The sequence below is a fragment of the Comamonas composti DSM 21721 genome (assembly GCF_000429845.1).
GTDB lineage: Bacteria > Pseudomonadota > Gammaproteobacteria > Burkholderiales > Burkholderiaceae_C > Comamonas > Comamonas composti.
Map to the genome: position 1 here is coordinate 12,107 of NZ_KE386974.1, position 55,158 is coordinate 67,264.

Here is a 55,158-nt window from a genome sequence, read left to right on the forward strand (position 1 = left end):
GGCAGGCAGGCAGGCAGGCAGGCAGCGGGTGTTGGGCGAGGAGGCGCAGGCATGTGTGGCTTGCCTGGCATTTGGGAGAGATGGGTGTCGTCAAGCCCTGAGTCGAGCCATGACTTTGTGCAAGCGCTCAGCACCGGCGGAGGCTGAGGTGGCGGGTGCGGAGGGGGCGAGATCAGTGATCGGGCTGAGAGCGTGTTTACGATCTCCTCGCGGCGCGCCAGTGTCTTTGCGGGATGAGATACAAGGCGCGATACCGCAGCAATAGCCATGCTATTGCGAGGATTCGCAACGCTGTAGGCCGCCCGCAAAGACACTGTCCCCAAGGGTTGGAGCGAAATCGGGCGATTTCTTCGCGCTGGCCCTTGCTTGCACCCCGGTGCAAGCTGCGGCCCATCGACTCGAACTCATCCCGATTGCGCTCCAACGCGCCTGCGTAGAGATCGCAAACACGCTCTGAGACTTTGCGGCTCTTGAGATAACAGCCAGTTGGCCCAGCTCGTATTCAAAATATTTAAAAATATGTGTCAGAAATTTTCTGACTTCAAAATATAGGAATGATTTTGTATGGAAATTATTTCAAGACCATGGAAATCCTGAAGAAGTGCTTTGGCCCCCATTTGTATCAGCTCCTGATCAGAGCCAATTCCTATGCCTTGGGCTCCACTTCGAATGGCGGCCAGCATGCCGCTGCGTGAATCTTCGAAAACCAGACATTTCTCAGGAGCTGTGTTTAAATACCTGGCTGCGGCTAGATAGCATTCGGGCTCGGGTTTATTCGTTGGTGTGTCGTCACGGCTTACGATTGCATCGAATACGCTTTCCATACCATGGGCTCTGAGCAGAATTCCGACTCGTTCAGCATCGCTGCTGGTAACAAGTGCCAAAGGGATGGATTGGCTCTTGAGGCATTTGATGAACTCTCTGACACCCCAGGTCAATGGAGCGGGATACATGGCTTCGATGCGGCTTGCTTTCTCCTGAATCAGGTGTTGCTCCGGCGGCGACAAATGCTTGAAAAGTGTGCTGATGACCTCAAAACCAGGGCGGCCATGAATATAAGAATTCATCATCGTGATGTCTATATTCACCCCATATTCATGACCTACGGCCATCCAGGCCTTTTCCGTTGCTTCACGCGACTGAATCAGTACGCCATCCATATCAAAACAAATCGCGGAAAAATGCTTCATTGAATACTCCTTGAAAATTCTTAAGCATCGTGAACATCATTTTTGATTATTTTCCCGTTGAATTGATTTCAGCTGCGGGAGCGCCCATGAATTGGCTGACGCAGCGGTATGGCTATTATTTATAAGGGTGTTCAGGGAGCGCTTGTTCAGGGGCGAAGGCCCGCAGCCTGCACCTGTTTGTGAGCAGGCCCGCAAAAGGATGGATCGGGCTCGATTCATGTCCCTGGGCGCCCCAAAAGCTCAAAGAACTGGGAAAATACCGCCCCTATGACCTCCACGAGCGACGCTACCATCTCTCTCACGCCAGCGGCCGCAGTGCCGCGCGTGGGCTTTGTTTCCCTGGGCTGCCCCAAGGCCCTCACCGATTCCGAACTCATCCTGACCCAGCTCAGCGCAGAGGGCTACCAGACCTCCAAGACCTTTGAGGGTGCGGACCTGGTCATCGTCAACACCTGCGGCTTTATCGACGACGCCGTCAAGGAAAGCCTGGACACCATTGGCGAGGCCCTGGCCGCTAATGGCAAGGTGATCGTCACCGGCTGCCTGGGCGCCAAGGCCGGCAAGGAGGGCGGCGCCAGCATGGTGGCCGAGGTCCACCCCAGCGTGCTGGCCGTCACCGGGCCGCACGCCACGCAGGAGGTGATGGATGCCGTGCACCAGCACCTGCCCAAGCCCCATGACCCCTTTGTGGATCTGGTGCCTGGCAGCTTTGGCGATGCCGGCATCAAGCTCACGCCCAAGCACTATGCCTATCTGAAAATTTCCGAGGGCTGCAACCACCGCTGCACCTTCTGCATCATCCCCAGCATGCGCGGCGATCTGGTGTCGCGCCCGATTGGTGATGTGCTCAAGGAGGCCAAGGCGCTGTTTGAAGGCGGCGTCAAGGAGCTGTTGGTCATCAGCCAAGATACGTCCGCCTATGGCGTGGATGTGAAGTACCGCACCGGTTTCTGGGACGGCAAGCCGGTCAAGACCCGCATGCTGGAGCTGACCGAAGAGCTGGGCAAGCTGGCCGCCGCCCACGGCGCCTGGGTGCGCCTGCACTATGTCTACCCCTATCCCACGGTGGACAGCATTTTGCCGCTGATGGCCCAGGGCCTGGTCCTGCCTTATCTGGACGTGCCGCTGCAGCACAGCCACCCCGATGTCCTGAAGCGCATGAAGCGCCCGGCCTCCGGCGAGAAAAACCTGGACCGCATCCGCGAGTGGCGCGCCATCTGCCCGGATCTGGTGATTCGCTCCACCTTCATCGCAGGCTTTCCTGGCGAGACCGAGGAAGAGTTCGAGCACCTGCTGGACTTTATCCGCGAGGCTGAGATCGACCGCGCCGGCTGCTTTGCCTACAGCCCCGTGGAAGGCGCCACCGCCAACGAGCTGCCCGGCATGCTGCCCGAGGAAGTGCGCGAGGCCCGCCGTGCCCGCTTTATGGAAGTGGCCGAAGAGGTCTCCGCCAAGCGCCTGCAGCGCCGCGTAGGCCAGGTGATGAAGGTGCTGGTGGACAAATCGGTCAGCCTGGGCAAAAAGGGCGGTCTGGGCCGTACCTATGCCGATGCGCCCGAGATCGATGGCGTGGTCCACATCCAGCCGCCGGAAAAAGCCAGCAAGACCTACAAGGTGGGTGATTTGATCAGCGTGCGCATTGTGGGCGCCCAAGGTCATGACCTCATAGGGCAGCCAATTTGATTTTTTGGGCTTGATGCTATGAAAAAAAGAGCTTGTAGCGCTTTCCTGTCAAGCGCTACAGGCTCTTTTTATGTAAGAAATCAGCTGTTTCAGACCATGCGCTGAATGGGCTTTTGCTTCCAGACCTTGAGGTAGTAGAGCGCCTGCAGGCCCAGGGTGAGGGTGTAGGACAGCGGAAAAGCCATCCAGATGCCGATCAGGCCGTAGTGCTGACTCAAGGCCCAGGCCAGGGGTAGCTCCAGCAGGCCCAGCACACCAATGGTGATGGCCGTGGGTATCAGCACATCGCCGCTGGCACGCATCACCGAGGACAGGGTGATGAAAAAGCCCAGGATCACGCCGCTCCAGAGAATGATGAGCAGCAGCTCCACGGCCATGTGCAAGACCTTGTCATCGGTGATGAACAGGGCCAGCAGCGGGCGTGCGAAGAAGCTGCCCAGTACGGCCAGGGCGCAGCCCAGCATCAGGTTCATGCGCAGCGCCGTGGCCGTGATGGCGCCCAGCCGCTCGCTGCGGCCCGCACCAATGGCCTGGGCGCTGAGTATGGAGGCCGTGATCGCGACCGAGATCACGGGGAACTGGGCAAACGAGTTGATCTGATTGACTGCGCCATAGGCGGCCGTGGCGTCCGAGCCAAAACTGTTGATCAGCGAGACCACGACCAGGGCGGCGAGTGAGCTGGCCACCATTTGCACGCCCGTGGGAATGCCTACGCGCAAGATGCTTTTGGCAAGCGCCATGTCCAGGCGCAGGGCCTGCCATAGCGCGCGGTTGGGTGCCAGCGGGCTGCGGATATGCCTCAGTCGCCAGGCCAGCCAGCTCAGCGACAGCGCATAGCCTGCAATCATGGACACGCCGGCGCTGGCCACGCCCAGTTGCGGCAGACCCCACCAGCCCTGGATGAGCGCAGGCGTGAGAACCAGGCCCACGGCCGTGCTGATCAGCAGCGCCCACATGGGCGACAGCGTATCGCCCACACCGCGCAGCATGGATGTGGACAGCAGGAACACGCACAGGCCCGGCATGGCCAGCAGCACCAGGCGCGAGTACAGCGTGGCTTCCTCGATGATGTTGGCTGGCGTGTTCAAGAGCCGCATCAAGGGCTCGGTGAACAGACCGCCGAACAAGGCCACGAGTGCCCCGAAGATCAGGCCCATGCACAAGGCAGTGCCGCCGAGGGCGCGCACCTTGTCGGGCATGCGTGCTCCCCAGGCCTGGCCTATGAGCACCGAGGACCCTGCGCCCAGACCGATCATGAAGGCGATGAAAACGAAAAGAATCGGGAAAAAGGCCGCCACTGCGGCCAGGGCCGTGGTGCCCAGCATCTGGCCCAGAAAAATGCTGTTGATCGTGCCCGACAGCGACTGAAGTATGTTGGCAAGAATCATGGGCCCGAGAAAGCGCATGAAGACTTGCCATAGTGGCGGGGCCGCGCCAGGCGGCATGCCCTGGGGCGGAGACGCCTGGGCAGGGGGGAGCGAGGTTTTCAAGGATTCCGTCATTTTGTTATCTGCTATTGGGACGAGAGCTTGTCTGGCGAGGGACGTTGCCCGTGGTTGGCGGGCTCCATCAAGCCGGATTGCCTGGGATGCGGGCGATGCGATGGAGCCGGGCAAACAAAAAGCCCCTGGCAAAGGCTGCCAGGGGCTTCAAGATTGTGGCGCAGGCTTGAGGCCTGTCGCTTACACGCGCTTGCGATATTCGCCGGTGCGGGTGTCGATTTCAATCTTGTCGCCCTGGTCAACAAACAGGGGAACGGCCACTTCAAAGCCCGTGGCAATCTTCGCAGGCTTCATGACCTTGCCCGAGGTGTCGCCCTTGACGGCGGGCTCGGTCCAGGTGATTTCGCGCACCACGGAGGTGGGCAGTTCGCAGGAGATGGCCTTGCCGTCGTAGAACACGACTTCGGCTTCCATGCCGTCTTCGAGGTAGCTGATGGCGTCGCCCATGTTGCCGGCTTCGACTTCGTACTGGTTGTACTCGGAGTCCATCCACACATACATGGGGTCGGCAAAGTAGGAGTAGGTGCACTCCTTCTTGTCGAGGATGACGTTGTCGATCTTGTCGTCGGCCTTGAACACGACTTCGGTGCCCATGTTGGACAGCAGGGCCTTGAGCTTCATGCGCACGGTGGCTGCGCCGCGGCCGCCGCGAGCGTATTCGGTCTTCAGAACGATCATGGGATCCTTGCCGTGCATGATCACGTTGCCGGCGCGGATTTCTTGAGCGATTTTCATAACTTGCTTAACTGGAGGTTGGAGCTGCTGGCTACGGCAGGCAAGCAAGGTCGCAGGGACGGGGCGCCTGCCGCAATTGCGCGGCGGGGGGTCAACCCTGGACATGGACTTTTGCCACAGATATCAGCAGATATCTGCAGCGCCACCCCTGGGAAGCAAAAGACGCATTCTAGCTTTTTTCTGCCACAAAGGCTTGCAACTGCTCCACCAGTGGTGGCAGTTGCAACAGCCGGCTGCGTGCCGATTGCACACACTGCCGCCATTCGGCGAGTCGCTCGGCGGTGATCGGGGGCAGATCGGTGGCAGCGCGCATGCCATTCCATGCGTGGTGGAAAGCCCTGAGGCAGGCCGGTGCATCGAGCCAGTCGAGAAATGCGTCGAGCTTGGCATGGTGGGCATTGTCATGCTGGGGGTAGATGTGCCAGACAAAGGGCTGGCCTGCCCAGAGCGCGCGCACCAGCGAATCCTCGCCGCGTACCAGGTTGAGGTCGCAGGCCCAGAGCATGTGGTCGAACTCGGCCTGGCTGCAGGCTGCCAGCTCATGCATGGACACGGCAGCGTGGTCGGGGCTGCGGGCTGCGGCAACAGCGCTTCGGGCCCGCCCCGGAGTGAGCAGCAAATGCGTGCTGGCCCCAGGCGGGGCTGGCGGGCTGGCCTGCAGTTGCGCAAGCCAGTGGGTCAGGGCCGGAGGTTCGTAGCAGAACAGGGAGATCGCGCAATCTTGGGGGGCGATGCCGTGGCGGGCACGCCAGGCAGCGGGATCGAAGGCCGCCTGGCGTGCAGGCAGATCCTCTTCGCGCAGCAGCCCGCCCGTGGCCCCGGTGAACCCGGGGTAGAAGAACCAGCGCGTCAGTCCCGCCGCCGGCCCGCTCATCAAAGGCGAGGGCAGACCGTGGCAGCGCTCTACATAGTCCTCGGCCGACAGGTATTCGAGGTTGATCCAGACGGGCGAAGAAGCCGCTCCAAGGGCTGTGCGTTCAGTGCTGGCCCTGGCAATTGCCGAGACGAAGGGCGCGGGGATCTCGCAGCCAAAGGCTTCGACGATGACATCGCCAACCATTGCGGGCAGCAGCTCCCGGCTTACGGGCCAGCCGTGCAGGCTCAGTCCCCTGGGGTGAGGGGGCGGCGCCATCCAATCCAGTGCGCTGGCGTCGTCCACCCAGAGCCGGACCTGCTGGCCGTGTGCTGCAAGGTCGCAGGCCGTGCGCCAGCACACGCCTATGTCGCCGAAGTTGTCTATGACCTGGCAGAAGATATCCCAGATGAGGGTTCTCGATGGGCCAGGCGCAGGGGGCGCTGCAGCGGTTGTGGCGGGCAGGGGTGAGAAAGCGGTCATGTGATGAAGTCCAGGCCAGCCGCCATTGTCCATGCTGACGCTGCCGGACTCTGGCGCCAGGCCGGCTGCCGTGATTTCTCCTGCGGTTTTTCGATTTTGTTTGTTTGCATATAATTAGCCATCTAATCAAATGCGGAGAGCTTGTATGCATCTGGAGCAGAAATACCTGGCCTTGCTGGCCGATGCCGAACGCCGGGGCCAGGCGGATCAGGAGGGCATGAGGCTGTGCTTTCAAGCCCTGTCCCTGGCCGCCGCCATAGATCGCGACTGTGCACGGCTGCTTGCGCCCCACGGTTTGTCCGAGGGGCGTTTCGTGCTGCTGTTCCTGCTGGAGGCTGCGCCTGCAGGCCTGGCGCCGGCCGAGCTTGCGGCGCAGGCGGGCGTGAGCCGGGCCACAGTCACGGGCCTGCTTGATGGACTGGAGAGCCAGGCCCTGGTCGAGCGTCAGGCTGATGCCAACGATCGCCGTGCGCTGCGCATCGTGCTCACGCGCAAGGGCAGGGCTCTGGCGAAAAAGCTCGTGGGCCGGCACAGCAGCTGGATTGGCGGGCTGTTTGCTGCGCTGACCGGGCCCGAGCAACTGCAGCTGGGCCGGTTGCTGGCCAAGGTCTCGGCTTCGCTGGCCGAGCCGCACGAGGCGCTGGCGCCATGAGTGCCACGATGAAGGCCGGGGCCGCACCCCGAAAAGGCGCCGTGCGCGTGGCCGATATCGATCCGGCCTTGCTGCAGGCCTTGTCGCGCGGAGAGCTGGAGACCGTGAATCTGGTCGAATGCCTGGCACTGGATCAGGTGCAATTGCTGGCGACAGTCTTTCCTGATCTCTCGGAGAAGGCGCAGCAGGCGGCGCGGCAAGCGGGCGCCCTGGGCATTCTCAAACGCATGGCTGCCATGGGCGAGCTGCTGCTGCAGGAGCTGGGCGAGCAGGGCATTGCACGTTGCCGCGAACATGGCGTGGATACGGTGCGCGGCTGGGCCTGCTTCATGATTGCGGCCCGCGAGGGCCTGGATTTGCAGGCCCGGCTGGAGGCGATGCAGGCGCTGGCCGATGACGCGCATTTCGGCGTGCGCGAATGGGCCTGGCTGGCGCTGCGTCCGCATGTGATGGACGCGCTCGACGAGGCCATGGTGCTGCTCGCACGCTGGACGGCTTCGCCCTCGCCACGGCTGCGTCGCTTTGCCTGCGAGGCCTTGCGCCCGCGCGGCGTATGGTGCGCGCATATTGCGGGGCTCAAGCGCGATCCGCAAAAAGCCCTGCCCATTCTGGTCGCGCTGCGTGCCGACGAGGCTGTGTATGTGCAGGACTCGGTGGCCAACTGGCTCAACGATGCAGGCAAGACCCGGCCCGACTGGGTGCGCGGGCTGTGCGCGCAGTGGCTGCAGGACAGCCCCTGCCAGGCCACGCGCCGCATCGTCGAGCGCGCGCTGCGAAATCTAAAATGATTCCCCGGGCGGCTCGCGCCCGGCCTCTGGCTGCGGTTTGCGCCAGCCCGCATGGCTGCAGAAGGCGCGCAGCGCTTGAACCACTGAAACAGATGATGAACATGGCACAAATACCGGCCGCCGCTCTGAGCGGCGTGCGCGTGATCGAGATGGGGCAGCTGATTGCAGGCCCGTTTTGCGGCAAGACCCTGGGTGAGTTCGGGGCCGAGGTCATCAAGATCGAGGCGCCGGGCGCAGGGGACCCGCTGCGCAACTGGCGCTTGATGCAAAACGGCACCTCGGTCTGGTGGCAAGTGCAGTCGCGCAACAAGCGTTCGGTGGCGCTGGACCTGCGCCAGACCGAGGCCCAGCAGATCGCGCGCCAGCTGATTGCCGAGGCCGATGTGCTGGTCGAGAACTTCCGCCCCGGCACGCTGGAGGGCTGGGGCATGTCGCCAGAGCAGTTGCATGCGCTCAACCCGCGCCTGGTGATCCTGCGCATTTCGGGCTATGGCCAGACCGGGCCTTACCGCGACCTGCCGGGCTTTGGCGTGATCGGCGAGGCCATGGGCGGCCTGCGCCACCTCACGGCCGAGCCGGGGCGCGTGCCCGTGCGCGTAGGCGTGTCCATAGGCGATACGCTGGCGGCTTTGCATGGTGTGATCGGCGTGATGATGGCGCTCTACCACCACAAGGTGAACGGCGGGCCGGGCCAGGTCATCGACGTGGCCTTGCACGAAGCCGTGTTCAACTGCATGGAAAGCCTGATCCCCGAATACAGCGCCTTTGGCGCCGTGCGCGAGGCCGCTGGCAGCGCGCTGCCGGGCATTGCGCCGTCCAATGCCTATCCCTGCGAGGACGGCTGGGTGCTGGTGGCCGGCAATGGCGACTCCATCTTCAAGCGCCTGATGACCGCCATAGGCCGTGAGGACCTGGCCCAGGCCCCGGACCTTGCCGACAACATGGGGCGCGTGGCGCGGGTGGAGGAGATCGATGCCGCGATTGGCGACTGGACGCGTGGGCGCAGGGTGCAGGCCGTTATGCAGGAGCTGGCGCGGGCCCGCGTGCCTGCCGGCAAGCTGTATACGGCCCGGGACATTGCCGAGGACCCGCACTACCGGGCGCGCGACATGCTGCTTGCGCAGACAACGCGCGACGGCGATCAACTGCTGGTGCCGGGCATCGTGCCCAAGCTCTCGCTCACCCCGGGCACGCTGCGCTCCAGTGCGCCCCATGTGGGCGAGGACACGGATGCCGTTCTGGCCGAGGCGGGGCTGAGCACCGAACAGATCGCCTTGCTGCGCAGCAAGGGCGTAATCCAATAGCAGATGCAAAAATCATAGCGGCTACCACGCTCCCAGATTTGATTTCAGTGCTTATTTTTTGGAATATGACGCTGGACTTGCGCTAGCTGCTATGAAATCCACGGCCTGCGGCTGATGCGCGGTGGCGCTGCGCAGGGGCCGGGCTGCGGCCACAATACGTGCCATGTCTGAAGCGCATTCACCCCAACTGCTGGCCCAGGTGGCCGCCTTGCCGGGCCTGCCTGGTGTCTACCGCTATTTCGATGCGGGCGACCAGCTGCTGTATGTGGGCAAGGCCATCAATCTCAAGCGCCGCGTCTCCAGCTACTTCAGCAAAAACCATGGCGGCACGCGCATAGGCCACATGGTGAGCAAGATTGCGCGGCTGGAGACCACGGTGGTGCGTTCCGAGGCCGAGGCCCTGCTGCTGGAAAACAACCTCATCAAGACCCAGCACCCCAAGTACAACATCCTGTTTCGCGACGACAAAAGCTATCCCTACCTCAAGCTCACGGGCGTGGCCGCGCGTGACGGCCAGGGCGGCGAGCCTGTATTCCAGACCTTTCCGCGCATGGCCTACTACCGTGGCTCCGTCGACAAGAAACACCGCTACTTCGGCCCATATCCGAATGCCTGGGCGGTCAAGGAAAGCATTCAGCTGCTGCAGAAAGTCTTCAGGCTGCGCAGTTGCGAGGACACGGTCTTTGCCAACCGCAGCCGGCCCTGCCTGCTCTACCAGATCAAGCGCTGCACCGGCCCCTGCGTGGGCCTGATCTCGCCCGAGGCCTATGCGCTCGACGTGCGCGATGCCGAGGCCATGCTGCGCGGCGAGACCCGGGAGCTGCTGCGCAGCCTTGAGGCGCGCATGATGGAGCACGCCGAAAAGCTCGAATACGAAAAGGCCGCCGAGGTGCGCAACCAGATCACGGCCCTGTCGCGCGTGCTGCACCAGCAGGCCGTGGAAACCGCCGACGAGCGCGATGTGGACATCCTGGCCGTCAAGGTGCTGGGCGGGCGCGCCTGCGTGAACCTGGCCATGGTGCGCGGCGGCCGCCACCTGGGCGACCGTGCCTACTTCCCAACCAATCTCGGCGAGGCTGCGGCCGTGCAGCAGCTCGGCGCGGGCGAAGTCGCTGAAGACGGTGATGGCGCCGATCAAGACGGCTGTGCGCCTGCGCGCGTGCCATCCGTGGAGGAGCTCGTGCTCCAGGCCTTCGTGGCCCAGCACTACACGGCCCAGGCCGTGCCGCCGCTGCTCATCGTCAGCCACGCGGTGGACAAAAAGCTGCTGGCCCTGCTCGGCGAGCAATCGGGCCAGCGCATCACGGCCGTGCAGCAGCCGCGCGAGCAGCGCCGTGTGTGGCTGGACATGGCCCAGAAGAATGCCGACATACAGCTGGCGCGCCTGCTGGCCGAAGAGGGCTCGCAGCAGGCGCGCACGCGTGCGCTGGCCGAGGCGCTGGATCTGGGAGCTGACAAGCTCGAAGAGCTGGTCATCGAATGCTTTGACATCTCCCACACTTCGGGCGAGGCGACCCAGGCCTCCTGTGTGGTCTTTCACCACCACAAGATGCAAAGCAGTGAATACCGGCGCTTCAACATCGCAGGGATCACGGGCGGCGACGATTACGCAGCCATGCGCCAGGTGCTGGAGCGCCGCTACAAGCCCGTGGCCCAGGCCCAGCGCGAGGCCGGCGGAGCCGAACTCTCGGGCAAGCAGCAACGCCTGCCGGATCTGGTGCTGGTCGATGGCGGCAAGGGCCAGGTGGCCATGGCGCGCGAAGTGTTCACCGAGCTGGGCCTGGACATCTCGCGCATCGTGGGTGTGGAAAAGGGCGAAGGCCGCAAGGTCGGCCTGGAGGAGCTGGTGTTTGCCGACGGGCGCGACAAGGTCTATCTGGGCCATGACTCGGCGGCCCTGATGCTGGTGGCGCAGATTCGCGACGAGGCCCACCGCTTCGCGATCACCGGCATGCGCGCGGCGCGCGCCAAGGTGCGCGTGGGCGGGGGGCGCCTGGAGGAAATTCCCGGCGTCGGCCCCAAGAAGCGCGCGCGCCTGCTGCAGCGCTTTGGCGGCGTGCGCGGCGTGGCCGAGGCCAGCGTCGAGGACCTGTGCAACGTGGAGGGCATCTCCACGGCCCTGGCCGAGGACATCTACAAGGCCTTGCGATGAGTCCTGTGATCCGATGCGCGAGGTTCACGGGCCTGCCACACAGGGCTGACAAGCTGCAGTGCCATGAATCGCTCACAACATCTGGTGCATGACACAATGGCGCCCATGCTTTTCACGATCCCGACCCTGCTGACTTGCACGCGCATCATCGCGATTCCCTTGCTCATAGGGGTGTATTACATGCCCCTGGAGCTGGCCACGCGCAACCTGATCGCGGCCGTGATGTTTGCGGCGTTCGCGGCCACGGACTGGCTGGATGGCTATCTGGCGCGCAAGCTCGATCAGACCTCGGCCTTCGGGGCATTTCTCGATCCCGTGGCCGACAAGTTCCTGGTCTGTGCCTCGCTGCTGGTGCTGGTGCATCTGCAGCGCGCCGATGTGTTCGTGGCCTTGATCATCATCGGCCGCGAGATCGCGATTTCCGCGCTGCGCGAATGGATGGCGCAGTTGGGCGCCAGCAAGAGCGTGGCGGTGCACATGCTGGGCAAGCTCAAGACCACGGCGCAGATGGTGGCAATACCGTTTCTGCTCTACGACGGCCAGCTTTTCGGGTTCATCGACACCGGGATCTGGGGTCATGTGCTGATCTGGATTGCGGCCGTGCTCACCGTCTGGTCCATGGTGTATTACCTGCAAAAAGCCTTGCCGGAAATCCGTGCGCGCATTGCGCGTTGATCGACTGCATGCGTGCTTGCGCCGTGTCCGCTCCTGTCAATCCGTAAAGCTGCTAGGCATGAGCGCCGCAAAAAAACAGGTGCAAAGCCAAAACCGCTCTGAAAACCGCATAGAATCAGCGCCTGTCGCCGTGATGCATGGCAAAGATTGACAGTTTCGGGACTTTGGTTTTTTGCCACAGTTCGTGCTGCATCCAGCAAATTGCACTGCAGGTGCTGATAGTTTTCAGCGGGCAGACGGTCATACAGACATTCCACTCACTTATTTCTCGAGAGGCATCTTGTGAATAAAACCGAACTGATTGAGCACATCGCTAACAATGCCGATATCTCCAAGGCTGCGGCAGCTCGCGCACTGGATTCGACGATCGAGGCTGTGAAGAAGACCCTCAAAAAAGGTGGTACAGTGTCGCTCGTTGGTTTTGGTACATTCGCTGTCGGCAAGCGTGCCGCGCGTACCGGTCGCAATCCTCGCACCGGCGATACCATCAAGATCAAGGCCGCAAAGGTTCCAAAATTCCGTCCGGGCAAGGCATTGAAGGATGCTTTGAACTGACACCCAGTTAAGGTGGGGTGCTTAGCTCAGTTGGTAGAGCGGCGCCCTTACAAGGCGTAGGTCAGCGGTTCGACCCCGTTAGCACCCACCACCAAAACTACCGTAGAAACAAGGGCTTAGAGCAATCTAAGCCCTTTTTCTTTGCCTGTTAATCAGACGCCTGCGGCCTGGCCAAGGCCTTGGCCGCAGAGCCTTGGGAAAAGGCAGGGGCGATTCATCCGGCCTAGATCGGCTGCAGTCCGACCTTCTTCATCATGGCTTCGGTCAGCTGCATCTCCTGGCGGATGCTTTGCGTGAAGAAGGCCGCATCGCGCACATCGACCAGCCCGCCGTTTTCCTGCAGCGCGGCAATCACCTTAGGCTGTTGGAGCGCCTGCGCAAAGGCCTTGTAGATCGTGTCCACCACGGCGTCCGGCGTGCCGGCGGGTACGGACAGCCCGCCCCAGGACGTGAGCTCGGCCCCCGCAATGCCGAGTTCGGCGAGCGTGGGTGTTTCGGGCGCCATGGGATTGCGCCTGGCGCTGGCCACGGCCAGCAGGCGCAGCTTTCCTGCCATGACCATGGGATGGGCCACGGAAAAAATGGGCATGCCAAAGCTTACCTGGCGGCTCAGAACCGCATTCACGAGCTCGGATGCGCCCTTGTAGGGCACATGCATGGCCCGGGCCTTGCTCATGCTCAGAAACAGCTCCATACCCAGGTGCGAGGGCGTGCCTATGCCGCCCGAGGCGTAGTCGACCTCGCCTGGCGCAGCACGCAGCCTGCGCAGAAGATCATCAAGCGTATGAATGCCCGAGTCCGCATGCACGACCAGCCCCACGTCGGAGCTGCTCAGCTGCATGATGTGGCGAAAGTCCTTGAGTGCGTCGTAGCCTGGGCTTTTGTAGATGTGCATATTCGCGGCCAGCGGCGTGCCCGTATAGAGCAGGGTGTAGCCGTCGGGCGCTGCCTTGGCCGCGACGCGCGTGCCTATGTTGCCGGCTGCACCCGCGCGGTTTTCTATGATCATGGGCTGGCCCAGCAAGGGGCCTACGGCTTCGGCCAGGATGCGGGCCGCAATGTCCGGGGCCGTGGCTGCGAGATAGGGCACCAGCCATTTGATGGGGCGGCTCGGGTAGGGCTGGCCATGACCCTGGGCGCGTGTCGACGCGGCCAGGGGCAGCAGGGCTCCGCCCAGGGTGTGGGCCAGTGCCTGGTTCAAAAGGCGGCGGCGTGAGAGGGCAGTCATGCGTGTTGTCTCCTTGAAGGCCTGATTTCTTATGTCTTATGCGTGCTGGGCGCCGGGCACCGAGAGCAGCTCCTTGGCGATGGTGTTGCGCTGGATCTCGCTGGTGCCCGTGAGCACGCGGTACATGCGTAGCATGCGGAACAGGAATTCCACGCGCCGGCCCTGGACGATGCCTTCGCCGCCATGGATTTGCACGGCCTTGTCGGCAATGCCGAACGCGGCTTCCGAGCAAAACAGCTTGCTCATCGAGGCCTGGGCGCGCGCGTCTATGCCTGCATCGAGCGCGCGGGCGGTCTGCAGCATCAGTGCGCGCGCCGCCATCCATTGCGTGGCCATGTCGGCCAGCATGTGCTGCAGGGCCTGGAAGTCGGCAATGCTGCGTCCGAACTGCCGGCGCTGCAGCGCATAGTCGCGCGCATCGCACAGTGCGACCTGGGCCAGGCCCAGCATGGCCGGGCAGTGCAGCAGGCGGTTGACGGTGATGCGCCCCAGGGCCAGGGCCAGGCCGCGCCCGGGCTCGCCAATGCGCTGGGCCGCCGGCACGCGCACCTGGTCCAGCAGGATGTCGCCCGTGTGGGATTGTCCGGCCATGGTCTTGTAGCCGCAGCGGATTTCGACACCCGGCGCATGCAGGTCCACGAAGAAGGCGCTGATCTCGCGCTGGCCCGAGTCCGCTGGTGCGGTCGAGGCCATGAGCACGGCGAAGTCCGCAAAGGGCGAGCCCGAGATGAAGCGCTTGGCACCGCTGAGCACATAGCTGTCGCCCTCGAGCCGGGCCTGAGTCTGCAGCGCGCCCGCATCCGAGCCGGCCTCGGTCTCGGTGAGCGCAAAGCAAATCGACTTCTCGGCGCGCGCCACGGGAAGAATGAATTGCTCCATCTGCAGCGGCGTGGCCTTGCGCACCAGGGCGCCTATGCGTGGCGGGCCGCTGAGCTCGCCCAGCACATGCGGGGCGAAAGGCGAGCCGCTGGCGTAGATCGCCTCCTTGATCAGCACCTGGTCGAGCACGCTCAGCGCTTCTCCGCCCATGCTCTGCGGCAGAGTCATGCCGTAAAAGCCCAGCGCATGCGAGCGCTGCCAGACTTTGCGCAGCAGGCTCTTGTCGGGGCTGTGCTCATGGTCTATGCCATGCATCTGGGCGAGCTCGGCGAGCTCGCCGTGCAGAAAGTCCTGCAAGGCCTCGATCAGCGCGTGTGCGCGTGCCGAGCCTTCGAAGGCCTGCTTCAGCAAATGGTTCTGCGGCAGGTCGGGGTAGGGGTTTGGGTTCGTCATTCGAAGCTTTGCCTTTCTCAGTTCACCTTGCGGCTGTGGCCGCTCCAGTAGGCGGCCTGTACCGCCTTGCGCATGGGCTTGCCATTGGGGTTTCGGGGCAGTTGCTGCACGAACTCGATATGGCGCGGGCGCTTGAAGCCGCCCAGGCGCTCGGCGCAAAACCGCTCCAGCGCTGCGAGGTCCGGCAACTGGCCGGGCTTGAGCACGATGTGCGCGGCCACGGCCTCGCCCCATTTGTCGTCGGGGATGGCGAACACGCAGGCATCGGCCACGCTGGCGTGCTCGTAGAGCACGGCCTCGACCTCGGAGGGGTAGACGTTGAAGCCGCCGCTGATGACCATGTCCTTTTTGCGGTCCACGATGTAGACAAAGCCCTCGTCGTCGGCGCGTGCCAGGTCGCCCGTGTGGTAGCGGCCGTTGATCAGCACTTCGGCCGTCAGCTCGGGCGCACGCCAGTAGCCTGCGAACACGTCCTCGCCACTGACCACGATCTCGCCAACCTCGCCCTGGGCCACGGGCTGGCCGCTTTCGTCGACGATCTCCACCAGAGACTCGAGGAAGGGGCGGCCGCATGAGGCCAGGCGCTCGGGCCGGGCCGCACGCGCATGCAAGTGGTCTTGCACCGTGAGCGCGCACACGCCCGAGGTGGTCTCGCCCGCGCCATAGCCCTGGGTGAGCACGGGGCCGAACACATCCATGGCCTGCAGGATGCGAGTCGGCGCCATGGGGGCTGCGCCATAGCCCAGGCGCTGCAGATCGGGCAGGGGCCGGTACCGGCCCTGGAGCTCGGCAAGCAGCATGTTGATCATGGTCGGCACCATGAAGGTGTGGCTGATGCGCCGGCTCTTCATCTCCTCGATGAAGGCCCCAGGCTCGAAGCCGGAGAACAGATGGATGGCAGCGCCGCTGCACAGCGCAGGCACGATCTGCATGCCCGAGGCATGGGTCACGGGGCCGACCAGGCCCAGGATGTGGCCGCCTTGCATGCTCTCGCCGCGCATCAGAAACTTGCGCAGCTGGGCCAGCCGGTTGCCAAAGGTCTGCATGGCGGCCTTGAGCACGCCCGAGGAGCCCGAGGTGTAGTGCAGCACGGCCACTTCGTGCTCGCCAACGGCCACGGGATGGAAGCGGTCGCTGGCCGCCGCGAGGGCGGTCTCGTAGGCTTGCCCGCCGGCTCCGTCGAGCAGCAGAAAGACCGTGTCCGCGCGCTGCAGATGAGGGCGAATGGCTTCGGCGCGCTCGGCCGTGGTGACGATCAGCGCGGCATCGCTGTTGGCTGCCACCTCGCCGACTTCGCGCGGCGACAGGCGGGCGTTGAAGGGTGCCTTGATCAGGCCGGCCTTGTAGCAGGCGAGCTCGATCTCCACGATTTCCACGCAGTTGGGCAGGTAAATGCCCACGCGCTCGCCCCGGTGCAGGCCCTGGGCGAGCAAGGCATTGGCCAGGCGGTTGGAGCGCTGCTCCAGCGCGCCATAGCTGAGGCTGCGGGTGGCGCTGGTCAGCGCGGTCTGCGTCGCATACAGCCGGCAGCTGCGTGCCACGAGCTCGCCGACGTTGATGATGGCGCGCCCGCGGCGCGGCTGCTCGCAGAGGGTGTCATGAGTGTCATTGGAATGCATGGGCCCAATGTGGCAAACAATGCCGGGGCCCAGGAAATACCGTTTATCGATCAGGCCCCATCAAATGGATTGATGGCCAATGCCTGCAGGCACTTGCAGCGATCCGGGCCATCAAATGGCTCTGGACTGCGGGTTTATGCCCATTCTTCGGCATGGGGGTAAAGCCAGCGTGCCTGCCACAGGCCTTGCTCCATCAGGGCCCTGGCCTGTGCGAGCAGGGCCTGGCGCACGACTTGCACGGCCGCATCCCGGCTGCGGCCCGGCTGCTGGGCCAGGTGGTAGCTGCGCAGCAGGCTGGGGTTGATGACTTCGGCCATGATCCAGCGTGCATCGCCGCCAGGCGCTGCAGCGCCCATCCAGGGCGGGGCTTCGGCCAGCGAGCAGGCCGGGATGAACACAAAGCCTGCACCGCAATGGCATAGGGAGCGTATGACGCGCGCCGAATCCTGCTCATGGACCATGTTCAGGCGCACCTGGCGTGCGCTGGCGGCAGCCTCCACGGCCTGGCGCGTGGAAAAGCGGCGTGACTGCAGGACCAGGGGCAGCCCGGCTGCATCGGCAAAGTCGATGCGGGGCAGGCCGTTGCCGCTGACAGGCTGCAGCACGGCTGCGGCGCTGTCCTTGGCATCGTCGCGGCCGCACAGGTAGATCGACTCCTCGGCCATGGGGTCTACGTGCAAATCGCCCAGCGTCGTCGTGTCCACCACGATGCCCAGGTCTGCGCGCCTGTCGAGCAGGGCTTTTTCCACCATGAGGCTGAGGTCATCGAGCACGAAAATGCGCACCCGCGGATGGCTTTCGCGCAGGCCGGCGATGACCGGGCCCAGCAGCAGGCTGGCCAGCAAAAAGGGCATGGCAATGGTGACCGAGCCCTCGGGCCCCTGGGGCAGCCTCTGGATGCGACCGCGCATGGCATCGGCGTCGGACAGCAGGCGCCGGCCATCCTCGTAGAGCTGGTTGCCCGCAGGCGTGGGCGTGACGCCCGTATGGCTGCGCTCCAGCAACTGGGTGCCGAGTTCGGCCTCGAGCTTCTTGATCTGCGCGCTGAGCGCGGGCTGGGCCACGTACAGAGAATGGGCGGCCTTGGACAGCGAGCCCGCCTCCAGCACGGCGATGAAGTAGCGCAGAGAACGTAAATCCATGCGCCGACGATAAGGCAAATGCGCGCAGCCGCAGCCTGGGGAGAGAACGAGAGGCTCGACCATACCGCCAGAGGCAGCCCTGGTGGTATGGTTTTGATAGCTGTCAGCGCTTTCTGGGTAAGCGCTACAGCCTGTTTTTGCTTTACTTCTTGCTGCCGTCGTTGAGCTGGGCCAGGGCAGCATCACCGCCCAGGGACAGCAGGCCGGCGTTCGAGTACACGGCCAGCTTGTCGCGTGTGTCCGAGATGTCCAGGTTGCGCATGGTCAGCTGGCCGATGCGGTCCAGCGGGCTGAAGGGCGCGTCCTCGACCTTTTCCATGGACAGGCGCTCGGGCGCATAGGTCAGGTTCGGCGATTCGGTGTCGAGCAGCGAGTAGTCGTTGCCACGGCGCAGCTCCAGCGTGACGGTGCCGGTCACGGCGCGTGCAATCCAGCGCTGGGCAGTTTCGCGCAGCATGATTGCCTGGGGGTCGAACCAGCGGCCCTGGTACAGCAGGCGGCCCAGACGCAGGCCGTTGATGCGGTACTGCTCGATGGTGTCCTCGTTGTGGATGCCGGTCACCAGGCGCTCGTAGGCGATGTGCAGCAGGGCCATGCCCGGGGCTTCGTAGATGCCGCGGCTCTTGGCTTCGATGATGCGGTTCTCGATCTGGTCGCTCATGCCCAGGCCGTGGCGGCCGCCGATGCGGTTGGCTTCCAGGAAGAATTCCACCGGGTCTTCGATGCGCTTGCCGTTCAAGGCCACGGGGCGGCCTTCTTCGAAGGTCACCGACACTTCCTCGGCCTTGACTTCGACCTCGGGCTTCCAGAACGCCACGCCCATGATGGGGTTGACGATGCGGATGCCGCTGTTCAGGAACTCCAGGTCCTTGGCTTCGTGGGTGGCGCCCAGCATGTTGGAGTCGGTGGAGTAGGCCTTCTCGGCCGACATCTTGTAGCCAAAGCCTTCCTTGGTCATGAAGGCCGACATCTCGGCGCGGCCGCCGAGCTCGTCGATGAACTGTTGGTCCAGCCAGGGCTTGTAGATCTTGAGCGCGGGGTTGGTCAGCAGGCCGTAGCGGTAGAAGCGCTCGATGTCATTGCCCTTGAAGGTCGAGCCGTCCCCCCAGATGTTGACGTCGTCCTCCTTCATCGCGGCCACCAGCATGGTGCCCGTGACGGCGCGGCCCAGCGGGGTGGTGTTGAAGTAGGTGATGCCGCCCGTGGAGACGTGGAAGGCGCCGGCCTGGATGGCGGCAATGCCTTCATTCGCGAGCTGGGTGCGGCAGTCGATGAGGCGGGCCTTTTCAGCGCCGTACTCCATGGCCTTGCGCGGGATCTCGTCGTAGTCCGCCTCGTCGGGCTGGCCCAGGTTGGCCGTGTAGGCATAGGGCAGGGCGCCCTTGTTCTTCATCCAGCGCAGGGCTGCGCTGGTGTCCAGTCCGCCCGAAAAGGCAATGCCGACCTTTTGGCCGACGGGAAGGTTTTGAAGTATGGTTTCCATCGCTCGCTTCTCTTAAAACAATAGCGGCTAGCGCAAGACTGGTAAGCGCTAGAGCCAAAAATAGTGGGTAATCCGGGCTTTCAGGCGTAGTGGCAGATGTAGTGGTAGGTTTCGGCCACGCGGATATCGAATTTGGAGTTGGCCGGGATCTGGAATTTCTCGCCGGGCTCGGACTTGCTCCAGACCTCGGAGCCCTGCAGGCGGTATTCGCAGCTGCCGCCCACGCACTCCATGATTTCGGCAGCGGTCGTGCCAAAACTCAGCTCGGCGGCAAGCACCACGCCCACCGATTTTTTCGTGCCATCGGCCAGGGTGAAGCTGTGGCTCACGCACTTGCCGTCAAAGTAGACATTGGCCTTGGTCGTCAGATTGACGCCGGAGATTTGCTCGGTGGTCATGGAAAGACAAAAAACAGATCGAAGCCTGCGATTCTAGGCCAGTGCCCGCGAGCTGCCGTGCTTGGGGGCCGTAGAAAGAGAAAAGCCCCGCAGGCGGGGCTTGGCGAAGGTCTCGTGCGGGGTCGCAGGTCAGCGGCGCCAGCTATGGCGGTAGCTGCCGTTGTAGCCGCCGTAATAGCGCGGTCCGTAGTAGGGGCGGGAGGCGTAGTAGGTGCCGGCTGCAATGCCGGCGCCTATGAGCATGGGAGCCACGTAGTTGGGGCTGGGGGCTACATATACGGGCGCTGGCGTGTAGTACTCGTTCTGGTAGATCACGGTGGGCGCCGCAGGCTGGGTGGCATAGGCGGCCTGGGGCGGCATGTCGCTGTCGTAGCTGCCATTGCTGGAGTAGGCGCTGCTGTTGGCCGCAGGCTGTACCGAGAGCGCAATCCAGTCGCCGGGAGGTGTGGTGGTGCGCGTGCTGTACTGGCGGCCTGCGTATTCATAGACCACGTCATAGGCCACGGCACGGTTCTGGTAGAAGGTCTGGGTGGTGCAGCGGCGCTGCACCTGGTAGGCGGGCGGGCCGGATGACTCGACCTGGTTGCCCAGGATGGCGCCGCCTATGGCCCCGGCCGCCGTGGCAGCTGCCCGGCCGCCGCCATGGCCTATGGCATTGCCCAGGACGCCGCCGGCCACGGCGCCCAGCACGGCCCCTGCGCCCGAAGGCTGGGGGGCTACGGCCACGGTTTCATCGCGGCAGCTTTGCTCGGGTATGGTCACGACCTGGGTCACGGGAGTGACCGAGATCACGCGGCCGCGCTCCTGGGCCATGGCCAGTGTGGCGGTGGAGACGGACAAGACGGCAATCCAGAGAGATTTCATGATGGCACTCCTGTGCGCCCCGGTCATCGGGCCGCTTGGATAGATCGAGAGTTTAGTCACTTGCCTTTCGCCAAGACTGTCTGGCTTGTAAACCTGGGTAAATCCTTGTCCCCGGCTTATTTCGTGCGGGTTTGCTCCTGCAGCCTGCTCCAGGCCTCGGGCGCAAAGCCCACGCTGATATGTGCATTGGGCCAGCGCACCACGGGGCGCTTGATGACACTGGGCTGCTCCTGCATCAGGGCGACGGCGCCGGCTTCGCTCTGGGCGCTGGCCTGGGTCTCGGCATCGAGCTTGCGCCAGGTCGTGCCCTTGCGGTTGAGCAAGACATCGAGGCCGGCTGCGGCAAGCCATAGCGGCAACTGGTCGGCCGGCACGCCTTGCTTCTTGAAGTCGTGGAATTCGTAGGCCAGGCCTTGCTCGGTCAGCCAGGCCCTGGCTTTTTTCACGGTGTCGCAATTCGGGATGCCGTAAACAGTGATTGCAGCTTGTGTCATATGTTCTGGTGCCTTGAGGGGTTGTGCGCGGCCCGGCCCGTGGGGGCCGGGCGGCTGGGTAACAATAGCGCACAGTATGCACACCACATTCCCCTCTCTGGCTGAATGGCTCTCCTATTGCGAGAGTCTGCACCCCAACAATATTGCCCTGGGCCTGGAGCGCGTGCGCGAAGTGGCGCGCCGCCTGAAGCTCTCCTTCAACTGCCCCGTGATCACCGTGGCCGGCACCAACGGCAAGGGCTCGACCTGTGCCATGCTCGAAGCCGTGGCCTTGCAGGCCGGTTACCGGCCCGGTGTTTTTACCTCGCCCCATCTCGTGCATTTCGAGGAGCGCTGCCGCCTGGGCGGCGAGATTGTTTCGGCCGGGCAGTTGCTGCCGCATTTCGACGCCGTGGAGCAGGCGCGCGTCGAGGGCAGCGAGGTGCAGCTCACGTATTTCGAGTTCACCACGCTGGCCATCCTGCGCATCATGAGCCAGTCCAGGCTCGATCTGGCGATTCTCGAGGTCGGCCTGGGCGGTCGCCTGGATGCAACCAACATCATCGATGCGGACTGTGCGGTCATCACCAGCATAGATGTGGATCACGTGGAGTTTCTGGGCCCCGACCGCGAGAGCATTGGCCGCGAGAAGGCCGGCATCATGCGCGCGGGCCGGCCCGTGGTGGTCAGCGACCCCGTGCCGCCGCAAAGCGTGATCGACCATGCGAGCGCGCTTGGCGCCGACCTGTGGCGCTTTGGGCGTGACTTCAACTTCTCCGGCGACAAGCAGCAATGGGCCTGGGCCGGACGTGGGCGCCGCTATGCGGGCCTGGCCTATCCCGCGCTGCGCGGGGCCAATCAGCTGGTGAATGCCGCAGGCGCGCTGGCCGCGCTGGAGGCGATTCGCCCTCAGTTGCCGATCACGGCCCAGGCCGTGCGCACGGGGCTGTCCATGGTCGAGCTGCCGGGGCGCTTTCAGATCATTCCCGGTCAGCCGGCCCTGGTGCTGGACGTGGCCCACAACCCGCACTCGGTGGCCGCACTCACGGCCAACCTCGATGCCATGGGCTACTTCCCCTGCACGCACGCGGTCTTTGGCGCCATGCATGACAAGGACCTGGCGCCCATGCTGGCCAAGGTGGGGCCGCTCATAGATCGCTGGTATGTGACCAGCCTGCCCACGCCGCGCGCCGAGCCGGCCCGGGAGCTGGCGGCCAAGATAGAGGCCCAGCTCGGCGGGGGGGGGCGTGAGGTAAGCGTTGACTGCTTCGATTCGCCCCAGCAGGCGCTTGATGCTGCCGTGGCGGCGGCCGACCCCGCTGATAGAATCGTGGTCTTTGGCTCGTTCTATACGGTGGGCGGAGTGCTGCTCGATGGCCCGCCGAGGCTGAACGCAAAACATCTGGGCACTTGAACCAAAAGACCCGAAGCCGGCTTGCCCCTTGCGACAAAGGGCCGGGGCCGGGTCTGAACGAGTCCGCAACTCATGGCATTTTTCAATTTTCGCTGGCCCGGTAAAAAAGACGAGGGCGATGAGCCCCAGGCGCCGAGAAGGCCGGCCCGCATGGGTCAGGCCGAGAGCGTGGACGTGATGCGCCGACGCGCTCGCCACCGTCTCATAGGTGCAGCCGTGCTGGTGCTGGTGGGAGTCATAGGCTTTCCGCTGCTGTTCGACACCCAGCCCCGGCCGATTCCCGTGGATATTCCGATCGAGATTCCCGAGCGCGACAACGTGGCGCCTCTTGTCGTGCCCGGTGCGAATGCCATCGGCCACCATGAGGCTGACCAGGGCGCGCGCATTCCGGCCCAGGCCTCTCTGGGCGCGGACGAGGAAGAGCTGACGGTACCCGAGCCCAGGCCCGTGCCTGCGCCGAAACCCGAGCCCAAGCCTGAGGTCAGGCCTGAACCCAAGCCCGAGCCAAAGCCCGAAGTCAAGCCCGAGCCCAGGCCCAAGCCCGAGGTCAAGCCTGAACCCAAGCCCAAGCCGGAACCAAAACCCGAACCCAAGCCTGAGCCAAAACCCGAGCCCAAGCCGAAACCCGAGCCCAAGCCCGACGAGGCGGCCCGGGCGCGGGCCCTGCTCGAAGGCCGCAGCACTCCGGCTGCGACCGAGGCCAACGAGCGCTTCATCGTGCAGGTGGGCGCGTTTGCCGACAGTGCCAAAGTGCAGGAGGTGCGGGCCAAGCTGGAGCTGGCCGGGCTCAAGACTTTTACGCAGTCCGTGGAGACCAAGGATGGCAAGCGCACCCGTGTGCGCGTCGGCCCCTACAACAACCGGGCCGATGCCGACAAGGCGGCGGCGCGTGTGAAGGACCAGGGGCTGCCGGCATCGGTGCTCAAGCTCTAGGCGCTCTAGACCGGACTGCAAAGCTTCATGACCACGCTGGACTGGATTGTGCTGGCAGGGCTGCTGGCCTCCATGCTGCTCGGGGCCTGGCGCGGTCTGGTCTATGAGCTGTTGTCTCTGGCGGGCTGGCTCGTGGCCTTTGGCGTGGCCCGCATCTGGGGCGGCGACATGGGGCTGTGGCTGCCGCTCGAGGCCTGGGATGCGCAGTTGCGCTATGCGGCAGGCTTTGTGCTGCTGTTCGTGCTTACGCTGTTCGCCTGGGGGCTGCTGTCGTGGCTGGCGCGCCAGCTCATCGACGCCGTGGGCCTCAGGCCCGTGGACCGTGCCCTGGGCGCCTTGTTTGGCGCGCTGCGCGGTCTGGTTCTGACCCTGGTCGCAGCCATGGTGATCCTGAGCACGCCGCTGCATGAAGGGCAATGGTGGCAGGATTCGGCATCTGCGCCTTGGCTGCTCGAAGCCGTGACCCAGGTTCTGCCGCAACTGCCTCAGGGCTGGGAACAATATCTGCCCCGCGCCGCAAGGCCGGGATGAAGTTGGAGGGCATGGACGCGGCCAATGGGTGGTCGGGCCGGCCCGCATAGCAAGAGGCGACTCTTGCAAGTAAATGGAACGCAACTATGTGTGGAATCGTCGGTGTGGTCAGCACCTCACCCGTGAATCAACTGATTTATGACGCCTTGCTGCTGTTGCAGCATCGGGGTCAGGATGCGGCCGGCATCGTGACCCAGCAGGAACGCAAGTTCTTCATGCACAAGGCCAAGGGCATGGTCCGCGACGTGTTCCGCACCCGCAATATGCGCGCCCTGCCGGGCACGGTGGGTCTGGGCCAGGTGCGCTATCCCACGGCGGGCAGCGCGGCCAGCGAGGAAGAGGCCCAGCCGTTCTACGTGAACGCGCCCTTCGGCATCGTGATGGTGCACAACGGCAACCTCACCAACGCCAAGCAGTTGCGCCATGAGCTCGCCGAGACCGATCACCGCCACACCAACACCGAGAGCGACTCCGAAGTGCTGCTCAACGTGCTGGCGCATGAAATCGGCAGAGCCTCCAGCGGTGCGCCGCTGACGCCCGACGAGGTCTTCAAGGCCGTACGCGCCGTGCACCAGCGCATCAAGGGCTCGTATGCGGTGATCGCGCTGATCGCAGGCTATGGCCTGCTGGCCTTTCGCGATCCCTTTGGCATCCGTCCGCTGTGCATGGGCAAGAGCGCGGATGGCACTTATATGCTGGCCAGCGAGTCGGTGGCGCTGGAGGGCACGCTGCACCAGTTCGAGCGCGATATTGCGCCCGGCGAGGCCGTGTTCATCGGCAATGACGGCATTCTCCACAGCGAGCAATGCGCTGAGGAGACGCGTTTGAGCCCCTGCGTGTTCGAGTATGTCTATCTGGCGCGACCGGACTCGGTCATGGACGGCATCTCGGTCTACCAGGCGCGTCTGAACATGGGCGAAACCCTGGCCAAGCGCGTGATCTCCACGGTGTCGCCGCGCGAGATCGACGCCATCATCCCGATCCCCGAATCCAGCCGCCCCAGCGCCATGCAACTGGCCCAGCTTCTGGGCATTCCCTATCGCGAAGGCTTTGTGAAGAACCGCTACGTGGGCCGCACCTTCATCATGCCGGGCCAGGGCACGCGCAAGAAGTCGGTGCGCCAAAAGCTCAACGCCATCGGCAGCGAGTTCAAGGGCCGCAAGGTGCTGCTGGTGGATGACTCCATCGTGCGCGGCACGACCTCCAAGGAGATCGTGCAGATGGCGCGCGATGCGGGCGCGGTCAAGGTCTATCTGGCCTCGGCAGCGCCTCCGGTGCGCCACCCGAATGTCTATGGCATCGACATGCCCACGCGCACCGAGCTCGTGGCCCATGGCCGCACGGTGGAAGAAATCCGCGCGGTGATCGGCTGCGATGCGCTGATCTACCAGGACGTGGAGGCCATGAAGCAGGCCGTGGGCAAGATCAACCCGGCGGTGCAGGGCTTCGAGGCCTCGTGCTTCGACGGTGTCTACATCACGGGCGACATCTCCAATGAAGAGGTGACGGCGCTCAACGAAGGCCGCAACCGTGGCGGCGAGGAGGAGCAGGAAGACACCTCGCGCCTGTCCCTGCCCAATGCCCAGGAGGTCTGAGCGCTCCTGCCCTTGCCCGGCTTCTTGAGCCGCGCCGGGGCCATGTGGTCCGGCTGGCGGCGCAGAAACGGGCTGGCCGGGCGCCAGCCCGGGCAAGGCCGCAGGTTGTGAAAAAGGAGCTTGCTGCGCTTGTCCATATTGGTTTTCGATATTAAAGAATAATAAAAACGTTGTAGGGCAAGCGCAGGCAGCTCTCATTTTTGTATATACCTGCTGTTTCCTCGCCAGAGATGGCGTTATTCATCAGCAAGGACTCATCATCGTGACCCATCACACACTGCCGCGGAATCTGCATCCAGAAACTCTTGCCGTGCGCGAAGCCGTGGAGCGCAGCCAATGGGGCGAGCACAGCGAGGCGCTGTATCTGACCAGCAGCTTTGTGCAGCCCGACTGCGCCACGGCCGCGCGCCGCTTCGCCAACGAGGAAGCCGGCTATACCTATAGCCGCACGGCCAATCCCACGGTGGCCAGCTTCGAGCAACGCCTGGCGGCCATGGAGGGCACGGAATGCGCAGTGGGCACGTCCACGGGCATGGGCGCGATCTTGCTCATGGCGCTGACCGTGCTCAAGGCCGGCGACCATGTGGTCTGCTCGCAATCCATGTTCGGCTCCACCATCCGGCTGCTCGGTGGGGAGATGGTGCGCTTCGGCATAGAGACCAGCTTTGTCGCGCAAACCGATGTGGCGGCCTGGAAGGCGGCCATCAGGCCCAATACGCGCCTGCTGTTTGCCGAGACGCCGACCAATCCGCTGACCGACCTGTGCGACATCGAGGCGCTGGCCGGGCTGGCCCATGCCCATGGCGCGCTGCTGGCCGTGGACAACAGCTTTGCTTCGCCCGTGCTGCAGCGGCCCGCCCGGTTCGGGGCCGATCTGATCATTCACTCGGGCACCAAGCTGCTCGACGGCCAGGGCCGGACCATGGGCGGCGCGGTCTGCGGCTCGACCGCCGTGGTGGACAAGATCATGGGCACTTTTCTGCGCAGCGGCGGGCTCAATATTGCGCCCTTCAACGCCTGGGTCATGCTCAAGGGCATGGAGACCCTGGCGCTGCGCGTGCGCGCCCAAAGCGCCGCCGCGCTGGAGCTGGCGCACTGGCTTGAGGCCCATCCGAATGTCACGCGCGTCTACTACCCGGGTCTTGAAAGCCATCCCCAGCATGCACTGGCCATGCGCCAGCAAAACGGCATGGGCGGCCCGGTGCTGTCCTTCGATGTGCTGGGCGAGGGCGCCGAGCAGCTGCGTGCAAATGCCTTTCATGTGGCCGACAGCACGCGTGTGTGTTCGATCACGGCCAACCTCGGCGACGTCAAGACTACCATCACCCATCCGGCCAGCACCTCGCACGGCCGCCTGAGCGAAGACCAGCGCCGCGCCGCCGGCATCGGTCAGGGCTTGCTGCGCATCTCCGTCGGTCTCGAGCACCTGGACGATCTCAAGGCCGATCTTTCCAGGGGGCTGGATACGCTTTCCTGAACTTCTGCGCCGTCTCGCATCTCTTTCCTCGCGGGGGCGATACCAGGAGCATGGACAATCCGCGATGCCTGCGGCCTACGCCGCGCATGGACAAACACAATGACTTTGAAAAAAATACGCACCCGCTTCGCCCCTTCGCCCACGGGTTTCATCCACCTGGGCAATATCCGCTCGGCCCTCTACCCCTGGGCCTTTGCCCGCGCCCATGGTGGCGACTTCATTCTGCGCATCGAGGACACCGACCTGGAGCGCTCCACCCAGGCTTCGGTGGATGTGATCATCGAAGGCATGGAGTGGCTGCAACTGAGTCATGACGAAGGCCCGTTCTACCAAATGCAGCGCATGGACCGCTACAAGGAAGTGCTGGCCACGCTGCAGGAAAAAGGCCATGTCTACCCCTGCTATATGAGCATGGAAGAGCTGGACGCCCTGCGCGAGAAGCAGATGGCGAACAAGGAAAAGCCGCGCTATGACGGGACCTGGCGTCCCGAGCCCGGCAAGGTGCTGCCCCAGATTCCCGAGGGTGTGAAGCCCGTGCTGCGCTTCAAGACGCCCAAGGACGGCGTGGTGGCCTGGGAAGACAAGTGCAAGGGTCGCATCGAGTTCCAGAACTCGGAGCTGGACGATCTGGTGATTGCCCGCCCCGATGGCACGCCCACCTACAACTTCTGCGTCTGCGTGGACGATATGGACATGGCCATCACCCATGTCATCCGTGGTGACGACCATGTGAACAACACGCCGCGCCAGATCCACATCTTCGAGGCCCTGGGCGCCCAGGTGCCGGTGTTTGCCCACCTGCCCACCGTGCTCAACGAGCAGGGCGAAAAGATGAGCAAGCGCAACGGCGCCAAGGCCGTGACGCAGTACCGCGACGAGGGCTATCTGCCCGACGCCATGGTGAACTACCTGGCCCGCCTGGGCTGGAGCCATGGCGACGACGAAATCTTCAGCCGTGCCCAGTTCCTGGAGTGGTTCAATCTGGACCACCTGGGTCGCAGCGCCGGCCAGTTCGACGAGGCCAAGCTGCGCTGGGTGAATGCCCAGCATCTGAAGGCCATGGACGATGTGGCACTGGCCGCACTGGCCAAGCCCTTTGTGCGCAAGGCCGGTGTGGATGCGGCTGCGCTGGAAGCCGACGACCGCCTGGTGCGCATCGTGGCCCTGTTCAAGGACCGCTGCGAAACCCTGGTGGACCTGGCCAACTGGGTCAAGGTGTTTTATGTGGACAGCGTGGAGCGTAATGCCGAGGACTACGCCAAGCATGTGACGCCCGAGGCCCAGGCCGTGCTGGATGCCTTTGCCGCCGCCATGCAAACCGTGGAATGGAGCAAGGAAGCCATTGCCGCCGCCATCAAGCAAGTGCTCAAGGAGCAGGGGGTGAAGATGCCCGTGCTGGCCATGCCCGTGCGCGTTCTGACCGTGGGTACGGCGCATACGCCATCGGTGGATGCGGTGCTGGAATTGCTGGGTTGTGAAAAAATTCTGGCCCGTTTGAAAAACCGTTGAAAATCTGTCTATAATTCGAGGCTCTGCACAACGCGGTTGATTAAAAACAAAAGCGTTGTCGGAAAAGATTTTCGGGGGTATAGCTCAGCTGGGAGAGCGCTTGCATGGCATGCAAGAGGTCATCGGTTCGATCCCGTTTACCTCCACCAAAATTGAAGACGGCGAGCTGCAAAGCCCGCATCGTTCTAGGAATTGACCCTATCGTCTAGAGGCCTAGGACACTACCCTTTCACGGTAGGTACCGGGGTTCGAATCCCCGTAGGGTCGCCAAGTTTGAAGCACTTGTCGCTACAAAATAGCGAGCAAAGCTTTCTGCCAGGAGTGGTAGTTCAGTTGGTTAGAATACCGGCCTGTCACGCCGGGGGTCGCGGGTTCGAGTCCCGTCCACTCCGCCAGTCGCTTGATGAAAAGCGCCTTTGTCTGGAAGGCGCTTTTTTAATCGGCAAGTCCAGGTTTTGACCCTATCGTCTAGAGGCCTAGGACACTACCCTTTCACGGTAGGTACCGGGGTTCGAATCCCCGTAGGGTCGCCAAGTTTGAAGCACTTGTCGCTACAAAATAGCGAGCAAAGCTTTCTGCCAGGAGTGGTAGTTCAGTTGGTTAGAATACCGGCCTGTCACGCCGGGGGTCGCGGGTTCGAGTCCCGTCCACTCCGCCAGTCGCTTGATGAAAAGCGCCTTTGTCTGGAAGGCGCTTTTTTAATCGGCAAGTCCAGGTTTTGACCCTATCGTCTAGAGGCCTAGGACACTACCCTTTCACGGTAGGTACCGGGGTTCGAATCCCCGTAGGGTCGCCAAGTTGCAGCACTTGGCTCGCAAGAGCGCAAAGCTGTCTGCCAGGAGTGGTAGTTCAGTTGGTTAGAATACCGGCCTGTCACGCCGGGGGTCGCGGGTTCGAGTCCCGTCCACTCCGCCAAATCTTGTAAAGCCTCAGAGTTCTTTGCTCTGGGGCTTTTTTTGTTGCCAGCTCGTTCCAGCGCAAATAACGGCTTTTTGCCGGCTGAGCCTGGAAGATCCTGGCCAGCTCTTGGCGCCGTGGGAAAGAGCCCTTGAACACGTTCTAAGATGCAGACATGACCGACCCTCAGCTCCCTACCCATCTCATACACCATCCCTACCAGCCGCCTGCGGGCTTTGTGGCGCCCCAGCCGGCCGTGCACAAGGCGTCGACGGTGATCTTCGAGAACGTGGCCGCCATGCGCGCGCGCCAGTGGCTGGACAAAAGCAGCTATACCTACGGCCTGCATGGCACGCCCACCACGTTCACGCTGGAAGAGCGCCTGTGCGCGCTCGAGGGGGGGCTGCAATGCCTGCTGGTGCCCAGCGGCCTTGCAGCCATTGCCAATGTCTCCCTGAGCCTGCTGCGCACGGGCGAGCACATGCTGCTGCCCGACAACGCCTACGGCCCGAACAAGACTCTGGCTCATGGGGAGCTGGCGCAGTTCGGCATCGGCCACGATGGCTATGACCCCATGAGCATTGACGATCTCGCGGCCAGGATCCGGCCCGAGACGCGCCTGGTCTGGCTGGAGGCCCCGGGCTCGGTGACCATGGAGTTCCCCGATCTGGTGGCCATGGTGCGCCTGTGCCGCGAGCGCGGGCTGATCTGCGTGCTCGACAACACCTGGGGCGCAGGTCTGGCCTTCAGGCCCTTCGATCTGCTGGGCGACGGCGCGCTGGGTGTGGATGCCACCGTGCATGCGCTCACCAAATACCCCAGTGGCGGCGGTGACGTGCTCATGGGCAGCATCATCACGCGCGACCCGGGGCTGGGCATGCGGCTCAAGCTCACCCACATGCGCCTGGGCCTGGGGGTCAGCGGCAACGATGCCGAGACCGTGCTGCGCTCCCTGCCCAGCATCGCACTGCGTTACCAAGCCCAGGACCGCACAGCACGCGCGCTGGCCCGGTGGCTGGCCGAGCAGCCTGCCGTGGCCCAGGTGCTGCACCCGGCCATGCAGGGCTCTCCAGGTCATGCGAGCTGGAAGGCCTTGTGCGGCGGCGACCAGGGTGAGGGCGTGGCGGCCGGCCTGTTCAGCGTGGTCATCGACCCGGCTCACGGGCAAGAGGCCGTGGACCGCTTCTGCGACAGCCTGCAGCTGTTCAAGATCGGCTATAGCTGGGGCGGCCCCATGAGCCTGGTCGTGCCCTACGAGCTGCCCTCCATGCGCGGCTGCGCGACCCCGCAGATCCGTTCCGGCACCGTGGTGCGCTTTGCCATCGGCCTGGAGGCGCAGGCCGATCTGCGCGCCGATCTGCAGCAGGCGCTGACGCAGGCCTTCGGGGCTTGAGGCTGAGTAATAAAAGAGAGCTGTTTGCGCTTGCCATTACTGGGTTTCAGCCATGAATTGGCTTGAGTCTGGCTGTAGTCAAGCGCAACCAGCTCTGTTTTTTGATAGCCATCACCATCCGCCCGCACCTCGGACTTGGTAGTTTCGCCATGGCTGGCCAGAAACTGCTGGGCTAAGTTGCAGCCTGAAAGCGCTTTCGCGCAGCCCAGGAGGTCCGGCATGCAAGCTTCCCCCGACTCGGATGAGCGCCCGCAGCCCGCTGCGCTGCAGGTGCGCCAGCTGACCATGGCCGATCCCTGGCACTGGCTGCGTCTGGGTTGGCGGGATCTGAGGCGGGCGCCGGGCCTGGCCCTGTTCTACGGCGTCTGCTTCTGGTGCATGGCCTGGCTGCTTGCCTGGGTGTTCAGGGCCAGTCCCGAATACACCATGTCCCTGGCCAGCGGCTGTCTGCTGCTGGGCCCATTTCTGGCCATGGGCTTGTATGACGCGAGCCGCCGGCTGGAGCAGGGTCTGGCGCCCGAGCTTTCGAGCTCGCTGACCTGCTGGGACGCGCACATGGCCAGCATGGGCATGCTGGTCATGGTGCTCATCGTGCTGGAGCTGCTGTGGGGGCGTGCCTCCCTGGTGGTGTTTGCGGTGTTCTTCGATACCGGCATGCCCAGCACGGCCAGCGTCATGCAGGTGGTGCTGCGGCGCGAGAACTGGGAGTTTCTTGCGGTCTACACCCTGGTCGGCGCAGCGTTCGCGGGGCTGGTCTTCTCCTGCATGGCTGTGGCCCTGCCGGCCATACTGGACCGTGATACCGATGCGCTCACGGCCTGCATCACCAGCCTGCGTGTGGTCGCGCTCAATGCGGGTGTGATGCTGCAGTGGGGGCTGATGATTACCGTTTTCATCGCGGCAGCCCTGTGGTGGCATGCGCTGGGCCTGCTGCTTGTCGGCCCCTTGCTTGGCTGTGCGAGCTGGCATGCCTACCGCAGCAGCGTGGAGCCAGAGCCCGCGTCGCCGGCAGGGGTTGACTGAGCTTATTTACGCGCTCCTTGCGGCGCCTCAAGCCCTTGCGGATACAGTGAGGCTTTGGCCTTGGATCAACCGCCTGGTTGTAAGGTCTGCAGATGTTAGGAGATTGACACTATGGCAACGCCCAATTATTCGTATGAAAAACGTCAGCGCGAGCTGGCCAAGAAGCAGAAAAAGCTGGACAAGGAAAGAGCCAAGGCCGAGCGCAAGAGCTCTGACGAGGGTGGTCTGGCCCCCGGAGCCGGCCAGGCCGATGCCGCAGCGAGCGCTGGCGAAGCGGGCGAGAGGGCCAGGACCTGAGGGGCTGCATGCGGAGCGGCGCGCCAGCCACTGCATGCGACCCGACGCAGCTGCGCGATTTTCAGGGCTGTTTCAGCAACTTGAGCAACTCGGGCCAGACGTTGTCCAGCATATGGGGCTGGGCATTCGCCTTGGGATGGATGCGGTCGGCCTGGAACCACTGGGCCGTATCTGCAGCGCCCGTATCGCCGATGCCGGCGAGCAAAAACGGCACCAGCCCCGTCTTGTACTGCCGGGCGATCTGCGGAAACAGCTGCTGGAACTGGTTCGTATAGCTGTTGCCATAGTTGGGCGGCACCTGCATGCCCACCAGCAACACCTTGGCACCGGCCTTCTGGCTGGCCTGCACCATGGCTTGCAGATTGGCCTGCGTGCCCTGAGGGCCTTGCAGGGGCAGGCCGCGCAAGGCGTCATTGCCGCCCAGCTCCAGAATGACCACCGAAGGCCTGTGCTGGGCCAGCAGGGCCGGCAGGCGTGAGAGGCCGCCCGAGGTGGTCTCGCCGCTCACGCTGGCGTTGACCACGGCCAGGCTGCGCTGCTGCTCGGCCAGACGCTGCTCCAGCAAGGCCACCCAGCCCGTGCCGCGCGCCAGGCCATACTCGGCGCTCAGCGAATCGCCGAGCACCAGCAAGGGGCCTGCAGGCTTGGCAGCCTGTGCGGACATGCCCAGGCTCAATCCCAGGAGCAGGCTGCCCGCGATAAAGTGGCGGCGTTTCTTCAATTCATACTGCATTTTCTTCAACTCCTTATGTCGCAAACCCTGGCCCAGCCCCTGATAGAAGTCGAGCATGTTTTCAAGTCGGTCAGCGACTCCACGGGAACCCTGGACATTCTGCGTGATATCGATCTGCGCTTTGCGGCGCGTGAAACCGTGGCCATTGTCGGCGCCTCGGGCTCGGGCAAGAGCACGTTGCTGTCGATTCTTGCGGGTCTGGATACGCCCACGCGCGGTACGGTGAGGCTGCAGGGCCAGGATTTGTTCGCGCTCGACGAGGATGCGCGCGCGGCCTTGCGCGCCCAGAAGCTGGGCTTTGTATTCCAGAGCTTTCAGCTGCTGGGCAATATGACGGCGCTGGAGAACGTGATGCTGCCGCTGGAGCTCGCGGGCCGGCGCGATGCGCGCAAGCAGGCTACGGACATGCTGGGCCGCGTGGGTCTGGGCCAGCGCCTGGGCCACTATCCCAAGCTGCTTTCGGGCGGCGAACAGCAGCGCGTGGCACTGGCGCGGGCCTTTGTGGTCGAGCCTGCCGTGCTGCTGGCCGACGAGCCCACGGGAAGCCTGGACTTCGCAACGGGTGAGACCATCATGGAGCTGATGTTTGCGCTCAACCGTGAGCGCGGCACGAGCCTGATCATGGTCACTCATGACCGCAGCATTGCCGGGCGCTGCGAGCGCCGGGTCACGATCGAGGCCGGCAGGGTGGTTTGAGCTGCTGACTCGTTGAGGCGCCAGACGGCTCTCAAACCGCAGGCACGTCCTCGCCCGCACGCCTTTGCGCGGCGCGGCAGGCAGCAGCGGTGAACAGCACATCGGTGGAGGAGTTGAGCGCAGTCTCGGCCGAATCCTGCAGCACGCCGATCACAAAGCCCGCGCCCACCACCTGCATGGCCAGGTCGTGGGGAATGTTGAACAGGCTGCAGGCCAGGGGAATCAGCAGCAGCGAGCCGCCGGCCACGCCCGAGGCGCCACAGGCGCAGATGGCCGACACCACGCACAGCAAAATGGCCGTGGGCAGATCCACGGCAATATTCAGCGTATGCGCGGCAGCCAGGGTCAGCACGCTGATGGTGATGGCCGCACCTGCCATGTTGATGGTCGCTCCCAGGGGGATGGAGATGCTGTAGGTGTCCTCATCCAGATTCAGACGCTTGGCCAGGGCCAGATTGACGGGGATGTTGGCCGCCGAGCTGCGCGTGAAGAAGGCCGTGACCGCGCTCTCGCGCAGGCAGGTCAGCACCAGGGGGTAGGGGTTGCGGCGCGTCTGGGTCCAGACGATGAGCGGATTCACGACCAGTGCCACGATGAGCATGCAGCCCAGCAGCACGGCCAGCAGGTGCGCATAGTCGCGCAGCTTGTCCAGGCCCGACTCCGAGAACGTGCCCGCCACCAGGCCGAAGATGCCCAGGGGCGCGAGCCGTATCACGCCCTGTATGACGCGGGTGATGGCCTGGCCCAGGTCATGCATCACCGCATGCGTGGCTTCGCTGGCATGGCGCAAGGCCAGGCCCAGGGCCACGGCCCAGACCAGAATGCCGATGTAGTTTCCGCTTTCCAGCGCATGCACGGGGTTGTCGAACGCGCTTTGCAAGACGCTGAGCAAGACCTCGCTGATGCGACTGGGCGCGCCCTGCATGGCGGAGGCATTGCTGAACTCGATGCGCGAGGGGAACAGCATGCTGGCCAGCACGGCAATCACTGCCGCGCTGAACGTGCCCACGAGGTAGAGCATGAGCACGGGCTTGAGCTGGGTCGAGCGGCCGGGCTTGTGGTTGCAGGTAGCCGACAACACCAGCAGCAGCACCAGCACCGGGGCCACGGCCTTGAGGGCGGCAATGAACAGCGTGCCCAGCAGGCCGGCCTGGGCTGCGCCCTCGGGCCACAGCCAGGCCAGCAGGCCGCCCGCAGCCAAACCAGTGGCGATTTGCGCCACCAGGCTGGTGCGGGCCATCCAGTCGATGAGATTCTTGAACATGACAAAGAGCAGGTTGAGAGCGGCTGCCATCGCTGGAAGCCGCATGAATGGCGGGCCGAATGCGCTGGACTTGGGGCCAATCCAAGCCATGCCTCGGGCAAGCCGCGCAGTGTAGCGACTGGGGAAAAACCACTGATTTTTGTTTTTTCAATGCAGCGGTGGCTGTGGCCTGTGCGCGGACGCCTGGACGATGGTTATTCAATTCGCAGGATAATCGCGCCCCATGTCGTCTCCCAAAGTTTTGTTCGGCTTTCACGCCGTGGGCGTGCGCCTCAAGACCGCTCCCCAGTCCATCATCGAGATCTATTACGAGGCCACGCGGCGCGATGCGCGCATGCGCCAGTTCCTGGATCGAGCGCGCGAGGCCGGTGCACGCCTGATCGAGGCCGATGCACCGCGCATCGCCAAGCTCGCGGGCAGCCACGGCCATCAGGGCGTGGCCGCGCGTGTCGAGCCCGTGGCACAAATCCACTCGCTGGACGAGTTGCTGGAGCAACTGGAGGCTGATGGCGTGAGCAACCCGCTGCTGCTGGTGCTGGACGGCGTGACCGATCCCCACAATCTTGGCGCCTGCCTGCGCGTGGCCGATGGCGCGGGTGCGCATGCGGTGATCGCGCCCAAGGACCATGCGGTGGGCGTCAATGCCACCGTGGCCAAGGTCGCCAGCGGCGCGGCCGAGACCGTGCCCTATTTCATGGTCACCAATCTGGCGCGCACCCTCAACGAGCTCAAGGAGCGCAATATCTGGATCATAGGCACCAGCGACGATGCGCCCAAAACCCTGTATCAGGTGGACCTCAAAGGCCCGGTAGCCCTGGTGCTGGGTGCCGAGGGCGATGGCATGCGTCAGCTTACGCGCAAGACTTGCGACGAGCTGATTGGCATTCCGATGATGGGGGCGGTCTCCAGCCTGAATGTCTCCGTCGCCAGCGGCGTCTGCCTCTACGAAGCCCTGCGCCAGCGTACCGCTTGATGCAGGCACGGCTCAAGGCCAGAGACGGGGGCAAGGGCCGCCTTCTCGTGTCGTTCCACTGATCCGGGGCAGGTGGCTGCGCAGACTGACTGAGAGCAGTCTCCAGCCCCAGTGTCTGCGTGGCCAGCGCGGGCGGGCGTAACAAAGCAGCCGTCCCCTCTTGTGACGTCACGCTCGGCACATCAGTCCTGATGACCTGGGTATGCGCCGCCCGGATGCCTTCAAGATCGATGCAGGTCTTTTGGGGAGGCTTGCATTACACGATGGATTTCGTGAAGACCAGGGAGGCTCCGAGCGCGATCAGTGCGATACCAATGCCTTTGTCGACAATGCCCTGTCGTTCAAGCATGCGTTGACGCATGGCAGGGGCAGCAAAAAACAGGGCGACAGCACTGAACCAAACCCAATGTGCCAGGGACATGAACAAGCCATAGGCGAAGTTATGACCTAGCGAGCTGTTGGGCTGCACGATTTGCGTATAGGTGGCCACGACGAACAACATGGTCTTTGGATTGAGTGCATTGGTGAAAAAGCCCATCAAGAAGGCGGCGGGCGCTGCAGGTGCTTTGCCCGATGCCTCTTCAAGGGAGAGTGCCGTGTTGTTGCTCAGGGATTTGTAGCCCAGGTAGATGAGATACGCGGCACCTATGAGCTTCATGAGCATGAATGCGGCAGGCGAACTGGCAATCAGCATGGCAATGCCAAAAACGGTGTACATCACATGTACTTGTACGCCGCAGGCGATGCCCAAAGCGGCTAGCAGCCCGATTCGGGGTCCGAAGGCATAGCTGTTGCGGATAACCATCGCAAAGTCGGGGCCGGGACTGATAACGGCCAGGACCGTGATGGTGGCTACGGCCAGCAGTTCATTCATTGGTTGAGTTCCGGGCAGACAGGACGGGAGTCGCGCCGGAGGTTTGGGGTGCGAATATTTTCGAAAGAAATCATCGAAAAATCCTGTTTGGCGATGATTTTGCACAGATTGAGGATTTCTATAGCATGACTTTGATATTGATGTGGTTTTGCTATTTCGGCTGTGGATGCTGTCCTTTTATGCATATATTCCATGATGACTGAGCGATTTTATGAGGCAAATTTTTGAATGGCTCAATTATTAAGGTGTTTAATGGTGCGGAAAAGCGATTTGTTTTGATGTTGATGTGATAGATTTCATCGTGCATATGAAATCACCATCTCTTGCTTCATTTCGATTTTTCGAAGCTGCTGCGCAAACCGGTAGCTTTGTCAAGGCTGCGGAGTCTCTTCACGTCACGCACGGGGCTGTGAGTCGGCAGGTGCGGTTGTTGGAAGAATCGCTGGGCGTAGAGTTGTTCGAGCGACGCAGCCGGGCTATTTTTCTCAATGCAGCGGGACGTTCTCTACACGCTGTTACTCATTCAGTTTTTGAACAGCTTGAAGGCGCGGTGTATCGGCTGCAGCAGATGGCGCAGGGCGAGACGCTTGTCGTTTCATGTGAGCCCACAATAGCCATGAAATGGCTGATCCCCCGGCTTCCTGGCTTTCACAAGAAAAATCCCGATATCCATATTCATCTTGTAGCCGCAGGCGGGCCTATTGATTTCTCGCGCAGTGGCGTGGATGTCGCATTACGTCGCGACGACTTTCACTGGAGTCCCGAAACGTATGCCGTCAAGATATGTGATGAATGGGTGGGACCGGTTAGCCGAAATGAGAAAGCCGCTGGAGCATCGCTGGATGGCGCGAAACTGCTGTATTCCGGGACTCGACCCAAGGCTTGGTCCGCCTGGCAGCGATCGGCTGGTGTCTCATTAAAGGGCAGTAGTCGAGTCGATTATGAGCACTTTTATCTGTGCGTCCAGGCTGCAGTTTCAGGTCTGGGCGTGGCTATGGCATCATTTCTCATGGTGCAAGATGAGTTGCACAACGGGCAATTGCACGCGCCTTACGGTTTTCTACGGGATGGCTCTGCCTACTACCTCTTATCACCGCAGCCATTGGAGCAGAGCGATAAGCACGCACGATTTCAGGAATGGTTAATGCAGGAGGTAAATTCGTGCTTGTCTGCGGTAGATAGTCCAGGGGCGTACGCAGGATCCAGCGCTGTTTGAAAGCCTCTCCAGAAAATACCCATCTATGCCGCAAATCAGCAGCCCATGAAGCCGGTGCGGCCCAAGGCCATGGGCTCGCGAGCAAGAGCCGGCTCCTTCCTCTTTCGGGGGCCGATAAAGCAGCGCCCCAGGATGCTCAAAATCTGTACGTCGCACCGACCAAGGGCCCGCTCATGCTGAAGTCCAGCCGCTGCCCGCCGTCGCGGTAATTGACCTTGAGGTGGCGGTAGCCAAAGGACAGGTAAAGACTGTTTCTGATCTCGTAGTTCAGCGAGGCCATGATCTGCCAGGTGGAGTCCGATCCCACGCCGAAGCCACCGGCGTCCGCATAGACCAGGCTGGACCAGCGCGGGCCCAGGCTGTGATGCCAGCGCGCGGCGAGTATCGGATCGGCAAAGTGCTCACGGCTCTCGAAGCTGCCAAGCCCCGGCACCTGCACCCTGGCCTTGATGTCCCACAGGCGAACGCCGGCCATGAGATCCAGGCTGGAGCCGGTGCCCAGTGGGCGGTTGATGCCGCCGGTCAGCGTGAGCGCGGTCTGGCGCAGCCTGGTATTGGCCGTGAGGCCCAGGGGCAGGGAGGCCTTGTCGGACACCGAGGCATAGCTCAGATCACCTTGCAGCACATACTGGCCCTGGCGCGCCGTGCCCGAGAGAAACAGGGCGGCATCCAGATTGGACAGCAGCTCCGAAAAGGACTCGTTCACATGGGCGGTAGGCGAGTTCGCGAGAGGACGCAGATGGCCGTTCATGCCCGTCATCCACAGGTAGGGCGTGAGCTGGTAGCGCCAGCCATTGCCGCCCTGGTCTGTCTGGTCGGCATGTGCCGAGGTGGTGGTCGCCGTGGCGCAAACGGCCAGCAGGGACAGGCCTGCCGCGTAGAGGTGTTTCATGGCTTGGGTACTTGTGGTGATGTTCTTGTGGTTCAGAGCGTGTTCTTGTGGATCTTGCCGTCCTTCATGATGAGGCGCAGGTTCTTTTCGGGATCGGCAAGAAAGTCCAGGCTGCGCACGGGGTCGCCATCGGCCACCAGGATGTCGGCATAGGCGCCGGGCGCGATGCGGCCCAGCGCATGGGGGTAGGGGTTGCGCGCGCCCGAGAGGGCCAGCAGTTCGCCGTTTCTGCCCGTGCCCTGGTGCAGTACGGTGAGCGGGTCGTAAAAGCGCGTGAGCTTGGCCAGTTGCTTGCCCTGGGTCTGGGCCGTCTTGGCGTTGAACAGCACGTCCGTGCCCCAGCCGGTCTTGATGCCGTATTTCTGCGCCATCTCATAGGCCTTGACCGTGCCCTGAGCCACCTGGCGCTGGCTTTCGCGGCGCGCGGCATCGGGGTAGGTGTTGCTGTCCTCGTCCTGCAAGAAGGGCTGCAGGCTCCACCACACGCCCTCATCACGCATCAGGCGCACGGACTCTTCATCGGCCAGCTGACCGTGCTCTATGCTTTTCACGCCCGCACGGATGGCGCGCTGTATGCCCTTGGGCGTGTAGACATGGGCCATCACATAGGTGTTCCAGTCGGTTGCGGCCTCGACGCCGGTGCGCAGCTCGCGCTCGGAAAACTGCGTGCTGTCCAGCGGGTCGTAGAGCGAGGCCACGCCGCCGCCGGCCAGCATCTTGATCTGCGTGGCGCCGAGCATGAGCTGCTCGCGCACGCGGCGCAGCACCTCGGCTTCGCCGTCCGCAATCATGGCCACGCCCAGATTCTCGACCTGGGCCAGCGGGCCGTTGGCTGCGCGCGGCACATCGCTGCGCATGCGAAAGTCGCCATGGCCCGAGGTCTGGGAGATCATGGCGCCGCTGGGGTAGATGCGCGGGCCTGCAACCATGCCCTCGTCGATGGCGCGCTTGAGCGCATAGGCCGGCCCGCCCGCATCGCGCACCGAGGTGAAGCCGCGCATCAGCGTGCGCTGCGCCTCCTGGGCGGCGGCCAGGTAGAGGTAGCCCACGTCGGCCGTCATGGCCACCATCTGGGGAATGGCGGCCATCATGGTGTGCCAGTGGGCATCGATGAGGCCGGGCATGAGCAGCTTGCCCTGGCAGTCAATGATCTGGGCGCCTTCCACGCTTTCGCCGGCGGCGGGCAGGGCGGCAATGGTCCTGCCCTGGACCAGGACGTTGAGGCCGTTCTTCACGCTCTTGCCCGAGCCGTCGAACAGGCGCAGATTGGTCAGCAGCAGCGGCCTGTCGGAGGACTTGGGCTGGCCCTGGCTCGCGCTGCCCGTGCTCTGGGCCTGTGCAAAAGGCGCCATGGTGGCGGCCACGCCGCCGAGAAACATGCGGCGCGACATGTCGGCCATGATCTTGCGGTACAGCAGCTCGCAGACCACGCTGCCGCAGTTGCAGGCTCGGGCGCGTATGGGGCCGGTTTTCCAGGACAGGTGATGTGTTTGGGCAAGCGCTTGCGCCATGGGCGGCTCCTCTGTGGCAGGCACGCAAAGGTGCTGCGATGTATGTGATTGTAAATTCGTGCGTAGAGATCGTGAACACGCTCTGAGACGACGTCGCAGAGCATAGGGCGGGCCTGCGCGGCTTCATGTAGGTCAAGTTCCTTCCAGCAAAGCCCGTCCGGGCCGCTGCGAAATTTCCTGATCGAGATCAATTCGTGGCCATCCCGTGCTGTGCTGGAGCGGCGGCGTTTTGCGGCCCCGGGTGGCTGCGCAGACCCTGCTTGTCGGTTATGGTGGCGGGTTGCGGCAAGGCCCGTGGCCGGGCCGCAGACTCGTCGAATCCAAGGAGCAACACAGACAATGACGCAGAACAACAACGAGGTGCTGGCCGAAGTGCGTGGCCAGCTGGGAATGATCACGCTCAACCGTGCCAAGGCCCTGAATGCCCTGTCCCTGGGCATGGTGCGCGATCTGCTGGCCACGCTGCTGGCATGGCAAAAGGACGAGCGCGTGCTGGCGGTGGCGATTCGCGGCACGGGCAAGAACGGGCCTTTTGGCGCGTTCTGCGCTGGCGGCGACATCCGCTTCCTGCATGCGGCAGGCAGCAGCGGCAATCCCGAGCTTGAGGATTTCTTCACCGAGGAATACGCGCTCAACCACCTGATCCACGCCTTCGGCAAGCCCTACATCGCCTTCATGGACGGCATCGTCATGGGCGGTGGCATGGGCATCAGCCAGGGCGGCACGCTGCGCCTGGTCACCGGGAGCACCAAGATGGCCATGCCCGAGACGGCCATCGGCCTGTTCCCCGATGTGGGCGGCGGCTACTTCCTCTCGCGCTGCCCGGGTCGTGCGGGCGAGTGGCTGGCCCTGACCGGCGACACGATCGGTGCAGCCGATGCGCTGGCCCTGAATCTGGCCGATGCCCATCTGCCCGCCGAGCAGCAGGCCGATGTGTGGGAGGCGCTGGCCTCGGGCAGCTTCAAGAATGCGGCCGAGATCGAGGCCCTGGTCCGCTCACGCTGCACGCCAGCAGGCGAGCCCGCGCTGACCCCGGAGGTCCGCGCCGAGATCGACCGCTATTTCGCCCTGCCCACGGTGGCGGCCATGATCGAGGCGCTGGAGGCCGAGGGCGCGAGCGAATGGGCCGCAAAGCAGGCGGCCACGCTGCGCAAGCGCTCGCCGCTGATGCTGCATGTGGTGCTGGAGCAGATCCGCCGTGCGCGCAACATGGACCTGGCCGAGGATTTGCGCATGGAGCGCGACATGGTGCGTCACTGCTTTTACCTGCGTCCCGGCGCGAGCGAGACCGTGGAGGGTATACGCGCCCTGGCCGTGGACAAGGACCACAGCCCCAGGTGGAGCCCGGCGCGCATCGAGGACGTGAGTGAGGGCGAGTGGCAGGCCTTCTTCGACAGCCCCTGGCCCGCGCATTCCCATCCGCTGGCCATGCTCAAGGACTGAAGCTAGCGAAAAAATGAGCTGCCAGCGCTTGCCTCTGCTGGATTTCAGGTTCAAAACAATCTGAAATCAATACAGGGCAGGCGCTGGCAGCTCTTGTTTTTGCTGTGCCGCCGATCAGCGGTTGCGGCTTTTCATCGCGCGCTCGACCTCGCGCTTGCCTTCGCGCTCCTTGATCACATCGCGCTTGTCGTGCTCGGCCTTGCCCTTGGCCAGCGCGATATCGCATTTGACCAGGCCGTTCTTCCAGTGCAGGTTGACAGGCACCAGGGTGTAGCCCTTTTGCTCGACCTTGCCGATGAGGCGCAGTATGTCGTCCTTCTTCATGAGCAGCTTCTTGATGCGTGCGGCATCGGGGCTCACATGGGTGGAAGCGGTCTTGAGCGGGTTGATCTGGCAGCCCAGCAGGAATAGCTCGCCGTTCTTGATGACCACATAGCCATCGGTGAGCTGTACCTTGCCGCTGCGCAGGGCCTTGACCTCCCAGCCGTGCAGCACCATGCCGGCTTCGTGGCGTTCCTCGAAGAAATAATTGAAGATCGCTTTTTTGTTTTCCGCTATGCGCGAGGGTGTATCTGGTTTTTTTGCCATGGATGTTGAGGGTGGGTATGCCGCATTGTCCGGGCACTACCTACAATCGGGTGTCTGCTCCCGTAATGGAGCGATTCTAGTTTCTCCCGATCCTTCTGGTTCCCAAGCCTGGTGAATGACCTGCCGAATGGTCCACGGCTTACGCAAACCCGGTTGAGGCAAGCTGCCGCTGCCATGATGCAGGCCAAGTCTTGCCGACCCTTGTGCGTGAGTCCTGTGACCCCTGGCAGGAGCCAAAGTCAGGCTCGCCCTGCATGAAAAGTCTCAACAAATCCGTCCTCATCTGGTACAGCCCCGAAGAAATGTTTGCCCTGGTAGCCGATGTGGCGAGCTACCCCGAATTCCTGCCCTGGTGCTCGCATGCGAGCGTGCTCGAGCAGGATGAACAGGGCATGACGGCCGAGGTGGGCATGTCCATGGGCGGCTTGCGCAAGTCCTTTGTGACGCGCAACGTGCACGAGGGCAAGCACACCATACGCATGCGCCTGGTCAAGGGCCCGTTCTCGCGGCTGGAGGGGCACTGGATCTTCCACCTCGTGGGCGACGGCTCGCAGCGTGCCTGCAAGGTCGAGCTGCAACTCGACTACGGCTTTGACAGCGCAACCCTGGGCGCGCTCATAGGCCCGATCTTCGACCGCATCGCGGGCAGCCTGGTCGATGCCTTCATCCAGCGCGCCGAGAAAGTCTATGGCTGAGGGGCAGGGCGCGTTGCAGGTCACGCTGGCGCGCTCGCCGGGCCCGGGCCAGGTGGAGGAGCTGCAACTGCAGTTGCCGGCCGGCGCCACGCTCGGCGATGCCCTGCAGGCTGCGGGCTGGAGTCATGAAGGTCAGGCGGTCGGCGTCTGGGGCAGGGTGGGGGAGCCGGGCCAGCTGCTGCAGCCGGGCGACAGGGTGGAGATCTACCGCCCGCTGACCGTGGATCCCAAGGAAGCGCGCCGCACCCGCTTCGCGCGGCAGGGCGCACGTACCTCGGGGCTGTTTGCCAAGCGCAGGCCCAACAGCAAGCCCGGGTACTGAGAACGTGTTCACGTTCCGAGAGCCGCGGCGGGCTCTCGATTCATTTCACCTGAGCACCAGCACCGGGATGTGCGAGTGCGTGAGCACGTGCTGGGTCTCGCTGCCCAGCAGCAGCCGCTGCAGGCCTTTGCGGCCGTGCGAGGCCATGACGATGAGGTCGCACTCGCGGCGCTTGGCCGTGTCGATCACGCTTTCGGCCACGAGGTCGGACTGCACGATCTCGGTGGTCACCTGGACCTTGCGAGACTGGCCTTCGGCCTTGATGGCGTCGAGCAGGGTCTGGGAGTGGCTGGCCCACTGGGCCTCTATGCGCTGGGTCTCCTTGAGGGGCAGGACCTCTCCGCCTTCGAAGTAGCTGCGCGGATAGTGGGGCACGACCTTGAGTGCAATCACCTGGGCACCGCACAGGGCGGCCAGATCAAGGCCGTGGGCGACGGCCTTGTCCGAGAGCTCGGAACCGTCGGACGCGATCAGGATGCGGTTGTACATGGCATGTCTCCTTGAAGTGAAGCGGATGGTGTGAGTTTATTAAGCATAGAAGCAGGTGCGACTTAATGTTTGACTAATGTCAATGTGTATATCATGGCGGCCAATTAAGCTAAAACCATGCCCCAGACCCCCGCTGATGATTCCGTGGCCGGAGTCCCAGAGTCTGCGCTGGAATTTGGCTCTCTGTCCATGCCGCAGGCCTCGGCCTTGCTGCTTGACGACCCTCAGGAGTGGAGTTCTTTTGGAAGGCCGGCCGGAGCTGGCGCTTCCGTGGACAGCTCCACGCCAGCTTGCGAGTCTCCTGTGTGGGACTCGTTTGTCGTTTTGGAGGGTATGCACTGTGCGGCTTGCGCGCTGACCATCGAGGAGGCGCTGCAGGCCGTACCCGGTGTGGACAAGGCCGAAGTCAGCGCTGCAACTCGTCGTGCCCGTATCACCTGGCGCCCTGCCCAAGTGCTTCCATCCGAATGGATGGCGGCCGTGCAGAGCGCGGGCTACAGCGCGCTGCCCGCGCGCGATGCCTTCGCGCGCGAGCGCCGCCAGGCCGAGAGCCGGCGCGCGCTGTGGCGCTGGCTGGTGGCCGGTTTTTGCATGATGCAGGTCATGATGTATGCGTGGCCCGCCTATGTGGCGCGCCCCGGCGATCTGTCGCTGGAGATGGAGACCTTGCTGCGTTGGGCCTCCTGGGTGATCTCGCTGCCCGTGGTGCTGTTTTGCTGCGGCCCGTTCTTCTCCAGTGCCCTGCGCGACATACGTGCGCGCCGCGTGAGCATGGATCTGCCCGTGGCCCTGGGCATGTTCATCACCTTTGTGATCAGCTCGCTGGGCACCTTCGATCCTTCGGGGCCCTTTGGTCAGGAAGTCTTCTACGACTCGTTGACCATGTTCGTGTTCTTTCTGCTCACGGGGCGCCTGGTCGAGCTGCATCTGCGCGATCGCACGGCGGGGGCGCTGGAAGCCGTGATGAACCGCTTGCCGGATTCGGTGCTCAGGCTGGATGCCGGTGGCCGGGCCGAGCGCGTGACCACGCGCAGGCTCAAGAATGGCGATGTGGTGCGGGTGCTCGTGGGCGAGGCCTTTCCTGCCGACGGCCGCATCGTGCGCGGCCGCACCCATGCCGACGAAGCGCTGCTCACGGGCGAGTCCACACCCGTGCTGCGCGCCGAGGGCGATGCGGTCACTGCAGGCAGCTACAACCTCGATGCCGTGATCGACATGCGCGTCGAGGGCGTGGGCGCGGATACGCGCTTTGCGCAGATCGTGGATCTCATGGAAAGCGCATCCATGCAAAAGCCGCGCCTGGCCCAGCTCGCAGACAAGGTCGCCCGGCCTTTTCTCGTGGTCGTGCTGCTGGCGGCCCTGGGCGCGGCCATCTGGTGGTGGCCCGTGGCACCGGGCAAGGCGGCCATGGTGGCCGTGGCCGTGCTCATCGTCACCTGTCCCTGCGCGCTGTCCCTGGCCACACCCGTGGCCATGCTCACTGCGGCGGGCACGCTGGCGCGCCGTGGCGTGCTGGTACGCAACCTCCAGGGGCTGGAGGCGCTGGCCGCCGTGGACACCCTGGTCTTTGACAAGACCGGCACGCTGACGCGCGACGGCCTGGCGCTGCAGAAGGTGAATGTGGCGCAGGGCGAGGACGCCGATCGCATGCTGGCGCTGGCTGCCCAACTGGCCCGTCAGTCCATACATCCGGCCTCGCGCTCCCTGGTGCGCGCGGCCGAGCTCGCGGGCCTGGAGAGCGCCAGCGGCATCCGAATCGAAAAAATCCAGGAGCTCGCGGGCCTGGGGCTGGAGGCCTGGGTGTCCATGCCGGGCTGCGCAGTCCGGCATTTGCGCCTGGGGTCGGCCCGCCATGCGGGCGTGGGAGAGCTCATGACTTTTGACGGCCAGAGCGTGCTGCTGGCCGAGCAGGTGGGCGAGGGCGGTGGCTGGACGGCCCTGGCCCAGTTCGGCTTCAGCGAAGACCTGCGGCCCGAGGCCCGGGCCGTGGTCCAGGCGCTGAAAAGCCAGGGCGTGCAGGTGCAACTGCTGTCGGGCGATCGCGGAGAGGCGGTGCAGGCCATGGCCGCGCGCGTGGGCATAGAGCGCGCCGAGGGCGATTGCCAGCCCCAGGACAAGCTCGATCGCCTGCGCGAGATCCAGCAGGGCGGCCACCACGTTGCCATGGTCGGCGACGGCCTCAACGATGGTCCGATTCTGGCTGGCGCCCATGTGTCGTTTGCGTTCGGCAAGTCCGTGCCCCTGGCACAGTCGCGTGCCGATTTCGTGGTGCTGAGCGATGACCTGGAGCGGGTGCTGCAGACTTTGCTGCTGTCGCGCCGTACGCTGCGCGTGGTGCGCCAGAACCTGGGCTGGGCGGCGGCCTACAACGCCGTGTCGATTCCTCTGGCTCTCATGGGCTGGATGCCGGCCTGGCTGGCGGGGCTGGGCATGGCCTTGAGCTCGCTGCTGGTGGTGCTCAATGCGGCCCGTCTGGTGCGCTCCGTGCCGGGATTGCCGTCCGGGCAAGAGGGCGGAGAAACAAAGAAATATGCAGGGCCTGGCGGCGTGGGAGGGACGCTGCCGGTGTCCTCGCCGGTCTTGCAGGAGAGGGCTTGAACCATGGATGTCTTGTATTTGCTGATTCCCCTGTCCGTGGTTCTGGTGCTGGCCATTCTGGCAGCCCTTTGGTGGGCTGTTTACCGAGGCCAGTTCGAGAGCGTGGAGCAGGAGGGTGAGCGCATTCTTCGCGACGATTGACGTGCGTCAATGCACGAAAAAGCCAGGCAATGAACACTTTGAAAGCAATCTAAGAGGTGCACGATGGAATCAACGAATAACAACGCTGTCTATTACGACGATACCGTCGTAAGGCAGTTCTCAATCATGGCCGTCGTCTGGGGGGTGGTGGGCATGGCCGTAGGCGTGCTTATCGCGTCGCAGCTGGCCTGGCCCGAGCTCAACTTCGGCATTCCATGGCTCAGCTATGGGCGCCTGCGTCCGCTGCATACGAATGCCGTGATCTTTGCCTTTGGCGGCTCGGCCCTGTTTGCCACGAGCTACTACGTGGTGCAGCGTACCTGCCAGACACGCTTGTTCATGCCCAAGCTGGCCAGCCTGACCTTCTGGTGCTGGCAACTGGTCATCGTGGCTGCAGCCATCAGCCTGCCCCTGGGCTACACCCAGGGCAAGGAGTACGCCGAGCTCGAGTGGCCCATCGATCTGCTGATCGCCGTCACCTGGGTGTCCTATGCGATCGTGTTCTTCGGCACGATTGGCATCCGCAAGGTCAGGCACATCTATGTGGCCAACTGGTTCTTCGGCGCCTTCATCATTGCCGTGGCCCTGCTGCACATCGTGAACAGCGCCTCGGTTCCAGCGGGCTGGATGAAGAGCTACTCGGCCTATGCAGGCGTGCAGGACGCCATGGTCCAGTGGTGGTACGGCCATAACGCCGTGGGCTTTTTCCTCACCGCAGGCTTCCTGGGCATGATGTATTACTTCATCCCCAAGCAGGCCGGCCGTCCCGTGTACTCGTATCGCCTGTCGATCGTGCACTTCTGGGCGCTGATCTTCACTTACATGTGGGCCGGTCCTCACCACCTGCACTACACGGCGCTGCCGGACTGGACCCAGTCGGTGGGCATGGTGTTTTCGCTGATCCTGCTGGCCCCCAGCTGGGGCGGCATGATCAACGGCATCATGACGCTGTCGGGTGCATGGCACAAACTGCGTGACGACCCCATCCTGCGCTTCCTGATCGTGTCCCTGTCGTTCTACGGCATGTCCACCTTCGAAGGTCCGATGATGTCGATCAAGACCGTCAACGCGCTCTCGCACTACACCGACTGGACCGTGGGCCACGTCCACTCCGGCGCTCTGGGCTGGGTGGGTCTGATCACCATGGGCTCGCTTTACTACCTGATCCCGCGCCTGTTCGGCAGGACCAAGATGCATTCGGTGCCGGCTATCGAGCTGCACTTCTGGATGGCCACCATCGGCATCGTGCTCTACATCGCCGCGATGTGGATTGCGGGCGTGATGCAGGGTCTGATGTGGCGCGCCGTCAACCCCGATGGCACCTTGACCTACACCTTCGTCGAAAGCGTGAAGGCGACCTATCCGTTCTACGTGATTCGCGTGCTCGGCGGCCTGCTCTATCTGGGCGGCATGCTGGTGATGATGTGGAATACCTGGAAGACGGCGATGTCCGGTCGTTCCGTGAAGGTGGCCGTGCCGGCTGTCGTGGCCCACGCCTGAGCATCAAGGAGCTTTATTCATGTCCGATCACAATAACGCGGCTCCCAAGAGCTTTTCCCACGAGAAGGTGGAAACCAACAACTTTCTGCTGATCGTGCTCACGCTGTTCGTCGTGGCCATCGGCGGTCTGGTGGAAATCGTTCCGCTGTTCTTCCAGAAGTCCACCACGGAAGCCGTGGCGGGCCTCAAGCCCTATACGCCCTTGCAGCTCATGGGCCGTGACGTCTATCTGCGCGAGGGCTGCTACAACTGCCACTCGCAAATGATTCGTCCATTCCGCGCCGAGACCATGCGCTACGGCCACTACTCGGTGGCTGGCGAGTTCGTCTATGACCACCCGTTCCAGTGGGGCTCCAAGCGCACAGGGCCCGATCTGCACCGCGTGGGCGGCAAGTACAGCGACGAATGGCATCGCATTCACCTGAACAATCCGCGTGACGTGGTGCCCGAGTCCAACATGCCTGCCTATCCCTGGCTGGAAACCGACAAGGTCGACGACACCGTGGTTGCCCAGCGCATGAAGGCGCTGCGCACCGTGGGCGTGCCCTACAGCGATGAGGAGATCGAGGGCGCGGCCGAACAGGTCAAGGGCAAGACGGAAATGGAAGCCGTGATCGCCTATCTGCAAGTCCTTGGTACGTCCGTGAAGTAAAGGAGAGGGCATATGGATATCACCACCATGCGCATCCTGGCCACGCTGGTTTCCTTTGCGTGTTTCCTGGGAATTTGGTGGTGGGCTTTTGCCCGCCGCAACAAGGCACGTTTCGACGAGGCGGCACAACTGCCCTTCGATCAAGACTGAGTCTCTCCACCAGAACGAGAACACCCCATGAGCGATTTCGTAAACAATTTCTGGTCGATCTATGTCGCAGCGATCACGCTGGGCGGCATCTTCGGCTGCATGCTGTTGCTGTATCTGACGGCACGCAAAAAGGTGGTTTCCTCGCCTTCGGGCGACAACACCACGGGCCACGTCTGGGACGAGGACCTGCGTGAGCTGAACAATCCCATGCCCAAGTGGTGGATGGGCCTGTTCATCATCACCACGGTGTTCGGCCTGGGCTACCTGGCAGCCTATCCGGGCCTGGGATCCTTCGAGGGCAAGCTGGGCTGGAGCACGACCGATGCCTACGCCAAGGAAATGGCCAAGGCCAAGGCCGAGCTCGAGCCCCTGTATGCCAGGTTCACGAGCATGCCCACCGAGGAAATGGCCAAGGATCACCAGGCCATGGCCATTGGCGAGCGCCTGTTCATGAACAACTGCGCCCAATGCCACGGCTCGGACGCGCGCGGTGGCAAGAGCTTTCCCAACCTGACCGACGGTGACTGGCTGTGGGGTGGCGAGCCCGACAAGATCAAGGAAACCATTACCAACGGCCGTATTGGCGTCATGCCTCCGCAGGCCGAAGCGGTGGGGTCGCCCGAGGATGTGAGCAATCTGGCTCACTACGTGCTGAGCCTGTCGGACAGTCCGCACAACTCTTTGAAGGCTTCGCTGGGCAAGTCCAAGTTCACGGCTTGCGCTGCATGCCACGGCATGGACGGCAAGGGCAACCAGCTGCTGGGCGCCCCCAATCTGACCGACGACATCTGGCTGCATGGCTGGGGCGAAGCTGCGATCACGGCCATGATCAACAACGGCAAGCACAACGAAATGCCGGCTCAGAAGGACAAGCTGACCGAGGCGCAGATCGCCGTGCTGACCTCCTATGTCTGGGGTCTGTCCAACACCCAGGACGGAAACTGAGACTCACAGCTGAAGGCGGCGCGAAAGCGCCGCCTTTTTGCCTTTAGGTAGTTTCAGACATTTCAAAAAGATAAAGGAATAGCGATGAAGTCCGACAGCGGGAAAGACGCGGGCAAGCCAGTCCGCAAAGTCATCCCGATCACGCCAGCCGAGCCCGATCCGAGCCAGATGGTGGCCATGTTCGAGTCCGAGAAAAAGGTCTATGCGCGCTCGATCTCCGGTGTTTTTGCGCGCTGGCGCTGGATCATGGTCTTTCTCACCCAGATCGTCTTCTACGGCCTGCCCTGGCTGGAGTGGGGGCAGCGCCAGATGGTGCTGTTCGATCTGGGCGCGCGGCGCTTTTACCTGTTTGGCCTGGTGCTCTACCCCCAGGACTTCATCTATCTGACGGGCCTGCTCATCATCTGCGCACTGTCGCTGTTCCTGTTCACTGCGGTGGCGGGGCGGCTGTGGTGTGGCTTCTCTTGTCCGCAAACGGTCTACACCGAGATCTTCATGTGGATCGAGAGCAAGGTCGAAGGTGATCGCAGTGCACGCATGCGTCTGGACAAGAACGGCTGGACCTTTGAAAAAGTCTGGAAGAAGTCGCTCAAGCAGGTTCTGTGGATTGTGTTTGCACTGTGGACCGGCTTTACCTTTGTTGGCTACTTTGTGCCGATCCGAGAGCTTGGCGGCGAGCTGCTGACTCTGCAAGGCAACTGGCAGATCTTCTGGGTGCTGTTCTATGGCTTTGCCACCTACGGCAACGCCGGCTATATGCGCGAGCAGGTCTGCAAATACATGTGTCCCTATGCCCGCTTTCAGAGCGCCATGTTCGACAAGGACACCATGATCGTGAGCTATGACACGGGCCGTGGCGAGCCGCGTGCACCGCGTACGAAAAAGATCGATCACAAGGCCCAGGGCATGGGGGACTGCATAGACTGCAAGCTGTGTGTGCAGGTCTGCCCTGTGGGCATCGATATCCGCAACGGTCTGCAGTACGAATGCATAGGCTGTGGCCTGTGCATAGACGCCTGCGACTCCATCATGGACAAGATGGAGTACCCGCGCGGGCTGATCCGCCTGACCACGCAAAATGCCGTGGCCAAGCTCTGGCAGCGTGCTCAGGTGATTCGCCGCATCTTCCGACCACGCGTGCTCATCTACTCCGGCGTGCTGCTGGCCTTGAGTATTGCCATGATCGCCAGCCTGGCCTTGCGCCAGACCGTGAAGGTGGACGTGATTCGCGATCGTGCCTCGCTGTCGCGTATCGTGGCCGGAGGCAAGCTGGAAAACGTCTATCGCCTGCAGATCATGAATGCCACGGAGCATACGCAGCGCTACCGGCTCAGCGCTCATGGCCTGCCAGGACTGGAGCTGGCATCCGAGACCGAGGTCGAGGTCGGCCCTGCAGAAACTCGCGGCATTGCAGCGCGGCTGCAGATTCCTTATGGCTCCGCCGAGTCCGGGTCGCATACCGTGTATTTCGATATCGACGCCCTGCAGGCGGGTGCGGGCCGGGCCACGGAGAAAGCCGTGTTCTTGGTGCCTCGATGAAGCATGCCCTGGGCTGTCTTCGCGGCCTTTCCCCCTCTCTTCGGGAGAGGGAGGCAGCCCCGGCAAAGGCGTAAACATGTTCTTGGGCCAGGCCGGTTTTATATTCGGTGCCATGGCCTGGTGAAAAGATGGTCGGACATTGCGTGGCCTGGGCTGCGCTGAAAGAAAGAGGTTTTTTTATGTCTTCAACTCCTGCAGAAGCGCCCCTGGCTTCGGCCACCGCAGCCCATCCCGAGGCCAGCAAGCCCTGGTGGAAGTTCGGCCATGTCTGGCTGGTGCTTGCGGGGCCGGCCATCGTGGTCGTGGCTGGTGTGGTCACGGCCATGATCGCCATGCACGATGCCGACCCCGTGATCGACCCCGACTACTACAAGAATGGCGTGGAAATCAATGAGCGCCTGAACGATGCGCAGAAAAGCCTGGCCCCCGCCGTCACGGGGCGCAACCACGCCATGACGCCAGCCGAAGACCACCCTGTGGACCGCTGATCCCATCGCTGCGGCCAGAGCCGGCCCGGCTCCTGAAGCCGGGGCCATTTTTGCCTGACTGCCGCAGAGGCTAGAAAAATGCCTGGATGCGCCGCTGCGCATGTTCCAGCAGCCAGAGCTTTTTCTTGGCCCGTGTCATGGCCACATAAAGCCGGTTGCGCTCCAGAAAGGCGAGCTCGCGCGCTGCGGGCGCAGGAAAGCGGCCTGGCTCCAGAAAGGGCAGGGCTACGTGCTCGTATTCCTTGCCCTTGGCTTCTTCAATCGTGCTCAGGTGGAAGTCGAAGCCCTGGCCTGCGCGCACGGCACGCTCAAAGCGTCTGGCCATGGCCGAGATATCGGCCAGCAACTGGGGCACGCTCATGCCAGCCGTGCTGTCCACAAAGGACTGAACGCGGTGGTGCAACTGGCGGGTGGGCTCATCCTGTCGTGCCTGGCTGGGAAACAGGCCCCAGACATCGGCCTGCATCAGCAAGGCTTGGGCGTCGGCTTGCAGGGACAGCGGCAGTTGCAGAAAGCTGCCAAAGGCCGCGAAGTTGCGCTGTCCGCCCTGCAGGCTGGATTCGCCGCGCAGAAAGCGCCAGATGATTTGCGGGTTGTGCAGCATCTGTCCTGCCATTTGCTGGGCCTGCGTGTGGCGGCTGGCGCTGTCCATGGCTTGCGCGTCCACACTGCCCTTGCCGTAGTAGAGAGCACCCTCCACAAAGGCCGAGAGCAGCTCCAGGCCCAGTGGACAGGTATCGGCCTTCCAGTCCAGGCGCTGCATGCTGTGGGCATAGCAAAGGCCGAGCAGCAAGGCTACCTCACGCTCGAGGTAAAAACGCTTGAAGCCATAAAAGCTCGCGCTCTTGCCCGCGCGGTGCAAGGCCCATTCAAGCGCGCAGGCCTCATGGGGCTGGCGCAGTATCACGGTCAGCGAGGCAGCTCCCAGGCTGGAGGCCTGCTGTGCCGATGCCTGACGCGTAAGCCCGGCCTGGGCTTGGAGCAAGAGCGCTATGCATTCCTCATCGGTTTCATAGCTTTGGAGAATCACCTTGCTCTGGCGTGTGGCTGTGGTCTTGAGGTCGAGATCAAACCACTGGTTGACGGCGCCTGCGATCTCGGGACCAAAGCGCCGGGACTGGGTCAGCGGCAGGCTTTGCGTGGCATGGGGCAGGAATTCGTCCAGACGGTGCAACTGGTCTTCGAAGACCGACCAGGCCTGGGCTTCTATGTGCTGGTTGAAGTCGCCGGCCCCAAGAAAGCTGCCATTGCTTTGTTGCAACAGGCCGCGCAGCACCTGCAGCGAGGCGAGGTCCAGATCGTGCATCTCATCGAGCACGACCAGGTCGTAGGCCGGGGTGTCCAGCGTCTGGCCGTCGAGGACGGCACAGGCCAGCGCATAGCTGCAATCGCCGTGCGCGTAATACAGCACGTCGCCGCAGGTGTCGACGCGCGCGCGCTCGTACTCAAAGAACAGGCAGGCCTGTCCGTAGTCGAGCAAATACTCCTCGCAGAACTGGGCAAGGCTTGTGCCCGAATCTTGCAGGGTCTGTGGCAAAAGCGATTTTTTGGCGCGTAGATTGAAGGCCCAGAACGCATCTAGGTCGAGCTCGCCGCTCAACTCCAGCCGCGCATCGGGTTGTTCCTGAGCGCGCCATTCCAGGCTGGTGCGTGCCTTGCGGACCTGATCGTGCAAGACCAGGCGATCGGCCTCAAAGCGGGCGTCCGGATCTTGCCTGCGAATTTGCTGGGCGGCCCAGCGCTCCAGCGTGGTGATTTGTACCTGGGGCGGAATCTCGCGCATCAGCCGCCCCAGTCGGTGGTGGAACGCCGCCACGCCGGCCCTGGAGTAGGCGAGCACCAGAATGCGCTGCGACTTGCCGCTTGCGCAGGCCTGGGCCACCTTGCTGGCCAGGGTGGTGGTCTTGCCCGTACCCGCGAGAGCAGAGGCAATGGCCGACTTGCCCGGATGCGCGAGTATGGCCTGCTGCTCGCGCGAGAGGATGAGCCGCGCGTCAGTCGAGGCTGGGGATGGATGAGTCATGCAAAAACAGTAGCTGGATGCCCGCGCTCCACGTTGGAGATGGGCCAAAAGTCTTGAAATTCCTGCGCATTGTGGCCTGTTCCTGCGGGACCGCAGGCTGCTTTGGTAATACCACCTCGGCTTTGATCCGGGCTTTTGCAGAAGTTGGCGGCAACTGCCGGTGGGTTGCAGGTGAAAGTCTTTAATTGATGCTTACGTCTTAGAAAATTGATTCAACTTCTTTTAAAGATAAGGTAATTTGCTGAAAGTTAAGGAGCTTCAAAAAGCCCCGATTATTTTTGCAGCTCAGAGGCTTTTTCCACTTGCGCATGGACTTTCGGCATCCAGAATAAAAAGCAAATGTGGATCCAAGGAGTTTTCGATGAGCACCAGCAACACCGCCCAGCCCGTGCAATGGCATGTGAGACAAGCTGTCCAGCCCGCGCCTGAAAAAAGAGCCTGGAGCGTGCAAGCCGTACAGCAGCTTTTGGACAAGCCCTTTTTGGATCTCCTGTTCCAGGCCCAGAGCGTGCACCGCGCCCACTGGCCTGAAGGTGACATAGAGCTGGCCACGCTGCTGTCCGTGAAGACCGGGGGATGCCCGGAAAACTGCGGCTACTGCCCTCAGTCGGTGGAGTTCGACACGGGGGTCAAGGCGGAAAAGCTCATGAGCGTGGAAGAGGTCACGCATGCTGCACTGGCCGCCAAAAATGCGGGAGCCACACGCTTTTGCATGGGCGCAGCCTGGCGTGCACCCAAGGACAGGGATATTGAAAAGATGAATGCCCTCATCGGTGCGGTCAAGGGGTTGGGCCTGCAAACCTGCGCGACGCTGGGCATGCTCGAACCCCATCAGGCCCGCTCCTTGCGCGAGGCGGGGCTCGATTACTACAACCACAACCTCGATACGGCACCCGAGTACTACCAGGACGTGGTCAGCACGCGCGAGTACCAGGACAGGCTGGACACTCTGCAAGCTGTGCGCGCGGCCGGCATCAGCGTGTGCTGTGGCGGCATCATCGGCATGGGTGAGGAGACCGTGCACCGTGCCGGGCTGATCGCCCAACTGGCCAATCTGAACCCGCACCCCGAATCCGTACCCATTAACAGCCTGGTGCGCGTGCCTGGAACGCCCCTGGCCGATGCCGAGCCCGTGGACCCCCTGGATTTTGTGCGTGTGATCGCCGTGGCCCGTATCACCATGCCCACGGCCCGCGTGCGCCTGTCGGCGGGCCGCCAGCAACTTGGCGATGCGGTTCAGGCCCTGTGCTTCATGGCTGGTGCGAACTCTATTTTTTATGGAGACAAGCTGCTGGTCACCGGCAAT

51 protein-coding genes and 8 tRNA genes (1 of these 59 running past the window's edge) are annotated in these 55,158 nt (G+C 63.3%); 39 read left to right on the forward strand and 20 right to left on the reverse strand.

Features of this window, described 5'->3' with window-relative positions; translation table 11 throughout:
* Positions 1 to 524: 524 nt before the first annotated feature.
* Complete coding sequence (locus G486_RS22965) at positions 525 to 1,190, reverse strand: HAD family hydrolase (RefSeq protein WP_051303704.1); 666 nt, start codon at positions 1,188 to 1,190, stop codon at positions 525 to 527.
* A gap of 267 nt (positions 1,191 to 1,457) precedes the next feature.
* Here G486_RS22965 and rimO point away from each other — a divergent pair, with 267 nt between their 5' ends.
* Entirely contained in the window at positions 1,458 to 2,873 is a 1,416-nt protein-coding gene (rimO, locus tag G486_RS0120250; protein WP_034388624.1) for a 30S ribosomal protein S12 methylthiotransferase RimO, read from the forward strand.
* An 89-nt stretch (positions 2,874 to 2,962) separates the two neighbouring features.
* Here the strand turns inward: rimO and G486_RS0120255 are convergent, their stop codons facing one another.
* The 3 genes from G486_RS0120255 to earP form a co-directional block, all read right to left on the reverse strand.
* Complete coding sequence (locus tag G486_RS0120255; RefSeq protein WP_211233819.1) at positions 2,963 to 4,318, reverse strand: MATE family efflux transporter; 1,356 nt, start codon at positions 4,316 to 4,318, stop codon at positions 2,963 to 2,965.
* Positions 4,319 to 4,555: 237 nt separating this feature from the next.
* Complete coding sequence (gene efp / locus G486_RS0120260; RefSeq protein ID WP_027017174.1) at positions 4,556 to 5,110, reverse strand: elongation factor P; 555 nt, start codon at positions 5,108 to 5,110, stop codon at positions 4,556 to 4,558.
* Between the two features lie 169 nt (positions 5,111 to 5,279).
* A complete protein-coding gene (earP, locus tag G486_RS0120265) occupies positions 5,280 to 6,446 on the reverse strand; it encodes an elongation factor P maturation arginine rhamnosyltransferase EarP (RefSeq protein WP_027017175.1) in 1,167 nt (388 codons plus the stop codon).
* A 145-nt stretch (positions 6,447 to 6,591) separates the two neighbouring features.
* Between earP and G486_RS0120270 the strand changes: the two genes are divergently transcribed.
* From G486_RS0120270 to G486_RS0120300, 7 genes are all read left to right on the forward strand, one after another.
* A complete protein-coding gene (locus tag G486_RS0120270; protein WP_027017176.1) occupies positions 6,592 to 7,098 on the forward strand; it encodes a MarR family winged helix-turn-helix transcriptional regulator in 507 nt (168 codons plus the stop codon).
* A gap of 8 nt (positions 7,099 to 7,106) precedes the next feature.
* Positions 7,107 to 7,886, forward strand: coding sequence for a DNA alkylation repair protein (locus G486_RS0120275; protein WP_027017177.1), 780 nt, complete (start codon positions 7,107 to 7,109; stop codon positions 7,884 to 7,886).
* Between the two features lie 101 nt (positions 7,887 to 7,987).
* Positions 7,988 to 9,190: a CaiB/BaiF CoA transferase family protein gene (locus tag G486_RS0120280; RefSeq protein ID WP_407059813.1), complete on the forward strand. Its 1,203-nt coding sequence runs from the start codon at positions 7,988 to 7,990 to the stop codon at positions 9,188 to 9,190.
* 163 nt (positions 9,191 to 9,353) lie between these two features.
* Positions 9,354 to 11,342 (forward strand): excinuclease ABC subunit UvrC, encoded by a 1,989-nt coding sequence (gene uvrC, locus G486_RS0120285; RefSeq protein ID WP_027017179.1) that lies wholly within the window; start codon positions 9,354 to 9,356, stop codon positions 11,340 to 11,342.
* A 105-nt stretch (positions 11,343 to 11,447) separates the two neighbouring features.
* Positions 11,448 to 12,017, forward strand: coding sequence for a CDP-diacylglycerol--glycerol-3-phosphate 3-phosphatidyltransferase (gene pgsA / locus G486_RS0120290; protein WP_027017180.1), 570 nt, complete (start codon positions 11,448 to 11,450; stop codon positions 12,015 to 12,017).
* 282 nt (positions 12,018 to 12,299) lie between these two features.
* Positions 12,300 to 12,572, forward strand: coding sequence for an HU family DNA-binding protein (locus G486_RS0120295; RefSeq protein ID WP_027017181.1), 273 nt, complete (start codon positions 12,300 to 12,302; stop codon positions 12,570 to 12,572).
* Between the two features lie 15 nt (positions 12,573 to 12,587).
* Positions 12,588 to 12,663: transfer RNA gene (locus G486_RS0120300), tRNA-Val, on the forward strand.
* Positions 12,664 to 12,795: 132 nt separating this feature from the next.
* Here the strand turns inward: G486_RS0120300 and G486_RS0120305 are convergent.
* From G486_RS0120305 to G486_RS0120340, 8 genes are all read right to left on the reverse strand, one after another.
* Positions 12,796 to 13,800, reverse strand: a complete 1,005-nt coding sequence (locus G486_RS0120305) for a Bug family tripartite tricarboxylate transporter substrate binding protein (RefSeq protein WP_027017182.1) — start codon at positions 13,798 to 13,800, stop codon at positions 12,796 to 12,798.
* Between the two features lie 36 nt (positions 13,801 to 13,836).
* Positions 13,837 to 15,072 (reverse strand): acyl-CoA dehydrogenase family protein, encoded by a 1,236-nt coding sequence (locus tag G486_RS0120310; RefSeq protein ID WP_034388628.1) that lies wholly within the window; start codon positions 15,070 to 15,072, stop codon positions 13,837 to 13,839.
* Positions 15,073 to 15,089: 17 nt separating this feature from the next.
* Complete coding sequence (locus G486_RS0120315) at positions 15,090 to 16,691, reverse strand: class I adenylate-forming enzyme family protein (RefSeq protein WP_051303705.1); 1,602 nt, start codon at positions 16,689 to 16,691, stop codon at positions 15,090 to 15,092.
* Positions 16,692 to 16,825: 134 nt separating this feature from the next.
* Complete coding sequence (locus tag G486_RS0120320) at positions 16,826 to 17,833, reverse strand: LysR family transcriptional regulator (RefSeq protein ID WP_027017185.1); 1,008 nt, start codon at positions 17,831 to 17,833, stop codon at positions 16,826 to 16,828.
* Between the two features lie 142 nt (positions 17,834 to 17,975).
* Positions 17,976 to 19,316: an argininosuccinate synthase gene (gene argG / locus G486_RS0120325; protein ID WP_027017186.1), complete on the reverse strand. Its 1,341-nt coding sequence runs from the start codon at positions 19,314 to 19,316 to the stop codon at positions 17,976 to 17,978.
* A gap of 80 nt (positions 19,317 to 19,396) precedes the next feature.
* On the reverse strand, positions 19,397 to 19,714 hold the full coding sequence (gene ppnP, locus G486_RS0120330) for a pyrimidine/purine nucleoside phosphorylase (protein ID WP_027017187.1): 318 nt from the start codon (positions 19,712 to 19,714) through the stop codon (positions 19,397 to 19,399).
* A gap of 129 nt (positions 19,715 to 19,843) precedes the next feature.
* Complete coding sequence (locus tag G486_RS0120335) at positions 19,844 to 20,578, reverse strand: glycine zipper 2TM domain-containing protein (protein ID WP_027017188.1); 735 nt, start codon at positions 20,576 to 20,578, stop codon at positions 19,844 to 19,846.
* 116 nt (positions 20,579 to 20,694) lie between these two features.
* Positions 20,695 to 21,072 (reverse strand): ArsC family reductase, encoded by a 378-nt coding sequence (locus G486_RS0120340; RefSeq protein WP_027017189.1) that lies wholly within the window; start codon positions 21,070 to 21,072, stop codon positions 20,695 to 20,697.
* A 76-nt stretch (positions 21,073 to 21,148) separates the two neighbouring features.
* Between G486_RS0120340 and folC the strand changes: the two genes are divergently transcribed.
* From folC to G486_RS0120430, 16 genes are all read left to right on the forward strand, one after another.
* Entirely contained in the window at positions 21,149 to 22,465 is a 1,317-nt protein-coding gene (gene folC / locus G486_RS0120345) for a bifunctional tetrahydrofolate synthase/dihydrofolate synthase (RefSeq protein ID WP_027017190.1), read from the forward strand.
* A gap of 72 nt (positions 22,466 to 22,537) precedes the next feature.
* Positions 22,538 to 23,398 carry an SPOR domain-containing protein gene (locus G486_RS0120350; RefSeq protein ID WP_027017191.1) on the forward strand — a complete coding sequence of 287 codons (861 nt, stop codon included), beginning with the start codon at positions 22,538 to 22,540 and terminating at the stop codon, positions 23,396 to 23,398.
* Between the two features lie 27 nt (positions 23,399 to 23,425).
* Positions 23,426 to 23,929 carry a CvpA family protein gene (locus G486_RS0120355; protein ID WP_027017192.1) on the forward strand — a complete coding sequence of 168 codons (504 nt, stop codon included), beginning with the start codon at positions 23,426 to 23,428 and terminating at the stop codon, positions 23,927 to 23,929.
* A gap of 86 nt (positions 23,930 to 24,015) precedes the next feature.
* Positions 24,016 to 25,524 (forward strand): amidophosphoribosyltransferase, encoded by a 1,509-nt coding sequence (gene purF / locus G486_RS0120360; protein ID WP_027017193.1) that lies wholly within the window; start codon positions 24,016 to 24,018, stop codon positions 25,522 to 25,524.
* Between the two features lie 262 nt (positions 25,525 to 25,786).
* The gene (locus G486_RS0120370) at positions 25,787 to 27,001 is read left to right on the forward strand and encodes an O-succinylhomoserine sulfhydrylase (protein WP_027017194.1); all 1,215 of its coding nucleotides are present in this window, start codon (positions 25,787 to 25,789) and stop codon (positions 26,999 to 27,001) included.
* A 99-nt stretch (positions 27,002 to 27,100) separates the two neighbouring features.
* Positions 27,101 to 28,510, forward strand: a complete 1,410-nt coding sequence (gene gltX / locus G486_RS0120375) for a glutamate--tRNA ligase (RefSeq protein ID WP_027017195.1) — start codon at positions 27,101 to 27,103, stop codon at positions 28,508 to 28,510.
* Positions 28,511 to 28,583: 73 nt separating this feature from the next.
* Positions 28,584 to 28,659, forward strand: a tRNA-Ala gene (locus tag G486_RS0120380).
* A 45-nt stretch (positions 28,660 to 28,704) separates the two neighbouring features.
* Positions 28,705 to 28,780: transfer RNA gene (locus G486_RS0120385), tRNA-Glu, on the forward strand.
* A 48-nt stretch (positions 28,781 to 28,828) separates the two neighbouring features.
* Positions 28,829 to 28,905 (forward strand) — tRNA-Asp (locus G486_RS0120390).
* A gap of 62 nt (positions 28,906 to 28,967) precedes the next feature.
* Positions 28,968 to 29,043: transfer RNA gene (locus G486_RS0120395), tRNA-Glu, on the forward strand.
* 48 nt (positions 29,044 to 29,091) lie between these two features.
* A tRNA-Asp gene (locus G486_RS0120400) sits at positions 29,092 to 29,168 on the forward strand.
* A 62-nt stretch (positions 29,169 to 29,230) separates the two neighbouring features.
* Positions 29,231 to 29,306 (forward strand) — tRNA-Glu (locus G486_RS0120405).
* Between the two features lie 42 nt (positions 29,307 to 29,348).
* Positions 29,349 to 29,425, forward strand: a tRNA-Asp gene (locus G486_RS0120410).
* 157 nt (positions 29,426 to 29,582) lie between these two features.
* Positions 29,583 to 30,800 carry a PLP-dependent transferase gene (locus tag G486_RS0120415; RefSeq protein ID WP_027017196.1) on the forward strand — a complete coding sequence of 406 codons (1,218 nt, stop codon included), beginning with the start codon at positions 29,583 to 29,585 and terminating at the stop codon, positions 30,798 to 30,800.
* Positions 30,801 to 31,019: 219 nt separating this feature from the next.
* Complete coding sequence (locus G486_RS0120425; protein ID WP_027017197.1) at positions 31,020 to 31,823, forward strand: DUF2189 domain-containing protein; 804 nt, start codon at positions 31,020 to 31,022, stop codon at positions 31,821 to 31,823.
* A 111-nt stretch (positions 31,824 to 31,934) separates the two neighbouring features.
* Positions 31,935 to 32,120 (forward strand): hypothetical protein, encoded by a 186-nt coding sequence (locus tag G486_RS0120430; protein ID WP_027017198.1) that lies wholly within the window; start codon positions 31,935 to 31,937, stop codon positions 32,118 to 32,120.
* 61 nt (positions 32,121 to 32,181) lie between these two features.
* Here G486_RS0120430 and G486_RS0120435 read toward each other — a convergent pair whose 3' ends face one another.
* Positions 32,182 to 32,853 (reverse strand): arylesterase, encoded by a 672-nt coding sequence (locus G486_RS0120435; protein WP_027017199.1) that lies wholly within the window; start codon positions 32,851 to 32,853, stop codon positions 32,182 to 32,184.
* Between the two features lie 15 nt (positions 32,854 to 32,868).
* Between G486_RS0120435 and G486_RS0120440 the strand changes: the two genes are divergently transcribed.
* A complete protein-coding gene (locus G486_RS0120440) occupies positions 32,869 to 33,549 on the forward strand; it encodes an ABC transporter ATP-binding protein (RefSeq protein ID WP_027017200.1) in 681 nt (226 codons plus the stop codon).
* Between the two features lie 31 nt (positions 33,550 to 33,580).
* Here the strand turns inward: G486_RS0120440 and sstT are convergent, their stop codons facing one another.
* On the reverse strand, positions 33,581 to 34,813 hold the full coding sequence (gene sstT / locus G486_RS0120445; RefSeq protein WP_027017201.1) for a serine/threonine transporter SstT: 1,233 nt from the start codon (positions 34,811 to 34,813) through the stop codon (positions 33,581 to 33,583).
* A 223-nt stretch (positions 34,814 to 35,036) separates the two neighbouring features.
* Between sstT and rlmB the strand changes: the two genes are divergently transcribed.
* Positions 35,037 to 35,786, forward strand: a complete 750-nt coding sequence (gene rlmB / locus G486_RS0120450) for a 23S rRNA (guanosine(2251)-2'-O)-methyltransferase RlmB (protein WP_027017202.1) — start codon at positions 35,037 to 35,039, stop codon at positions 35,784 to 35,786.
* 256 nt (positions 35,787 to 36,042) lie between these two features.
* Here the strand turns inward: rlmB and G486_RS0120455 are convergent, their stop codons facing one another.
* Positions 36,043 to 36,660, reverse strand: a complete 618-nt coding sequence (locus tag G486_RS0120455) for a LysE family translocator (RefSeq protein WP_027017203.1) — start codon at positions 36,658 to 36,660, stop codon at positions 36,043 to 36,045.
* Between the two features lie 286 nt (positions 36,661 to 36,946).
* Between G486_RS0120455 and G486_RS23820 the strand changes: the two genes are divergently transcribed.
* The gene (locus tag G486_RS23820; RefSeq protein WP_245587382.1) at positions 36,947 to 37,876 is read left to right on the forward strand and encodes a LysR substrate-binding domain-containing protein; all 930 of its coding nucleotides are present in this window, start codon (positions 36,947 to 36,949) and stop codon (positions 37,874 to 37,876) included.
* Between the two features lie 136 nt (positions 37,877 to 38,012).
* Here G486_RS23820 and G486_RS0120465 read toward each other — a convergent pair whose 3' ends face one another.
* Together G486_RS0120465 and G486_RS0120470 are read right to left on the reverse strand one after the other, a co-directional pair.
* Positions 38,013 to 38,768, reverse strand: a complete 756-nt coding sequence (locus tag G486_RS0120465) for an outer membrane beta-barrel protein (protein WP_027017205.1) — start codon at positions 38,766 to 38,768, stop codon at positions 38,013 to 38,015.
* A 32-nt stretch (positions 38,769 to 38,800) separates the two neighbouring features.
* Entirely contained in the window at positions 38,801 to 40,279 is a 1,479-nt protein-coding gene (locus G486_RS0120470; RefSeq protein ID WP_027017206.1) for a metal-dependent hydrolase family protein, read from the reverse strand.
* Between the two features lie 339 nt (positions 40,280 to 40,618).
* Here G486_RS0120470 and G486_RS0120475 point away from each other — a divergent pair, with 339 nt between their 5' ends.
* Complete coding sequence (locus G486_RS0120475; RefSeq protein WP_027017207.1) at positions 40,619 to 41,722, forward strand: enoyl-CoA hydratase/isomerase family protein; 1,104 nt, start codon at positions 40,619 to 40,621, stop codon at positions 41,720 to 41,722.
* Positions 41,723 to 41,836: 114 nt separating this feature from the next.
* Here the strand turns inward: G486_RS0120475 and smpB are convergent, their stop codons facing one another.
* Positions 41,837 to 42,310, reverse strand: a complete 474-nt coding sequence (gene smpB / locus G486_RS0120480) for an SsrA-binding protein SmpB (RefSeq protein ID WP_027017208.1) — start codon at positions 42,308 to 42,310, stop codon at positions 41,837 to 41,839.
* Positions 42,311 to 42,564: 254 nt separating this feature from the next.
* On the opposite strand from smpB, the gene G486_RS0120485 reads away from it, so the two are divergent.
* Together G486_RS0120485 and G486_RS0120490 are read left to right on the forward strand one after the other, a co-directional pair.
* Positions 42,565 to 43,005, forward strand: coding sequence for a type II toxin-antitoxin system RatA family toxin (locus G486_RS0120485; protein ID WP_027017209.1), 441 nt, complete (start codon positions 42,565 to 42,567; stop codon positions 43,003 to 43,005).
* Positions 42,998 to 43,327, forward strand: coding sequence for an RnfH family protein (locus G486_RS0120490; protein ID WP_027017210.1), 330 nt, complete (start codon positions 42,998 to 43,000; stop codon positions 43,325 to 43,327). Before G486_RS0120485 ends, G486_RS0120490 begins: the two co-directional genes overlap by 8 nt.
* 45 nt (positions 43,328 to 43,372) lie before the next feature.
* Here the strand turns inward: G486_RS0120490 and G486_RS0120495 are convergent, their stop codons facing one another.
* Positions 43,373 to 43,816, reverse strand: a complete 444-nt coding sequence (locus tag G486_RS0120495; protein WP_027017211.1) for a universal stress protein — start codon at positions 43,814 to 43,816, stop codon at positions 43,373 to 43,375.
* A 117-nt stretch (positions 43,817 to 43,933) separates the two neighbouring features.
* On the opposite strand from G486_RS0120495, the gene G486_RS22970 reads away from it, so the two are divergent.
* The 8 genes from G486_RS22970 to G486_RS0120535 all read left to right on the forward strand — a co-directional run bounded on the left by G486_RS22970 (position 43,934) and on the right by G486_RS0120535 (position 51,829).
* Entirely contained in the window at positions 43,934 to 46,414 is a 2,481-nt protein-coding gene (locus tag G486_RS22970; protein WP_084455473.1) for a heavy metal translocating P-type ATPase, read from the forward strand.
* Positions 46,415 to 46,417: 3 nt separating this feature from the next.
* Positions 46,418 to 46,555 (forward strand): cbb3-type cytochrome oxidase assembly protein CcoS, encoded by a 138-nt coding sequence (ccoS, locus tag G486_RS0120505; RefSeq protein ID WP_027017212.1) that lies wholly within the window; start codon positions 46,418 to 46,420, stop codon positions 46,553 to 46,555.
* A gap of 63 nt (positions 46,556 to 46,618) precedes the next feature.
* Complete coding sequence (ccoN, locus tag G486_RS0120510; protein WP_027017213.1) at positions 46,619 to 48,055, forward strand: cytochrome-c oxidase, cbb3-type subunit I; 1,437 nt, start codon at positions 46,619 to 46,621, stop codon at positions 48,053 to 48,055.
* Positions 48,056 to 48,074: 19 nt separating this feature from the next.
* Positions 48,075 to 48,707 carry a cytochrome-c oxidase, cbb3-type subunit II gene (gene ccoO, locus G486_RS0120515; RefSeq protein ID WP_027017214.1) on the forward strand — a complete coding sequence of 211 codons (633 nt, stop codon included), beginning with the start codon at positions 48,075 to 48,077 and terminating at the stop codon, positions 48,705 to 48,707.
* Positions 48,708 to 48,719: 12 nt separating this feature from the next.
* Positions 48,720 to 48,857 carry a CcoQ/FixQ family Cbb3-type cytochrome c oxidase assembly chaperone gene (locus G486_RS0120520; RefSeq protein ID WP_027017215.1) on the forward strand — a complete coding sequence of 46 codons (138 nt, stop codon included), beginning with the start codon at positions 48,720 to 48,722 and terminating at the stop codon, positions 48,855 to 48,857.
* Positions 48,858 to 48,884: 27 nt separating this feature from the next.
* Positions 48,885 to 49,802 (forward strand): cytochrome-c oxidase, cbb3-type subunit III, encoded by a 918-nt coding sequence (gene ccoP, locus G486_RS0120525; RefSeq protein ID WP_027017216.1) that lies wholly within the window; start codon positions 48,885 to 48,887, stop codon positions 49,800 to 49,802.
* A gap of 84 nt (positions 49,803 to 49,886) precedes the next feature.
* Complete coding sequence (ccoG, locus tag G486_RS0120530) at positions 49,887 to 51,341, forward strand: cytochrome c oxidase accessory protein CcoG (protein WP_027017217.1); 1,455 nt, start codon at positions 49,887 to 49,889, stop codon at positions 51,339 to 51,341.
* A 179-nt stretch (positions 51,342 to 51,520) separates the two neighbouring features.
* A complete protein-coding gene (locus tag G486_RS0120535) occupies positions 51,521 to 51,829 on the forward strand; it encodes a FixH family protein (RefSeq protein WP_027017218.1) in 309 nt (102 codons plus the stop codon).
* A 70-nt stretch (positions 51,830 to 51,899) separates the two neighbouring features.
* On the opposite strand, the gene G486_RS22975 is transcribed toward G486_RS0120535, so the two are convergent.
* A complete protein-coding gene (locus G486_RS22975) occupies positions 51,900 to 53,852 on the reverse strand; it encodes a UvrD-helicase domain-containing protein (RefSeq protein WP_051303706.1) in 1,953 nt (650 codons plus the stop codon).
* A 361-nt stretch (positions 53,853 to 54,213) separates the two neighbouring features.
* Between G486_RS22975 and bioB the strand changes: the two genes are divergently transcribed.
* Positions 54,214 to 55,158, forward strand: partial view of a biotin synthase BioB gene (bioB, locus tag G486_RS0120545; RefSeq protein WP_027017219.1) — the 5' portion only. Its footprint extends 72 nt past the window's final position; only the first 945 of its 1,017 coding nucleotides appear in the window; its start codon is at positions 54,214 to 54,216; its stop codon lies off the right edge, out of view.

Bases quoted from the DNA above. Each gene is read 5' to 3' on its own strand.
- G486_RS22965 (WP_051303704.1), bottom strand. From the start codon at position 1,190: ATGAAGCATTTTTCCGCGATTTGTTTTGATATGGATGGCGTACTGATT.
- rimO (WP_034388624.1), top strand. From the start codon at position 1,458: ATGACCTCCACGAGCGACGCTACCATCTCTCTCACGCCAGCGGCCGCA.
- G486_RS0120255 (WP_211233819.1), bottom strand. From the start codon at position 4,318: ATGCCGCCTGGCGCGGCCCCGCCACTATGGCAAGTCTTCATGCGCTTT.
- efp (WP_027017174.1), bottom strand. From the start codon at position 5,110: ATGAAAATCGCTCAAGAAATCCGCGCCGGCAACGTGATCATGCACGGC.
- earP (WP_027017175.1), bottom strand. From the start codon at position 6,446: ATGACCGCTTTCTCACCCCTGCCCGCCACAACCGCTGCAGCGCCCCCT.
- G486_RS0120270 (WP_027017176.1), top strand. From the start codon at position 6,592: ATGCATCTGGAGCAGAAATACCTGGCCTTGCTGGCCGATGCCGAACGC.
- G486_RS0120275 (WP_027017177.1), top strand. From the start codon at position 7,107: ATGAAGGCCGGGGCCGCACCCCGAAAAGGCGCCGTGCGCGTGGCCGAT.
- G486_RS0120280 (WP_407059813.1), top strand. From the start codon at position 7,988: ATGGCACAAATACCGGCCGCCGCTCTGAGCGGCGTGCGCGTGATCGAG.
- uvrC (WP_027017179.1), top strand. From the start codon at position 9,354: ATGTCTGAAGCGCATTCACCCCAACTGCTGGCCCAGGTGGCCGCCTTG.
- pgsA (WP_027017180.1), top strand. From the start codon at position 11,448: ATGCTTTTCACGATCCCGACCCTGCTGACTTGCACGCGCATCATCGCG.
- G486_RS0120305 (WP_027017182.1), bottom strand. From the start codon at position 13,800: ATGACTGCCCTCTCACGCCGCCGCCTTTTGAACCAGGCACTGGCCCAC.
- G486_RS0120310 (WP_034388628.1), bottom strand. From the start codon at position 15,072: ATGACGAACCCAAACCCCTACCCCGACCTGCCGCAGAACCATTTGCTG.
- G486_RS0120315 (WP_051303705.1), bottom strand. From the start codon at position 16,691: ATGCATTCCAATGACACTCATGACACCCTCTGCGAGCAGCCGCGCCGC.
- G486_RS0120320 (WP_027017185.1), bottom strand. From the start codon at position 17,833: ATGGATTTACGTTCTCTGCGCTACTTCATCGCCGTGCTGGAGGCGGGC.
- argG (WP_027017186.1), bottom strand. From the start codon at position 19,316: ATGGAAACCATACTTCAAAACCTTCCCGTCGGCCAAAAGGTCGGCATT.
- ppnP (WP_027017187.1), bottom strand. From the start codon at position 19,714: ATGACCACCGAGCAAATCTCCGGCGTCAATCTGACGACCAAGGCCAAT.
- G486_RS0120335 (WP_027017188.1), bottom strand. From the start codon at position 20,578: ATGAAATCTCTCTGGATTGCCGTCTTGTCCGTCTCCACCGCCACACTG.
- G486_RS0120340 (WP_027017189.1), bottom strand. From the start codon at position 21,072: ATGACACAAGCTGCAATCACTGTTTACGGCATCCCGAATTGCGACACC.
- folC (WP_027017190.1), top strand. From the start codon at position 21,149: ATGCACACCACATTCCCCTCTCTGGCTGAATGGCTCTCCTATTGCGAG.
- G486_RS0120350 (WP_027017191.1), top strand. From the start codon at position 22,538: ATGGCATTTTTCAATTTTCGCTGGCCCGGTAAAAAAGACGAGGGCGAT.
- G486_RS0120355 (WP_027017192.1), top strand. From the start codon at position 23,426: ATGACCACGCTGGACTGGATTGTGCTGGCAGGGCTGCTGGCCTCCATG.
- purF (WP_027017193.1), top strand. From the start codon at position 24,016: ATGTGTGGAATCGTCGGTGTGGTCAGCACCTCACCCGTGAATCAACTG.
- gltX (WP_027017195.1), top strand. From the start codon at position 27,101: ATGACTTTGAAAAAAATACGCACCCGCTTCGCCCCTTCGCCCACGGGT.
- G486_RS0120415 (WP_027017196.1), top strand. From the start codon at position 29,583: ATGACCGACCCTCAGCTCCCTACCCATCTCATACACCATCCCTACCAG.
- G486_RS0120425 (WP_027017197.1), top strand. From the start codon at position 31,020: ATGCAAGCTTCCCCCGACTCGGATGAGCGCCCGCAGCCCGCTGCGCTG.
- G486_RS0120430 (WP_027017198.1), top strand. From the start codon at position 31,935: ATGGCAACGCCCAATTATTCGTATGAAAAACGTCAGCGCGAGCTGGCC.
- G486_RS0120435 (WP_027017199.1), bottom strand. From the start codon at position 32,853: ATGCAGTATGAATTGAAGAAACGCCGCCACTTTATCGCGGGCAGCCTG.
- G486_RS0120440 (WP_027017200.1), top strand. From the start codon at position 32,869: ATGTCGCAAACCCTGGCCCAGCCCCTGATAGAAGTCGAGCATGTTTTC.
- sstT (WP_027017201.1), bottom strand. From the start codon at position 34,813: ATGTTCAAGAATCTCATCGACTGGATGGCCCGCACCAGCCTGGTGGCG.
- rlmB (WP_027017202.1), top strand. From the start codon at position 35,037: ATGTCGTCTCCCAAAGTTTTGTTCGGCTTTCACGCCGTGGGCGTGCGC.
- G486_RS0120455 (WP_027017203.1), bottom strand. From the start codon at position 36,660: ATGAATGAACTGCTGGCCGTAGCCACCATCACGGTCCTGGCCGTTATC.
- G486_RS0120465 (WP_027017205.1), bottom strand. From the start codon at position 38,768: ATGAAACACCTCTACGCGGCAGGCCTGTCCCTGCTGGCCGTTTGCGCC.
- G486_RS0120470 (WP_027017206.1), bottom strand. From the start codon at position 40,279: ATGGCGCAAGCGCTTGCCCAAACACATCACCTGTCCTGGAAAACCGGC.
- G486_RS0120475 (WP_027017207.1), top strand. From the start codon at position 40,619: ATGACGCAGAACAACAACGAGGTGCTGGCCGAAGTGCGTGGCCAGCTG.
- smpB (WP_027017208.1), bottom strand. From the start codon at position 42,310: ATGGCAAAAAAACCAGATACACCCTCGCGCATAGCGGAAAACAAAAAA.
- G486_RS0120485 (WP_027017209.1), top strand. From the start codon at position 42,565: ATGAAAAGTCTCAACAAATCCGTCCTCATCTGGTACAGCCCCGAAGAA.
- G486_RS0120490 (WP_027017210.1), top strand. From the start codon at position 42,998: ATGGCTGAGGGGCAGGGCGCGTTGCAGGTCACGCTGGCGCGCTCGCCG.
- G486_RS0120495 (WP_027017211.1), bottom strand. From the start codon at position 43,816: ATGTACAACCGCATCCTGATCGCGTCCGACGGTTCCGAGCTCTCGGAC.
- G486_RS22970 (WP_084455473.1), top strand. From the start codon at position 43,934: ATGCCCCAGACCCCCGCTGATGATTCCGTGGCCGGAGTCCCAGAGTCT.
- ccoS (WP_027017212.1), top strand. From the start codon at position 46,418: ATGGATGTCTTGTATTTGCTGATTCCCCTGTCCGTGGTTCTGGTGCTG.
- ccoN (WP_027017213.1), top strand. From the start codon at position 46,619: ATGGAATCAACGAATAACAACGCTGTCTATTACGACGATACCGTCGTA.
- ccoO (WP_027017214.1), top strand. From the start codon at position 48,075: ATGTCCGATCACAATAACGCGGCTCCCAAGAGCTTTTCCCACGAGAAG.
- G486_RS0120520 (WP_027017215.1), top strand. From the start codon at position 48,720: ATGGATATCACCACCATGCGCATCCTGGCCACGCTGGTTTCCTTTGCG.
- ccoP (WP_027017216.1), top strand. From the start codon at position 48,885: ATGAGCGATTTCGTAAACAATTTCTGGTCGATCTATGTCGCAGCGATC.
- ccoG (WP_027017217.1), top strand. From the start codon at position 49,887: ATGAAGTCCGACAGCGGGAAAGACGCGGGCAAGCCAGTCCGCAAAGTC.
- G486_RS0120535 (WP_027017218.1), top strand. From the start codon at position 51,521: ATGTCTTCAACTCCTGCAGAAGCGCCCCTGGCTTCGGCCACCGCAGCC.
- G486_RS22975 (WP_051303706.1), bottom strand. From the start codon at position 53,852: ATGACTCATCCATCCCCAGCCTCGACTGACGCGCGGCTCATCCTCTCG.